The organism is Streptomyces sp. NPDC053426 (assembly GCF_055585405.1).
This window is the reverse complement of sequence record NZ_JBVJKE010000003.1, coordinates 170563-228233: the sequence shown is the minus strand read 5'-3', so window position 1 is coordinate 228233 and position 57671 is coordinate 170563. Positions and strand designations below refer to the sequence as shown.

The 57671-nt window shown below is 69.1% G+C and carries 49 protein-coding genes and 2 tRNA genes (1 of these 51 running past the window's edge); 23 read left to right on the top strand and 28 right to left on the bottom strand.

From position 1 onward, the window contains the following. Positions 1 to 335: 335 nt before the first annotated feature. Positions 336 to 1040 (top strand): DUF5324 family protein, encoded by a 705-nt coding sequence (locus ACZ62B_RS07970; protein WP_344563185.1) that lies wholly within the window; start codon positions 336 to 338, stop codon positions 1038 to 1040. Positions 1041 to 1337: 297 nt separating this feature from the next. Here the strand turns inward: ACZ62B_RS07970 and ACZ62B_RS07965 are convergent. Beyond that, a tRNA-Ala gene (locus ACZ62B_RS07965) sits at positions 1338 to 1410 on the bottom strand. Between the two features lie 182 nt (positions 1411 to 1592). Between ACZ62B_RS07965 and ACZ62B_RS07960 the strand changes: the two genes are divergently transcribed. Together ACZ62B_RS07960 and ACZ62B_RS07955 are read left to right on the top strand one after the other, a co-directional pair. Then, positions 1593 to 2141 (top strand): helix-turn-helix domain-containing protein, encoded by a 549-nt coding sequence (locus tag ACZ62B_RS07960; protein WP_073933312.1) that lies wholly within the window; start codon positions 1593 to 1595, stop codon positions 2139 to 2141. An 88-nt stretch (positions 2142 to 2229) separates the two neighbouring features. Then, the gene (locus tag ACZ62B_RS07955; RefSeq protein WP_469689427.1) at positions 2230 to 3852 is read left to right on the top strand and encodes a serine/threonine-protein kinase; all 1623 of its coding nucleotides are present in this window, start codon (positions 2230 to 2232) and stop codon (positions 3850 to 3852) included. Between the two features lie 26 nt (positions 3853 to 3878). On the opposite strand, the gene ACZ62B_RS07950 is transcribed toward ACZ62B_RS07955, so the two are convergent. Together ACZ62B_RS07950 and ACZ62B_RS07945 are read right to left on the bottom strand one after the other, a co-directional pair. After that, positions 3879 to 5153 (bottom strand): hypothetical protein, encoded by a 1275-nt coding sequence (locus ACZ62B_RS07950; RefSeq protein ID WP_469689613.1) that lies wholly within the window; start codon positions 5151 to 5153, stop codon positions 3879 to 3881. Positions 5154 to 5361: 208 nt separating this feature from the next. Next, positions 5362 to 5490 carry a DLW-39 family protein gene (locus tag ACZ62B_RS07945; RefSeq protein ID WP_003999697.1) on the bottom strand — a complete coding sequence of 43 codons (129 nt, stop codon included), beginning with the start codon at positions 5488 to 5490 and terminating at the stop codon, positions 5362 to 5364. Positions 5491 to 5829: 339 nt separating this feature from the next. On the opposite strand from ACZ62B_RS07945, the gene ACZ62B_RS07940 reads away from it, so the two are divergent. Further along, positions 5830 to 6198: a DUF6344 domain-containing protein gene (locus ACZ62B_RS07940; protein ID WP_344563192.1), complete on the top strand. Its 369-nt coding sequence runs from the start codon at positions 5830 to 5832 to the stop codon at positions 6196 to 6198. A 288-nt stretch (positions 6199 to 6486) separates the two neighbouring features. On the opposite strand, the gene ACZ62B_RS07935 is transcribed toward ACZ62B_RS07940, so the two are convergent. The 9 genes from ACZ62B_RS07935 to dnaA all read right to left on the bottom strand — a co-directional run bounded on the left by ACZ62B_RS07935 (position 6487) and on the right by dnaA (position 19504). After that, positions 6487 to 6563: transfer RNA gene (locus ACZ62B_RS07935), tRNA-Ile, on the bottom strand. Positions 6564 to 6684: 121 nt separating this feature from the next. Then, positions 6685 to 7428 (bottom strand): DUF3566 domain-containing protein, encoded by a 744-nt coding sequence (locus ACZ62B_RS07930; RefSeq protein WP_344563194.1) that lies wholly within the window; start codon positions 7426 to 7428, stop codon positions 6685 to 6687. A gap of 18 nt (positions 7429 to 7446) precedes the next feature. Next, complete coding sequence (gene gyrA / locus ACZ62B_RS07925; RefSeq protein WP_344563196.1) at positions 7447 to 10041, bottom strand: DNA gyrase subunit A; 2595 nt, start codon at positions 10039 to 10041, stop codon at positions 7447 to 7449. Positions 10042 to 10083: 42 nt separating this feature from the next. Beyond that, on the bottom strand, positions 10084 to 12144 hold the full coding sequence (gene gyrB / locus ACZ62B_RS07920; protein ID WP_344563198.1) for a DNA topoisomerase (ATP-hydrolyzing) subunit B: 2061 nt from the start codon (positions 12142 to 12144) through the stop codon (positions 10084 to 10086). 432 nt (positions 12145 to 12576) lie between these two features. Continuing rightward, positions 12577 to 13119 (bottom strand): DciA family protein, encoded by a 543-nt coding sequence (locus ACZ62B_RS07915; RefSeq protein WP_344563200.1) that lies wholly within the window; start codon positions 13117 to 13119, stop codon positions 12577 to 12579. Further along, positions 13116 to 14237, bottom strand: coding sequence for a DNA replication/repair protein RecF (gene recF / locus ACZ62B_RS07910; RefSeq protein WP_344563202.1), 1122 nt, complete (start codon positions 14235 to 14237; stop codon positions 13116 to 13118). Before recF ends, ACZ62B_RS07915 begins: the two co-directional genes overlap by 4 nt. Positions 14238 to 14325: 88 nt before the next feature. Next, entirely contained in the window at positions 14326 to 15201 is an 876-nt protein-coding gene (gene gnd / locus ACZ62B_RS07905; RefSeq protein WP_030857037.1) for a phosphogluconate dehydrogenase (NAD(+)-dependent, decarboxylating), read from the bottom strand. 225 nt (positions 15202 to 15426) lie between these two features. Further along, entirely contained in the window at positions 15427 to 16557 is a 1131-nt protein-coding gene (gene dnaN, locus ACZ62B_RS07900; RefSeq protein WP_344563205.1) for a DNA polymerase III subunit beta, read from the bottom strand. Between the two features lie 952 nt (positions 16558 to 17509). Then, positions 17510 to 19504 (bottom strand): chromosomal replication initiator protein DnaA, encoded by a 1995-nt coding sequence (dnaA, locus tag ACZ62B_RS07895; RefSeq protein WP_469689424.1) that lies wholly within the window; start codon positions 19502 to 19504, stop codon positions 17510 to 17512. Between the two features lie 392 nt (positions 19505 to 19896). Here dnaA and rpmH point away from each other — a divergent pair, with 392 nt between their 5' ends. The 9 genes from rpmH (at position 19897) to ACZ62B_RS07850 (ending at position 26832) form a co-directional block, all read left to right on the top strand. Then, entirely contained in the window at positions 19897 to 20034 is a 138-nt protein-coding gene (rpmH, locus tag ACZ62B_RS07890; protein WP_003956500.1) for a 50S ribosomal protein L34, read from the top strand. A 21-nt stretch (positions 20035 to 20055) separates the two neighbouring features. Next, positions 20056 to 20427, top strand: a complete 372-nt coding sequence (gene rnpA, locus ACZ62B_RS07885; protein ID WP_073933322.1) for a ribonuclease P protein component — start codon at positions 20056 to 20058, stop codon at positions 20425 to 20427. Next, positions 20424 to 20798 carry a membrane protein insertion efficiency factor YidD gene (gene yidD / locus ACZ62B_RS07880; RefSeq protein WP_073933323.1) on the top strand — a complete coding sequence of 125 codons (375 nt, stop codon included), beginning with the start codon at positions 20424 to 20426 and terminating at the stop codon, positions 20796 to 20798. Before rnpA ends, yidD begins: the two co-directional genes overlap by 4 nt. A gap of 3 nt (positions 20799 to 20801) precedes the next feature. Further along, positions 20802 to 22055 (top strand): membrane protein insertase YidC, encoded by a 1254-nt coding sequence (yidC, locus tag ACZ62B_RS07875; protein WP_344569753.1) that lies wholly within the window; start codon positions 20802 to 20804, stop codon positions 22053 to 22055. A 15-nt stretch (positions 22056 to 22070) separates the two neighbouring features. Continuing rightward, positions 22071 to 22583, top strand: a complete 513-nt coding sequence (locus ACZ62B_RS07870; RefSeq protein ID WP_085573232.1) for a Jag family protein — start codon at positions 22071 to 22073, stop codon at positions 22581 to 22583. A gap of 122 nt (positions 22584 to 22705) precedes the next feature. Further along, positions 22706 to 23422, top strand: coding sequence for a 16S rRNA (guanine(527)-N(7))-methyltransferase RsmG (gene rsmG / locus ACZ62B_RS07865; protein ID WP_344569756.1), 717 nt, complete (start codon positions 22706 to 22708; stop codon positions 23420 to 23422). A gap of 291 nt (positions 23423 to 23713) precedes the next feature. Continuing rightward, positions 23714 to 24790, top strand: a complete 1077-nt coding sequence (locus ACZ62B_RS07860; RefSeq protein ID WP_344569946.1) for a ParA family protein — start codon at positions 23714 to 23716, stop codon at positions 24788 to 24790. After that, positions 24787 to 25887 carry a ParB/RepB/Spo0J family partition protein gene (locus ACZ62B_RS07855; protein WP_468887422.1) on the top strand — a complete coding sequence of 367 codons (1101 nt, stop codon included), beginning with the start codon at positions 24787 to 24789 and terminating at the stop codon, positions 25885 to 25887. The genes ACZ62B_RS07860 and ACZ62B_RS07855 overlap by 4 nt, the downstream gene beginning before the upstream one ends. Before the next feature lie 327 nt (positions 25888 to 26214). Next, positions 26215 to 26832 carry a GNAT family N-acetyltransferase gene (locus ACZ62B_RS07850; RefSeq protein ID WP_344569760.1) on the top strand — a complete coding sequence of 206 codons (618 nt, stop codon included), beginning with the start codon at positions 26215 to 26217 and terminating at the stop codon, positions 26830 to 26832. 87 nt (positions 26833 to 26919) lie between these two features. Here the strand turns inward: ACZ62B_RS07850 and trxA are convergent, their stop codons facing one another. The 7 genes from trxA to ACZ62B_RS07815 form a co-directional block, all read right to left on the bottom strand. Then, entirely contained in the window at positions 26920 to 27258 is a 339-nt protein-coding gene (gene trxA / locus ACZ62B_RS07845) for a thioredoxin (protein WP_030857059.1), read from the bottom strand. Positions 27259 to 27299: 41 nt separating this feature from the next. Continuing rightward, complete coding sequence (trxB, locus tag ACZ62B_RS07840; protein ID WP_344569762.1) at positions 27300 to 28268, bottom strand: thioredoxin-disulfide reductase; 969 nt, start codon at positions 28266 to 28268, stop codon at positions 27300 to 27302. Between the two features lie 191 nt (positions 28269 to 28459). Beyond that, positions 28460 to 29365 carry an anti-sigma factor family protein gene (locus ACZ62B_RS07835; RefSeq protein WP_469689423.1) on the bottom strand — a complete coding sequence of 302 codons (906 nt, stop codon included), beginning with the start codon at positions 29363 to 29365 and terminating at the stop codon, positions 28460 to 28462. After that, positions 29362 to 30087 carry an RNA polymerase sigma factor SigM gene (gene sigM, locus ACZ62B_RS07830; RefSeq protein ID WP_344569766.1) on the bottom strand — a complete coding sequence of 242 codons (726 nt, stop codon included), beginning with the start codon at positions 30085 to 30087 and terminating at the stop codon, positions 29362 to 29364. Before sigM ends, ACZ62B_RS07835 begins: the two co-directional genes overlap by 4 nt. 33 nt (positions 30088 to 30120) lie before the next feature. Further along, positions 30121 to 31845 (bottom strand): protein kinase family protein, encoded by a 1725-nt coding sequence (locus ACZ62B_RS07825; RefSeq protein WP_469689422.1) that lies wholly within the window; start codon positions 31843 to 31845, stop codon positions 30121 to 30123. A gap of 141 nt (positions 31846 to 31986) precedes the next feature. Next, positions 31987 to 34323, bottom strand: coding sequence for a murein biosynthesis integral membrane protein MurJ (gene murJ, locus ACZ62B_RS07820; RefSeq protein WP_468887412.1), 2337 nt, complete (start codon positions 34321 to 34323; stop codon positions 31987 to 31989). 44 nt (positions 34324 to 34367) lie between these two features. Next, positions 34368 to 36734: a DUF6049 family protein gene (locus tag ACZ62B_RS07815; RefSeq protein WP_468887409.1), complete on the bottom strand. Its 2367-nt coding sequence runs from the start codon at positions 36732 to 36734 to the stop codon at positions 34368 to 34370. Between the two features lie 198 nt (positions 36735 to 36932). Here ACZ62B_RS07815 and ACZ62B_RS07810 point away from each other — a divergent pair, with 198 nt between their 5' ends. After that, the gene (locus tag ACZ62B_RS07810; protein ID WP_468721230.1) at positions 36933 to 38399 is read left to right on the top strand and encodes a CCA tRNA nucleotidyltransferase; all 1467 of its coding nucleotides are present in this window, start codon (positions 36933 to 36935) and stop codon (positions 38397 to 38399) included. A gap of 102 nt (positions 38400 to 38501) precedes the next feature. Here the strand turns inward: ACZ62B_RS07810 and ACZ62B_RS07805 are convergent, their stop codons facing one another. The 4 genes from ACZ62B_RS07805 to ACZ62B_RS07790 all read right to left on the bottom strand — a co-directional run bounded on the left by ACZ62B_RS07805 (position 38502) and on the right by ACZ62B_RS07790 (position 42249). After that, positions 38502 to 38975: an LppU/SCO3897 family protein gene (locus ACZ62B_RS07805; protein ID WP_469689421.1), complete on the bottom strand. Its 474-nt coding sequence runs from the start codon at positions 38973 to 38975 to the stop codon at positions 38502 to 38504. Between the two features lie 122 nt (positions 38976 to 39097). Further along, on the bottom strand, positions 39098 to 40360 hold the full coding sequence (locus ACZ62B_RS07800; protein WP_344569780.1) for an MFS transporter: 1263 nt from the start codon (positions 40358 to 40360) through the stop codon (positions 39098 to 39100). A gap of 78 nt (positions 40361 to 40438) precedes the next feature. Next, positions 40439 to 41521, bottom strand: a complete 1083-nt coding sequence (locus ACZ62B_RS07795; RefSeq protein ID WP_073933338.1) for an inositol-3-phosphate synthase — start codon at positions 41519 to 41521, stop codon at positions 40439 to 40441. Between the two features lie 44 nt (positions 41522 to 41565). Further along, positions 41566 to 42249, bottom strand: a complete 684-nt coding sequence (locus ACZ62B_RS07790) for a PadR family transcriptional regulator (protein ID WP_030857073.1) — start codon at positions 42247 to 42249, stop codon at positions 41566 to 41568. A gap of 396 nt (positions 42250 to 42645) precedes the next feature. On the opposite strand from ACZ62B_RS07790, the gene ACZ62B_RS07785 reads away from it, so the two are divergent. The 3 genes from ACZ62B_RS07785 (at position 42646) to ACZ62B_RS07775 (ending at position 47680) form a co-directional block, all read left to right on the top strand. Next, positions 42646 to 45285, top strand: coding sequence for a transglycosylase domain-containing protein (locus tag ACZ62B_RS07785; RefSeq protein ID WP_468883805.1), 2640 nt, complete (start codon positions 42646 to 42648; stop codon positions 45283 to 45285). Between the two features lie 275 nt (positions 45286 to 45560). Further along, entirely contained in the window at positions 45561 to 45989 is a 429-nt protein-coding gene (locus ACZ62B_RS07780) for a hypothetical protein (protein ID WP_344569786.1), read from the top strand. 182 nt (positions 45990 to 46171) lie between these two features. Continuing rightward, complete coding sequence (locus ACZ62B_RS07775) at positions 46172 to 47680, top strand: glycosyltransferase family 87 protein (RefSeq protein ID WP_468883808.1); 1509 nt, start codon at positions 46172 to 46174, stop codon at positions 47678 to 47680. A gap of 106 nt (positions 47681 to 47786) precedes the next feature. Here ACZ62B_RS07775 and ACZ62B_RS07770 read toward each other — a convergent pair whose 3' ends face one another. The 3 genes from ACZ62B_RS07770 to ACZ62B_RS07760 form a co-directional block, all read right to left on the bottom strand. Beyond that, positions 47787 to 48818, bottom strand: coding sequence for an alanine racemase (locus ACZ62B_RS07770; RefSeq protein ID WP_030857077.1), 1032 nt, complete (start codon positions 48816 to 48818; stop codon positions 47787 to 47789). Between the two features lie 83 nt (positions 48819 to 48901). Then, positions 48902 to 50023, bottom strand: a complete 1122-nt coding sequence (gene femX / locus ACZ62B_RS07765) for a peptidoglycan bridge formation glycyltransferase FemX (RefSeq protein WP_344569790.1) — start codon at positions 50021 to 50023, stop codon at positions 48902 to 48904. Positions 50024 to 50189: 166 nt separating this feature from the next. After that, entirely contained in the window at positions 50190 to 50504 is a 315-nt protein-coding gene (locus ACZ62B_RS07760; protein ID WP_469689420.1) for a hypothetical protein, read from the bottom strand. Between the two features lie 317 nt (positions 50505 to 50821). Here ACZ62B_RS07760 and rpsF point away from each other — a divergent pair, with 317 nt between their 5' ends. From rpsF to rplI, 4 genes are all read left to right on the top strand, one after another. Further along, complete coding sequence (gene rpsF / locus ACZ62B_RS07755) at positions 50822 to 51112, top strand: 30S ribosomal protein S6 (RefSeq protein WP_004929252.1); 291 nt, start codon at positions 50822 to 50824, stop codon at positions 51110 to 51112. Positions 51113 to 51188: 76 nt separating this feature from the next. After that, positions 51189 to 51776, top strand: coding sequence for a single-stranded DNA-binding protein (locus ACZ62B_RS07750; RefSeq protein WP_073933342.1), 588 nt, complete (start codon positions 51189 to 51191; stop codon positions 51774 to 51776). Positions 51777 to 51818: 42 nt separating this feature from the next. Beyond that, positions 51819 to 52055, top strand: a complete 237-nt coding sequence (gene rpsR / locus ACZ62B_RS07745; protein WP_003949403.1) for a 30S ribosomal protein S18 — start codon at positions 51819 to 51821, stop codon at positions 52053 to 52055. 18 nt (positions 52056 to 52073) lie between these two features. Beyond that, positions 52074 to 52520, top strand: a complete 447-nt coding sequence (rplI, locus tag ACZ62B_RS07740; RefSeq protein ID WP_030857086.1) for a 50S ribosomal protein L9 — start codon at positions 52074 to 52076, stop codon at positions 52518 to 52520. An 82-nt stretch (positions 52521 to 52602) separates the two neighbouring features. Here rplI and ACZ62B_RS07735 read toward each other — a convergent pair whose 3' ends face one another. Then, positions 52603 to 53940: an MATE family efflux transporter gene (locus tag ACZ62B_RS07735; RefSeq protein WP_468887404.1), complete on the bottom strand. Its 1338-nt coding sequence runs from the start codon at positions 53938 to 53940 to the stop codon at positions 52603 to 52605. Positions 53941 to 54400: 460 nt separating this feature from the next. On the opposite strand from ACZ62B_RS07735, the gene dnaB reads away from it, so the two are divergent. After that, entirely contained in the window at positions 54401 to 55879 is a 1479-nt protein-coding gene (gene dnaB / locus ACZ62B_RS07730; protein ID WP_030857090.1) for a replicative DNA helicase, read from the top strand. Between the two features lie 23 nt (positions 55880 to 55902). Next, positions 55903 to 57291, top strand: a complete 1389-nt coding sequence (locus ACZ62B_RS07725; RefSeq protein WP_468883816.1) for a serine hydrolase domain-containing protein — start codon at positions 55903 to 55905, stop codon at positions 57289 to 57291. Between the two features lie 57 nt (positions 57292 to 57348). On the opposite strand, the gene ACZ62B_RS07720 is transcribed toward ACZ62B_RS07725, so the two are convergent. Next, positions 57349 to 57671, bottom strand: the 3' portion of a protein-coding gene (locus ACZ62B_RS07720; RefSeq protein ID WP_344569802.1) for a GNAT family N-acetyltransferase. The gene runs 130 nt beyond the window's last position; only the last 323 of its 453 coding nucleotides appear in the window; its start codon lies off the right edge, out of view; the stop codon is at positions 57349 to 57351.

Below are 57671 nucleotides of genomic sequence, written 5' to 3'. Positions count from 1 at the left end.
GTGCCTTCCGTTGTCTTTCCGTGACTCCCTGATCCTCGCACGGACGGGGCACGCAGTCGCCCGACGCCCGTTCACCGGTGGGGGACCGGGCCGTTCCGCTTGCGCGGAACCGGGTGAGCGGTCCCGCGCCGGGGGCGCATGGCGGCGATCCGTGGCATTGTCGACGGCAAGCTCCCATTGCCCGGATTCATCCGCTATCACAGTCGACATCACCGTCGATCAAGTCCATCGGCACCCGGATGCCCGCCCGCGCATGCCGCGCGGTGACCCGGCAGGCATGATCCGTAAAAGGGTGGAAAGTCGAAATACCGTACGCCACCGAGGAGGAGGAACCCGTGACCCGCATCGACAGCGTGCGCGCCGCGACCGGTTCGGCGAAGGACAGCGTGCTGCACGCCGCGGAAGTGGTGGCGCCCTACGCCGACACGGCCAAGGTCAGGGCCGCGCACTACGCGCAGGAGGCCCGCGTACGGCTCGCGCCCATGGTGACGCAGGCCGCAGGCCAGGCCCGCGTCCAGTACGGCGCCCATGTGCAGCCGTATCTGGAGCAGGCCCGGACGCATGTGCCGCCGAAGGTCGACCTGGCCGCCCACCAGGCCGCCGACCGCACCCGCAAGGTCGCCCGGCAGGCGGCGGACTACTCCCGTCCGAGGATCGAGCAGGCGGTGGCCGCCGCCGGTCCCGTGACGGAAGAGGCCGCGGCCCGTGGCGCGGCCGCGCTGATCGCGCTGCGCGGCCAGGTTCCGGCGCGGCAGATCCAGAAGCTGGTCCGCAAGCAGCGGCGGCGGGCGAAGGCCGGCCGTGCCGCGAGGGTGGTCCTGATCCTGGGCGCCGTGGCGGGTGGTGCCTTCGCCGCCTGGAAGTGGTGGGACAAGCAGGCCAACCCGGACTGGCTGGTGGAGCCGCCGGCCGCGACGGATGTGTCGTCGGGGTCGGCCAAGCTGACATCGGTGGACGGCAGCAGCGGGGCCACGCTCGACCCGGAGGTCGAGGCCAAGGAGGCCGAGGAGGAGGCCGCCCGGCGCGACGACCAGACCTGACGCGCGGCGGCGTCAACGGCGCGGTGGGGCAGGAGACTTGGATGGCTCCTGCCCCACCCCCACCCTTTTCCCGGAACAAAGAGAACCCCCCCCCCGGCCTTTCTCATTGGGGGGGGGGTGGGGGTGAGGGGGGGGGGGGGGGGGGGTGCGGGGGGGGGGGGGGGGGGGGGGGGGGTGGGGGGGGGGGGGGGGGGGGGGGGGGGGGGGGGGGGGGGTTCCTCCCCCCCCACCGCGCCGTTTCACGTGAAACAAGGGACCCCTCCCACCGCGTTTCCGCAGGTGGGAGGGGTCCGAGTGTGGAGCCTAGGGGAGTCGAACCCCTGACATCTGCCATGCAAAGACAGCGCTCTACCAACTGAGCTAAGGCCCCGGAGGAAAGCGTCCACCTGCGAGAACCGCATCCCGGTGGGCGCCTGGCACCAGAGTACCGGGTCCCCCCGGGGATTCCGCAAAAAGATTGGGGGTCCCCGTGACCAACCACTCTCCGTAAGATGCTCGGACGTGGTTCGCTACAGCGAACCACGGTTCTTGGGGAAGCGATGGGGAGACGCAATGGACGCCGCACAGCAGGAAGCCACCGCAAGAGCGCGGGAACTGCAGCGGAACTGGTACGGGGAGCCGCTGGGGGCGCTCTTCCGTAGGCTCATAGACGACCTGGGCCTCAACCAGGCTCGTCTCGCGGGGGTTCTGGGACTGTCCGCACCGATGCTGTCGCAGCTGATGAGCGGCCAGCGGGCGAAGATCGGGAATCCCGCCGTGGTGCAGCGGGTGCAACTGCTGCAGGACCTGGCGGGGCAGGTCGCCGACGGCAGTGTGAGCGCGGCCGAGGCGACCGAGCGCATGGACGAGATCAAGAGGTCACAGGGGGGCTCGGTGCTCAGCAACACCACGCAGACGACCAGCAGTTCGGGGGCTCCCACGGTCAAGCGGGTGGTCCGTGAGATCCAGTCCCTGCTGCGTTCGGTGGCCGCCGCCGGCGACATCATCGAGGCCGCCGACACCCTCGCCCCCACGCACCCCGAGCTGGCAGAGTTCCTCCGGGTCTACGGCGCGGGCCGCACCTCCGACGCGGTCACGCACTACCAGTCCCACCAGAACTGACTCCCCGCCCGGCGGCCGAAGGGGGGGTCCGGCCGCCGGGGACGCGCGGAAGACGGGGGACACCGCAGGGGAAGGGCGACGCACAGCGATGGGTGAGGTCTTCGCCGGCCGGTACGAACTGGTCGATCCGATCGGGCGCGGGGGTGTCGGCGCCGTCTGGCGCGCCTGGGACCACCGCCGCCGCCGTTATGTGGCCGCCAAGGTCCTGCTGCAGAGCGACGCCCACTCCCTGCTCCGTTTCGTGCGCGAGCAGGCGCTGCGGATCGATCACCCCCATGTCCTGGCGCCCACGAGCTGGGCCGCCGACGACGACAAGGTCCTGTTCACCATGGACCTGGTCGCCGGCGGTTCGCTGGTCCACCTGGTCGGCGACTACGGTCCGCTGCCGCCGGCCTTCGTCTGCACCCTGCTCGACCAGTTACTGGCGGGGCTCGCCGCGGTGCACGCGGAGGACGTCGTGCACCGTGACATCAAGCCCGCCAACGTTCTCCTGGAGGCCACCGGCACGGGCAGGCCGCGGCTGCGGCTGTCGGACTTCGGCATCGCGATGCGGCTGGGCGAGCCCCGGCTGACCGAGACCAACCTGGTGGTGGGCACGCCGGGTTATCTCGCGCCGGAGCAGCTGATGGGCTCCGAGCCGGACTTCCCCGCCGACCTGTTCGCCGTGGGCCTGGTGGCGCTGTATCTGCTGGAGGGCGCCAAGCCGGACGCCAAGGCCCTCATCCAGTACTTCGCCGACCACGGCACGCCCGGCGCGCCCCAGGGCATCCCCGAGCCGCTGTGGCAGGTCGTGGCCTCACTGCTCCAGCCGGATCCGCAGGCGCGGTTCCGTACGGCCACGGGGGCGCGGAAGGCGCTCGCGGCCGCCGCGGAGCTCCTTCCGGAGCCCGGCCCCGACGACGAACTGATCGAGATCTTCGACCAACTGGGTCCCCTGCCCCCGGGGTTCACCGCGGGCGGTCCGCTGAAGCGGGCTTCGGGCGTGGTGCGTACGGCTCCGGAGGAGGAGGGGGACTCGTCGCCCGGCTCCGGATCCGGCCGGGACACGGAGGGTGCGGACGCCTCCGGCGGCACGGCCGGCCCCGGGTCCGTCCGGCCGGCCACGGCGGCGGATGCCGGCACAAACGTCGGAACCGGCTCAGGGGAGCTCAGGGCGGGCCCGGACGGATCAGGGATGCTCAGGGCGGGCCCGAACAGGTCAGGGATGCTCGGTGCGGGCCGGGATGGGACAGGGGCGCCCGGTGCGGGCCCGGGCGGGGGCGTCGTACCCGCCGATCCACGTCTGGGCGCCGCGTCCGGCGCCTTCCCGCAGCCGCACGGCATGTCGGACACCGGGAGCTTCCCCCTGCCACCGCCCCGGGCCACGGTCACCTCCTCCCCCGCGCCCGCTCCGCCGCCCCCCGAGCAGGCCCCCCGGTGGCCGGTACAGCACCGGTCGGCCGCCGTGTCCCCCCACGACCCCACCCATCAGCTCCGCTCCCCCCTGCCACGGCCGGCCGCGCGTCCCGACGCCTCCACCGCGGAGTACACCGCCCAGGCATCGCAGGCCCCGCCTGGGGGCGAGGCACCGTCACGGCGCGGGTCCACCGCTCCTCGGACCCACCGCCGGCGCAGCCGCCGCCCCGGCCCTCCGGCGCAGGTGGTCGTTCCCCTGCTGCTCCTGGCCCTGGCCTGCTACGCCGTGGGGTTCTGGGCCCTCACGCGCCTCTGACCGCCGCTGTCCGGGCCGTCCACGGCCTACGGCACGGCCCGCCGCCGGGCCGCCAGCGTCCACACACCGAGCCCCGCCAGCAGTGCGGTGCCCGTACCGATGCCGCCCACCGCGAGCGCCCGGAAGGCGGCGTCGTCGCCCGCGTCCTCGCCCTCGGCCGCTGCCTCCCGGTCCTCCCCCGTGACCGTGAAGACGTCCGGCGGCACGGACTCCCCCGCGTATCCGGGCCCGTCCTGTGCCGCACCGCTCAGCCGCACCCGCAGCGTCAGCGGGACGGGCCCGTCGCCGAAGTCGTCCGCCACCGCGGCCGAGAGGTGCGCGACGAGGTAGTAGGAGCCGGCGAACCGCATCGCCCCGGCCTGGCGGCCGGCGGCGTGCCGGTTGACGTACGCGACCGGCGGGAGGGGCGCGAGGCTCTCCGCCTTTCGGCCGCCGTCGTAGCCGACGCCCACGTCCACGACGTGACCGCGTACGGGGCTGTAGAGGTCCAGGTCCAGCGCGGCGGCGGTGTAGCCTCTGACGCCCTTGCTCGAACCGCCCAGTTCGGCGGTGGCGTGGAGCTGCTGGCCCCAGTCGACGGGGACCTTGTAGAAGAGTGTCTGGCCGGGGCGGATGTCGTCCCGCCAGACTCCCTGGCCGACGGGGGTGGCCCGGGAGAAGCCCGCGCCTCCGGAGCGCCGTTCGGGCTTCCCGGTGAGGGGCTGGGGCGGGGCGGAGTTCCATTCCTTCGGCGCGCTCGTCGCACCGGCCCGCTCCAGAGGGGGCTCCGCCACCGCGGTGAGCTCCATCTCCCAGGGGCCGGGGGAGGAGCCCTCCCCGTCCGGGTCGACGCGTTCGACGCTCAGGTAGTACGTACCGGCTTCCTGGCAGAGCGATCTCCTGGGGGAGATCTCCCGCATGGCCCACGCGGCGACCGGGTGCCGGCTGCCGGCGGTGCCGAAGCTCGCCGTGTCCACGTCGCAGGAGCGGCCCTCGCCGTCCTGCACGGACACCTTGACCCCGTCGATGACGGAGGCGGTGCGGCCGGCCGGGGGTGCGGCGGTGGCGGAGACGTAGGTGTTCGTGGTGGCGTCGAGTTCGAGACGGTAGTAGACAGGCCCGCTCGCCGGGAGGGTGCTCCGGTAGGTGCGGCCGGGCTCCAGTCGTTCCACGGCGTCCGCGGTGCTCACGGCGCCGTCGATCCTCCGCGCGTCCCCGGCGAAGGCGTAGGCCCCGACGTCTTCGGCGGCCTCGTCCGCGACGGCCACCCGCCCCGGCAGCACACCGGCCAGCCCCAGCACCGTCACGGACACGAGCGTCACCACGCCCGCACGTCCGCCGGCCGGAGGCCCGCCGTGCCCGGCCCGGGCCCTACCCCGCCGTCCCCTCACGCGCCACCCCTCGTCGTCGCCCGGACGTCGCACCGCGCCCATCCTGCCCCGCGGACGAGGCCCTCCGACAAGTCCCCGGTACACACGAAACCCCGACCGCGTGGGCGGCCGGGGTCTGTTCAGCGTCGGATATCGGTACTCACGAACCCGTGGGCACGGAGTCAGTCGCCTCCGTCCACAGATCCTGCTCGGCGCGATCCGCCTGGATCTGGCGGTACACGAGGAGCCCGCCGATGGCGGCCAGTGCGACCAGGAGAAGCTTCTTCACCGCGCGACCTCGTCTTTCCTTGACGTAGGGGACCTCTGGCGCCCGACTATACACACCGGTCGATACCGATCGGTGACCTGCGTCGACCCCGCCAACTGCCCTCCGGCACGGCGCAGTAGAAGCGGAGTACGGCGATCCGGCCGGAGGATGACCACATCCGCACGGACGGTCACTTTGGCGGCTTCTACGCCGGTTCTGCATCTTTTCTCCGCTTATGCACCCATCCGTGTGGTGTTCATCTGAACATCCACGCGCCACGGGCGTCGGTCCACCACTTCGCGGGCCCCATACACATCATGAGGAAAGTACGCAAATCGCCCAACCCGAAAGTGAGGGGCCATGGCCCGGAACAAGGTCATGAAGCTGTGGAACGCCATCGTCACCGCCTTCCTCGCGCTGTGCACGGCGCTCGGACTCATCACCACGACCGCTTCCGCGGCCGTACCGCAGACCGACAAGACGCGCAACAGCGGCAGCACCCCGAACGTGTCGGCGCCGACGACGACCCCGCGGTCCTGGCCACTGTCCAGGGCCCTGCCCCCCACGATGAAACAGCGCATCCACGCCGAGGCCCACGGCAAGTCTCCCAGTTGCCGGCACCGTCCGTCCTCGGACACGACGGCGGAGTCCGGCTCCGCGGACTGCTCCGACGACACGGCGTCCACCCGCACGGAACCCGTCACCGGCCGCATCCCCCTCCAGCGCTGATCACAGGGCCTCCACCGCCCCCTCCTCGCGCCGTCGCCGCTTCCCGGAGTCCTGGCGAACTCGCGTACAGCACCACGGCCCGAGCCGACACCAGAAGACCCCGGTCGACATCCGACCGGGGTCTTCTTCGCTGTCCACGGCAGGGGACGGATATCAGCCACTGCGATCGCTTCGAGGGCGCCACCCGGGGCACACCCCTCCGGCCCGGGCCCCTGGGCACCGCCCACCGGCTGATGCGCCCCGTGAACGAGAAGACCCCCAACCGTGATCGGTTGGGGGTCTTCTCGATGGTGGGGCTAACAGGATTTGAACCTGTGGCCTCATCCTTATCAGGGATGCGCTCTAACCAACTGAGCTATAGCCCCGCCGCGCTCTGCGGTGTGTGTCCCGCGCGCTGACTCCTGAAGATTAGCGCACGACCGGGGCAGTCCCAAAATCGGTTGTCGCGCGGCCCTCAAAACGGGCGGGGAGACCGCTGTGAGCAGCTCACTCGTCCTCGGCCAGCGTCAGCTCGACACCGCCCACGAAACCCGCGGATAGGTTGTAGATGAACGCGCCGAGCGTCGCCAGCGCCGTCGCCAGGACGACGTCGATGACCGCGATGACCGTCGTGAACATCAGGACGTTGGGCAGCGACAGGAACGACTGGAGGTCGAAACCGTTCGACTCGTTGGAGCCGGTCGCCTCGGAGATCGTGCTGCCGACCGTCGAGAACACGCCCATGGCGTCCATGACCATCCACAGCACCGCGGACGCGACGATCGTGCAGATGCCGAGCGCGATGGAGAGCAGGAAGCTGACCTTCATCACCGACCACGGGTCGGCCTTCGACACCCGCAGACGTGCCTTGCGCACGCGCGGGGTGGTGCGCGCCCCCGTGCGGGGACGTCGTACCGCGCCGGTCTGGCCGGCCGCCGTACCGGCCTGCGCCGGGTAGGCCTGCGGCGGGTGGTACGGGCCCGCCTGCTGCTGCGACTGCCGTTCCCCCGGCAGTGGTGAGGCCGTCTGAGCGGCGCCCTGGCCGGGCGCGGCCTGCTGCGGGCCTCGGGTGTCCGTCACGGTTCCCCCCTGGGATCCCTGCCTGTCGGACGAGGAGGCGTCCTTGGCGTGCGGCTTGATCGCTTTGAGATTGGTCGTGTGCGGATCCGCCGCCCGCGCGGCGGAGCCACGGCCGCCGCCGTCCGTTCCCCTGCTGGTACCGGCCGGTCCGGCGCCCGTGGCTCCACTCACGCTGACTCACTCCTCGTGCTACTCGGCCGAGGGCGCCTCACCCTCGTCCGTCCTGGTGGTCGCGTCCCCGTCGGTGGTCTCGTCCACGGCCACGTCGCCGTCGACTTCCTCCGCCTCGCGTCCGGCCTCGGCGTTACGGGCGATGCCGACCACGGCATCGCGCTTGCCCAGATTGATCAGTTGGACGCCCATGGTGTCACGGCCGGTTTCCCTGATCTCGTTGACTCGCGTACGAATCACACCACCCGACAGCGTGATGGCGAGGATCTCGTCGGTCTCCTCGACCACCAGCGCGCCGACGAGGGTGCCGCGGTCCTCGACGATCTTGGCGGCCTTGATGCCGAGGCCGCCGCGACCCTGGACGCGGTACTCGTCGACGGCGGTCCGCTTCGCGTACCCGCCGTCCGTGGCAGTGAACACGAACGTACCGGGTCGAACAACATTCATCGAGAGCAGCTCGTCCCCCTCGCGGAAACTCATGCCCTTGACGCCCGAGGTCGCGCGGCCCATGGGACGGAGCGTGTCGTCCGTCGCCGTGAACCTGATCGACTGCGCCTTCTTGCTGATCAGCAGCAGATCGTCGTCGGCCGAGACGAGTTCGGCACCGATCAGTTCGTCGTCGGAACCGTCCTCCTGCTCCCGCAGGTTGATCGCGATCACACCGCCCGAACGCGGGGAGTCGTAGTCCTTCAGCGGTGTCTTCTTCACCAGGCCCGCCTTGGTGGCCAGGACCAGGTAGGGCACCGCCTCGTAGTCGCGGATCGCGCGGATCTGGGCGATCGTCTCGTCCGGCTGGAAGGCCAGCAGGTTCGCCACGTGCTGCCCGCGCGCGTCCCGGCCGGCGTCGGGCAGCTCGTAGGCCTTCACCCGGTAGACCCGGCCCTTGTTGGTGAAGAACAGCAGCCAGTGGTGGGTGGTGGACACGAAGAAGTGGTTGACGATGTCGTCTTCCTTGAGCTTCGTGCCGCGTACGCCCTTGCCGCCGCGCTTCTGGGCCCGGTAGTCGTCGGTCTTGGTGCGCTTGATGTAGCCGCCGCGCGTGACCGTGACGACGATGTCCTCCTCGGCGATCAGGTCCTCGATGGACATGTCGCCCTCGTAGGGGATCAGCTTCGTCTTGCGGTCGTCGCCGTACTTCTCGACGAGCGCGGCCAGCTCCTGGCTGACGATGCCGCGCTGGCGGACCGGGGAGGCGAGGATCTCGTTGTACTCGTTGATCTTCGCCTGGAGTTCGTCGTGCTCCTGGACGATCTTCTGGCGCTCCAGGGCGGCCAGCCGGCGCAGCTGCATCTCCAGGATGGCGTTGGCCTGGATGTCGTCGATCTCCAGGAGGTCCATCAGACCCCCGCGAGCGATCTCCACGGTGTCACTGCGCCGGATCAGCGCGATGACCTCGTCGATGGCGTCCAGGGCCTTCAGCAGGCCGCGCAGGATGTGCGCCCGCTCCTCGGCCTTGCGCAGCCGGAAGCGCGTACGGCGGACGATGACCTCGATCTGGTGGTTCACCCAGTGCCGGATGAACGCGTCCAGGGAGAGCGTGCGCGGCACGCCGTCGACCAGGGCCAGCATGTTGGCGCCGAAGTTGGTCTGCAGGTCGGTGTGCTTGTAGAGGTTGTTCAGGACGACCTTGGCGACCGCGTCCCGCTTCAGCACGATGACCAGGCGCTGGCCGGTCCGGGACGACGTCTCGTCGCGGACGTCCGCGATGCCGCCGATCTTGCCGTCCTTCACCAGGTCGGCGATCTTCTGCGCGAGGTTGTCGGGGTTGGTCTGGTAGGGCAGCTCCGTGACCACCAGGCACTGGCGGTTCTGGATCTCCTCGACCTCGACCACCGCGCGCATGGTGATCGAACCGCGGCCCGTGCGGTACGCCTCCTCGATGCCCTTGCGGCCGACCACGAGGGCGCCGGTCGGGAAGTCGGGGCCCTTGATGCGCTCGATGAGCGCGTCCAGCAGCTCCTCGTGCGAGGACTCGAAGTTCTCCAGGTACCACTGGGCGCCGGCCGCGACCTCGCGCAGGTTGTGCGGCGGGATGTTGGTCGCCATGCCGACCGCGATACCGGCCGAGCCGTTGATCAGCAGGTTCGGGAAGCGGGCCGGCAGGACGGTCGGCTCCTGGGAGCGGCCGTCGTAGTTGTCCGTGAAGTCGACGGTCTCCTCGTCGATGTCGCGGACCATCTCCATCGCCAGCGGCGCCATCTTCGACTCGGTGTACCGCATGGCCGCCGCCGGGTCGTTGCCCGGAGAGCCGAAGTTGCCGTTGGAGTCGACGAGCGGCATCCGCATCGACCAGGGCTGGGCGAGGCGCACCAGGGCGTCGTAGATGGAGGTGTCGCCGTGCGGGTGGTAGTTGCCCATGACGTCGCCGACGACGCGGGCGCACTTGTAGAAGCCGCGCTCGGGGCGGTAGCCGCCGTCGTACATGGCGTACAGCACGCGGCGGTGCACGGGCTTGAGGCCGTCACGGACGTCCGGCAGCGCACGCGAGACGATGACGGACATCGCGTAGTCGAGGTAGGAGCGCTGCATCTCCGTCTCGAGCCCGACGGGCTCGACCCGCATGGCCAGGGCGTCACCCTCGGGCGTCGTCACAGGAGTGTTCTCGTCGGTCATTGCTGGTGAAGGTCCTTCCTGGTGCGGTCAGCTGAGACCGACTCAGATGTCGAGGAAGCGGACGTCCTTGGCGTTGCGCTGGATGAACGCGCGGCGGGCTTCGACGTCCTCGCCCATGAGGACCGAGAACAGGTCGTCGGCCTGGGCGGCGTCGTCCAGGGTGACCTGGCCGAGGACCCGGTGCTCCTGGTCCATCGTGGTGACGCGCAGCTCCTCGGCGTTCATCTCGCCGAGACCCTTGAAGCGCTGGACGGAGTCCTCGCGGATGCGCTTGCCGGCGTTGCGGCCCATCTCGATCAGCGCGTCGCGCTCGCGGTCGGAGTACGCGTACTCGAAGTCGTCCCGGCCCCACTTGATCTTGTAGAGCGGCGGACGGGACAGGTACACGTGTCCGGCCTCGACCAGCGGCCGCATGAAGCGGAACAGGAAGGTCAGCAGCAGGGTGTTGATGTGCTGGCCGTCGACGTCGGCGTCCGCCATCAGAATGATCTTGTGATAGCGGAGCTTCTCGATGTCGAAGTCCTCGTGCACACCCGTGCCGAACGCGGAGATCATCGCCTGGATCTCCTGGTTCTGCAGGATCCGGTCGATGCGCGCCTTCTCGACGTTGAGGATCTTGCCGCGGATCGGGAGGATCGCCTGGTACTGCGGATTGCGGCCGGACTTGGCCGAACCGCCGGCGGAGTCACCCTCGACGATGAAGATCTCGCACTTGGTGGGGTCGTTCGACTGGCAGTCGGACAGCTTGCCCGGCAGCGACGCCGACTCCAGCAGACCCTTGCGGCGGGTCAGGTCACGCGCCTTGCGGGCCGCCACGCGCGCGGTGGCCGCCGCGATGCCCTTGCGGATGATGTCCGCGGCCTCGTTGGGGTTGCGGTCCAGCCAGTCGTTGAGGTGCTCGTAGACGACCTTCTGGACGAAGGTCTTCACCTCGGTGTTGCCCAGCTTGGTCTTGGTCTGGCCCTCGAACTGCGGCTCGCTCAGCTTGACCGAGATGATCGCGGTCAGACCCTCGCGGATGTCGTCACCCGTGAGGTTGTCGTCCTTCTCGCGCAGCAGCTTCTTGTCCCGCGCGTACTTGTTGATGAGCGAGGTGAGCGCCGCGCGGAAGCCCTCCTCGTGCGTACCGCCCTCATGGGTGTGGATGATGTTGGCGAAGGAGTACACGCCCTCCGTGTAGCCGCCGTTCCACTGCATGGCGACCTCGAGGGACAGGTTCCTGTCCTTGTCCTCGGCCTCCAGGTCGATCACGGTGGGGTGCACCACTTCCCCCTTGCGGGAGTTGAGGTACTTCACGAAGTCGAGGATGCCGCCCTCGTAGTGGTACGAGACGGACTTGACCTCGTACTTCTCGTCCTCGCCCGCCTCGTCCGCACCGGCGGTGGCCTTCGCCGACTCACGCTCGTCGGTGAGGTTGATCCGCAGGCCCTTGTTGAGGAACGCCATCTCCTGGAAGCGCCGGGAGAGCGTCTCGAAGGAGTAGTCGGTGGTCTCGAAGATGTCGCCGTCGGCCCAGAAGGTGACCGAGGTCCCGGTCTCCTCGGTGGCCTCGTGCTGGGCGAGGGGCGCGGTGGGCACACCCAGCTTGTAGTCCTGCGTCCAACGGTGGCCGTCGGTCTTGATCTCGACGGCCACCCGCGTCGACAGCGCGTTGACCACGGAGACGCCCACACCGTGCAGACCGCCGGAGACCGCGTAGCCGCCGCCGCCGAACTTGCCGCCCGCGTGCAGCACGGTCAGGACGACCTCGACGGCGGGCTTGCCCTCGGAGGGGACGATGCCCACCGGGATACCGCGGCCGTTGTCGACGACGCGGACGCCGCCGTCCGCCAGGATCGTGACGTCGATGGTGTCCGCGTGTCCGGCCAGCGCCTCGTCGACCGAGTTGTCGACGACCTCCTGCACCAAGTGGTGCAGTCCCCGCTCGCCGGTCGACCCGATGTACATACCGGGTCGCTTACGGACCGCGTCCAGGCCTTCGAGGACGGTGATGGCGCTCGCGTCGTACGACGCGGCGGCCTCGTCGGCCGAGGTGCTCGCCGCGTCACTGACGCCGGTGTCGGTGGACGGGATGTTCTCGTTGGGGTTGCCGGAATCGGCCACGAAGCGCCCTTTCTGGCACAGCACGAGCCGGGCTCGTCGGCAGGTTGCCGGAGCGGCTGCGGCATGTTGCGTTGGTAAGCCTTGATCAGCGTTGCTCAGCTTTTCCCGGGCGGTCCCCACGTTCGGGGCGGGATTGTCTTCCATTCTACCGGTAGCACTGACATCGATGGGGGTTTGCCGGTACCTGAGTCCGCATGTGCCGCCCTCAACCGGTCTCGTCCGACTCCCGATATGCGGATGGGGGCTCCAAGAGCCCCACGAGGGCACTCAGCGCTTCGGGCCGTCAACCCTTGGCTACTTAGGAGTCAGGTGGCGATTCGCAACCGTGTGCGGTGCCACGACGAAACGGGCACCGACGGCGGAACAGCACTGCCGAGACCCACGTTGTGATGTCCATCACGTGGGGCTGAAGGGGCCGGAACGGGCGCCCGGTCACCCGTACGTGTCCCCGGGACCCCTGCTCCCGGGAGCACGCAGGGGCCCGAAACGACGAGCGGGACCACCGGGACCGACAACCTTGATCAGCCGCACGGTGCCATGCCCGAGGTCCTCGTTCAGACGCGCGACCAGAGTCGGCGCGAGCAGCCGCAGATTCGTCGCCCACGCCGTGGAGTCGCAGCGCACGACCAGCACCCGCTCGTCCTCGTCGTACCGCTCCGGCTCACAGTGCTTGGCCACGTCCTCGCCGACGATCTCGGGCCAGCGCCCCATCACCCCGCCCACCGCGGCCGGGGCCTCCCAGCCCCGCTCGCTGAGCAGCCGGTTGATCGCCGGGCCGAGCGCCATCGGGTCGCGCCGGTCGGCACGCGCACCGGAGCGCAGGCCGCCGCGCCGCGCCTGCTTCTTCTGCTGCGCCGCGTCCCCACGCGCGCGTGCCGCCTCCCTGGCCGCGCGCAACGCCACACGCGCGAGGTCGACACCGGACGGCTCAGGGGCCCTCCCGGCACCGCTTTCGGACGTGCCCCGGTCGCTCATACGCGCTCCACCGTCCCCTCGGCCACGGCGAACCGCGCACCCGCCAGCACATGGGGCACGTCGTCGTCGACCGCCGCGGTCACCAGGACCTGCTCGCCGGGCGCCACCAGCTCGGCCAGCCGCTCGCGCCGCCGCGCGTCCAGCTCGGCGAAGACGTCGTCGAGCACCAGCACCGGCTCGTTGCCCTCCGCGCGCAGCAGGTCGTAGGAGGCCAGACGGAGCGCCAACGCGTACGACCAGGACTCACCGTGGGAGGCGTAGCCCTTGGCGGGCAGCTGGCCCAGCTTGAGCAGCAGATCGTCGCGGTGCGGACCGACCAGGGTGACACCCCGCTCGATCTCCTGCTTGCGAGCCTCGGCGAGCGCGGCCGTCAGCTGCTCGAAAAGGTCCTCGCGCGTATGGGCCTCGCCGGGCGCGGACGGCTTGTACTCCAGGGCGACCGGTCCGCCACCGGGCGCGAGCTGCTCGTACGCCTTGTCGGCCAGCGGCTGGAGCGTGGCGATCAGGTCCAGCCGCTGCGCCAGGAGCTCGGCGCCCGCACGCGCGAGGTGCTGGTCCCAGACGTCGAGCGTGGACAGGTCCAGGGTGCGGCCGCCGTGCCGGCGCGCCAGCGCGGCCGACTTCAGCAGGGTGTTGCGCTGCTTGAGCACCCGGTCGTAGTCGGAGCGCACACCCGCCATGCGCGGGGAACGCGCGGTGATCAGCTCGTCCAGGAAACGGCGCCGCTCACCGGGGTCGCCCTTGATCAGGGCGAGGTCCTCGGGCGCGAACAGCACGGTCCGTACGATCCCCAGCACGTCCCGGGGCCTGACCTGCGAGGACCTGTTGATGCGGGCACGGTTGGCGCGGCCCGGGTTCAGCTCCAGCTCGACGAGCTGCTGCCGATCACCCTGCCGGACCTGGGCCCGGACGATCGCGCGGTCGGCGCCCATGCGGACCAGCGGTGCGTCGGAGGAGACCCGGTGGCTGCCGAGGGTGGCGAGGTAGCCGACCGCCTCGACCAGGTTCGTCTTGCCCTGCCCGTTGGGCCCGACGAAGGCCGTCACCCCCGGGTCGAGCGGGACCTCGACCCGGGGATAGGACCGGAAGTCGGCCAGCGACAGATGCGTGACGTGCATGGTCGTTCCGCCGACCTCCCTCGGCGTTGCGGACCGCGGGAACGGTCCTGTGGATACGGTCCTGTGGGCACGGGACGTGCCCTGCGGACTACTTCTTCTCGACCGCGTGGCCGCCGAACTGGTTCCGCAGCGCCGCGATCATCTTCATCTGCGGCGAGTCCTCCTGACGGGAGGCGAACCGCGCGAACAGCGAGGCGGTGATCGCCGGCAGCGGGACCGCGTTGTCGATGGCGGCCTCCACGGTCCAGCGTCCCTCACCGGAGTCCTGTGCAAAACCCCGGAGCCCGTCCAGGTGCTCGTCCTCGTCCAGCGCGTTCACCGCGAGGTCGAGCAGCCAGGAACGGATGACGGTGCCCTCCTGCCAGGAACGGAACACCTCCCGGACGTCGGTCACCGAGTCGACCTTCTCCAGGAGCTCCCAGCCCTCGGCGTAGGCCTGCATCATGGCGTACTCGATGCCGTTGTGGACCATCTTCGCGAAGTGGCCCGCACCGACCTTGCCCGCGTGCACCGAGCCGAAGTCGCCCTCCGGCTTGAGGGCGTCGAACACCGGCTGCACCTTGGCGACGTTCTCCTTGTCGCCGCCGTACATCAGCGCGTAGCCGTTCTCCAGGCCCCAGACGCCGCCCGAGACACCGCAGTCGACGAAGCCGATGCCCTTGGCCGCCAGTTCCTCGGCGTGCTTCTCGTCGTCCGTCCAGCGGGAGTTGCCGCCGTCCACGACGACGTCACCCGGCTCGAGCAGCTCGGCGAGCTCGTCGATCGTGGACTGGGTCGGCCCGCCCGCCGGAACCATCACCCACACCACACGGGGGCCGCTGAGCTTGTCCACAAGCTCCCGCAGGCTGTGGACGTCGGCGAGGTCCGGGTTGCGGTCGTATCCGAGGACGGTGTGACCCGCGCGGCGAATCCGCTCGCGCATGTTGCCGCCCATCTTGCCGAGGCCGACGAGACCGAGCTCCATCAGTTGTGATCCTTAGGTATGCGACGTGGCGTGACGGCACGTACGTGCCGGCGTCCGAGCCTAAACCCGGACGCCCGCGCACATCTGTGGGCATACGCGCTCATACGCAGCCCTCACCTGCGGCTTTGCTCGGAACGACGGTCAGCCGCTGAGCCGCACCGGCATACCGCGGTCTTGTGGGGGGGCGACCCCCACACCCCCGGCAGTCGCTGCGGCGGGCGCACCTCAGCCGCTGAGCCGCACCGGCATGATCAGGTACTTGTAGGCGTCGTCCGCCTCCGCGTCCACCGCCGGACGGCCGCTGAGCAGCGCCGGCTTGGTGGACGTGGTGAAGGACAGCTGGGCCACCGGGGAGTCGATGGCGCTCAGGCCGTCCAGCAGGAACGTCGGGTTGAAGGCGATCGAGATGTCGTCGCCCTCCAGCTGGGCGTCGACCCTTTCCACAGCCTGTGCGTCGTCGCTGGAACCGGCCTCCAGGATGAGCACGCCCTGCTCGAAGCTCAGCCGCACCGGGGTGTTGCGCTCGGCGACCAGGGCCACGCGCTTGACGGCCTCCACGAAGGGGGCGGTCTCGATCACGGCGACGCTGTTGAACTCGGTCGGGAACAGCGTGCGGTACTTCGGGAGGTCGCCCTCCAGCAGACGCGTGGTGGTACGGCGGCCGGCGCCCTCGAAGCCGATCAGGCCCTCACCCGCGCCCGAGCCGGACAGCGCCAGGATCACCTGGTCACCGCTGGTCAGCGCCTTGGCGGTGTCCTGGAGCGTCTTGGCGGGCACCAGGGCGACCGCGGAGACCTCCGGGTTCTCCGGCTTCCACAGGAACTCGCGGACCGCGAAGCGGTAACGGTCGGTGGAGGCCAGCGTGACGGTGTCGCCCTCGATCTCGATGCGCACACCGGTGAGGACGGGCAGCGTGTCGTCACGGCCGGCCGCGATGGCGACCTGCTGCACCGCGGAGGCGAAGACCTCGCCGGGGACCGTGCCCGTCGCGTTCGGCATCTGCGGCAGGGCCGGGTATTCCTCCACAGGCAGTGTGTGGAGTGTGAACCGCGAGGAGCCGCAGACCACCGTCGCCCGTACACCGTCTGTGGAAATCTCCACCGGCCGGTTGGGGAGGGCGCGGCAGATGTCGGCCAGCAGCCGGCCCGAGACGAGGACCGTGCCCTCCTCCTCGACCTCCGCCTCCACCGACACCCGCGCGGAGACCTCGTAGTCGAAGCTGGACAGGCTCAGCTGGCCGTCCTCGGCCTTCAGGAGCAGGCCGGCGAGGACAGGGGCCGGCGGACGGGCCGGGAGGCTGCGCGCCGCCCAGGCCACTGCCTCCGCGAGTACGTCGCGTTCCACCCGGATCTTCACTGTTGCCGCCTCCTGCTGTTGCCGGCGCTTCTCGCCCTGCCTGGCTTTCGTCGTCTGACTCGGTGTCGTCGGCCCCGGTGAGGGGAAGGACACCGGGAACAGTCTGACGCACCGCACTGACAGTAGGTGCCCCTCGGGGTCAAGTCGTGACGAGTGGCAGTCGGGGCCGAGACACCGAGTTGTGCACAGGGCCCCCTTCGAAACGAATTCCTCGCTCTCTCTAGTTGGGAGTAGTAGTAGGGCCTGTGGATACCGTGGATAACCTCGTTTCCGCAGGTCAGGTTGGGGATTTTGTCCACGGGGCCTGTGGGTGGAGGCCGTGGACAACTGGGCCTCTCTGTGGAGAACAGAAAGTTCTGCACATCCCGTCCCCAGGGAGGGGCGAGTTCTCCCCAGCTCCGTCCCCAGGTTTGGGGCTCTTTCCCACAGGCCCCTTCGGCAGCTCGGTGTGACGCCTTTCACTCGCCACGGTGAGAGAGTGCGTCGTGTTGCCGAACAGTGGACAGCCATGTGGAGAACCGGGCGATCACTGGGGACAACCGCCTTCACCCTGTGGGTTGTCCGTGGACAACTCGGTGCACAGGTTGTCGGCCTCCACTTTGTCCACAGCCTGTGGAGATCGTTTTTCCACGTATCCACAGCCCTCTGAACTGGCCTGATGGCCCCTCGACAGGCTGCCCTGTGGACAAGATCGGGACAACTTCCCGGTCCCCAGGATGTGGACGGGAAAAAGTCACCGAATCTGTGGAGGAAGGCCGTAACCCGGCTTCGGAATCGAACAGCGCCGAGGGCTTCACGAGGAGGCGAGGCGCCCCGGGACACGTCGAGGGCGCCCTCGGACCGCTCCAGGACTCTGTCGAGGGCGGCCTCGGACCGCCCGCGCGACACGAAAAGGCGCCCCCGGATCGCTCCAGGGGCGCCCTCGACGGAGTCCGTCCGGCCTGTGGGCCGCTCAGCCGGCCTTGATGCGGTTGGTGAGTTCGGTGACCTGGTTGTAGATGGAGCGCCGCTCGGCCATCAGATTGCGGATCTTCCGGTCGGCGTGCATCACCGTGGTGTGGTCACGGCCGCCGAACAGCGCGCCGATCTTCGGCAGCGACAGGTCCGTCAGCTCACGGCACAGGTACATGGCGATCTGGCGTGCCGTCACCAGCTGCCGGCCCCGGGAGCTGCCGCACAGGTCCTCGACCGTGAGGCCGAAGTAGTCGGCCGTGGCGCCCATGATGGCCGTCGAGGTGATCTCCGGCGTCGAGTCGTCGCCGCCGGGCATCAGGTCCTTGAGGACGATCTCCGTCAGGCCCAGGTCCACCGGCTGCCGGTTGAGCGAGGCGAACGCCGTCACCCGGATCAGCGCGCCCTCCAGCTCACGGATGTTCCGCGAGATCCGGGAGGCGATGAACTCCAGCACCTCCGGCGGGGCGTTGAGCTGTTCCTGCACGGCCTTCTTGCGCAGGATCGCGATGCGCGTCTCCAGCTCCGGCGGCTGGACGTCGGTGATCAGACCCCACTCGAAACGGTTCCGCAGCCGGTCCTCCAGCGTGACCAGCTGCTTGGGCGGCCGGTCGCTGGAGAGCACGATCTGCTTGTTGGCGTTGTGGAGCGTGTTGAAGGTGTGGAAGAACTCCTCCTGCGTCGACTCCTTGTCCGCCAGGAACTGGATGTCGTCGACGAGCAGGATGTCCATCTCGCGGTACCGCTTGCGGAAGCTGTCGCCCTTGCCGTCGCGGATGGAGTTGATGAACTCGTTGGTGAACTCCTCCGAGCTCACGTACCGCACGCGCGTGCCGGGGTACAGGCTCCGCGCGTAGTGCCCGATCGCGTGCAGCAGATGGGTCTTGCCGAGCCCGGACTCCCCGTAGATGAACAGCGGGTTGTAGGCCTTCGCGGGTGCCTCGGCGACGGCGACCGCGGCCGCGTGCGCGAAGCGGTTGGACGCGCCGATGACGAACGTGTCGAAGAGGTACTTCGGGTTCAGCCGCGCGGTCGGCTCACCGGGGCCGGCCGCCGGTGCCGGCTGCGCCGCCAGCGGGCTGGGCGCGCCGGTGGTGGGCAGGTTCGGACCCACCGGGCCGCCGCGGTGGACGTGCCCGGAGCCTGAGGGCGGGTCGGGCAGCTCGCGGCGCCTGGCGTCGCGCTGGTCGTAGTCGCCGCGTGATGTGTCGTAGTCGGAGCGCTGCTGGTCGTAGGACGGCCGGTCCATGGGCTGCGGACGGTAGTCCTGTGCGGGCGGGCCGCCGCCGTAACCGTCCTGCGAGCCGTACGAGTCCTGGGATCCGTAGGTGTCCTGCGAGCCGTAGGTGTCCTGCGGGGGTGTGGCGTACGGGTCCCGTTCCGGGAAGCCGAGGCGCTGCTGCTGCCAGCCGTACTCCTCCTGAGCCGGCCGCGGCCAGGCGCCGGGCTCCGGACGCTGGTACTCCGACGGGTAGGCGGGGCGGGCGGTGGGCAGCTGGTCACCGGAGGGGCCCTGCTGCTGGTCGGTACGGCGGCGGCCGTAGCTCTCGTATCCCTCGTAGCCGTCGTACGGCTCGCGCTCCTGCCGGTCGGACCGCTCCGGGTGATCGGGGCGCTCGGAGCGCTCGGAGCGCTCGGGGCGTTCCTGGCGGACGGCCGGAAGCTCGGGCTCCTCGTAGCGTGGCTGGGGGCGGGGCGCCGGTGGGGGCGAGGGTTCGCCGACGGTGTCGTCGACGGTGATCGCGATGCGGATCGGGCGTCCGCACTCGCGGCTCAGGCTCTCGCTGACGACGGGGGCGAGGCGGCCCTCGAGCACACCCTTCGCGAACTCGTTGGGTACGGCGAGCAGCGCGGTGTCGGCGACGAGTGCCAGTGGCTGGCAGCGCCGGATCCAGTGCTCGTCCTTGCCCTCGACCCCCTGTCCGCGGCCCTCCCCGAGGAGCTGCTCCAGTACGCGTGGCCACACTGCGGCAAGATCGGCAGGTACGTCAGCCACAGGGCACGCTCTCTCACAGGTCCTTCGATCGTGTGATGCGGAGGACGGGTCGGGATGTGAATCGGGTGGTGGGGGGATTAAGGAAACGACTCGTCAAGGGAACGAACCGGAGTCAAGCCACGGTAGTCAGCGCGGCCGGTACGGTTCAAGTTGTTGTCCCCAGGCTGTGGACAAGTGTCCCCCAGTCGTCGCCGGTTTGACCGAATGGCGCAGTCGCGCGTACCGTGACCAGGTCGAGTTGTCGATGGCTGCTGCCGCCTGCCTCCGATGGGCACAGATCACGCAAGGTGATCGGTCAGCGGTGCACTCGGGCGTAACGCGAGCTACTCGTGGGCGCACGGTGACAGCCAGGACGGCACCCCGCAAACACCGAGTCTTTCTGGAGCCCCCGAGTGAGCAAGCGCACCTTCCAGCCGAACAACCGTCGTCGCGCCAAGACCCACGGCTTCCGGCTGCGTATGCGCACCCGTGCCGGCCGCGCGATTCTCGCGTCCCGCCGCAGCAAGGGTCGCGCCCGTCTGTCCGCCTGATCCCGGTCAGGTCATGACGTCGTGCTGCCCACCGAGAACCGGCTGAGGCGGCGCGAGGACTTCGCGACCGCGGTACGACGGGGGCGCCGGGCAGGAAGCCGGCATCTCGTCGTCCATCTTCGTAGCGGTGCCACGGACCCGCATGCGCCTGGGGAGAGCGCTCCCCCGTCGTGTGCGGGTTTCGTCGTGAGCAAGGCCGTGGGCGGTGCGGTGGTGCGCAACAAGGTGAAGCGCAGGCTTCGCCATCTGATGCGCGAGCGAGTCGACCAGTTGCCCCCCGGTAGCCTGGTAGTCGTACGAGCGCTGCCCGGTGCGGGTGACGCCGACCATGCACAACTGGCCCGAGACCTGGATGCCGCCCTGCGGCGGCTGCTGGGAGGGGGCGCGCGATGAAGTACCCGCTGCTGGTTCTGATCAAGATCTACCAGTGGACGATCAGTCCGCTGCTGGGGCCGGTGTGCAGGTACTACCCGTCGTGTTCCCACTACGGCTACACGGCCATCGACCGGCACGGTGCCATCAAGGGCACAGCGCTCACGGCCTGGCGCATCCTCCGGTGCAATCCATGGTCGCCGGGTGGTGTGGACCATGTTCCGCCGCGCAAGCGTCCGCGGTGGCACGAAATGCTGCGTGACGCCTGGCGTGCACGCAGGGGCGGGACCTCCGCCGCCGAACCGGCCACCGAGGGGCGGACCTCTCCCACAGGTCCGACGAGCCCTTCGAGCCCGGCCGCAGAGACCCCGTCCCATGCCCAAGGAGCATGATCAGTGGACACGATTGCCAGCCTCTTCAGCTTCATCACGACACCTGTCTCCTGGGTCATCGTCCAGTTCCACAAGGTGTACGGCGCCATTTTCGGCCCTGACACCGGGTGGGCCTGGGGCCTGTCCATCGTGTCCCTGGTGATTCTGATCCGTATCTGCCTGATCCCGCTCTTCGTGAAGCAGATCAAGGCGACGCGCGCGATGCAGACGCTCCAGCCGGAGATGAAGAAGATCCAGGAGCGCTACAAGAACGACCGGCAGCGCCAGTCCGAAGAGATGATGAAGCTGTACAAGGAGACGGGCACCAACCCGCTCTCCTCGTGCCTTCCCATCCTGGCGCAGTCACCGTTCTTCTTCGCCCTCTACCACGTGCTCAACAGCATCGCGTCGAACGACACCATCGGCGTGATCAACGAGCGCCTGCTGGAGAGCGCGCAGAAGGCCCACATCTTCGGTGCCCCGCTCGCGGCGAAGTTCACGGACAGCGCGGACAAGGTCGAGGCGCTCAACTCCTCGCTGACCGATGTCCGTGTCGTCACGGCCATCATGATCGTCCTGATGTCGCTGTCGCAGTTCTACACGCAGCGCCAGCTGATGACGAAGAACGTCGACACCACGGTGAAGACGCCGTTCATGCAGCAGCAGAAGATGCTGATGTACGTCTTCCCCATCATCTTCGCCGTCTTCGGCATCAACTTCCCGGTCGGTGTCCTCGTCTACTGGCTGACCACCAACGTGTGGACCATGGGCCAGCAGATGTACGTCATCCACAACAACCCCACGCCGGGTTCCAAGGCTCAGGCCGCGTACCTGGAGCGCCTCTCCAAGAGCGTCTCCAAGCACGGCAGGACCCGCGGCCGCGGTGAGCGCGCCATCGTCAAGGCCATCGTCGCCAAGGGCCGGGACCGTAACGAGTACGAGCGCAAGTTCGTCAACGGTCTGAACAAGGAGGGCCTCGCGGCCCAGGCCGACGGCACGGTGATCAAGAGCGAGAGCACGGCCGCCGCCCAGGCCGAGGACGCGGCCGCAGCCAAGCGGCAGCAGCCCAAGCGGCAGACCAAGTCCCAGCGCCAGTCCGGCACGGCCAAGGCGGCCGGTGAGCCCACCTCGCTGACCAAGTCCGGCGAGCCCGAGGACGCCAAGCCCGCCGGCCCCGCCAAGAAGGACGGCGCCAAGCCCGCCGGCAGTACCCGCAGCAGGGCCCAGTCCGGGCAGCGCAAGGGTCCGCAGCGGCCCAAGTCCCCGTCCAAGAAGTAAGAAGGAGTCCATCCCGTGACGGAAGGCACCACCTCCGCCGCTGCCGAGGGCGCAGACACCCTGACCCGCCTGGAGCAGGAGGGCGAGATCGCGGCGGACTATCTGGAGGGTCTGCTCGACATCGCCGATCTCGACGGCGACATCGACATGGACGTCGAGGCCGACCGCGCCTCCGTCTCGATCATCAGCGACACGGGCAGCCGTGACCTGCAGAAGCTGGTGGGTCGTGACGGTGAGGTGCTGGAGGCGCTCCAGGAACTCACGCGTCTGGCCGTGCACCGGGAGACCGGGGACCGCAGCCGTCTCATGCTCGACATCGCCGGCTATCGGGCCAAGAAGCGGACCGAGCTGTCCGAGCTGGGTGCCAAGGCCGCGGCCGAGGCCAAGAGCAGCGGCAAGGCCGTGAGGCTGGACCCGATGACGCCGTTCGAGCGCAAGGTCGTGCACGACGCGGTCAAGACGGCCGGCCTGCGCAGTGAGTCCGAGGGCGAGGAGCCGCAGCGCTTCGTCGTCGTGCTTCCCGCCTGATCGGCTCTACGTTCCACCGGCCCCGTCTGTTGCGCAGACGGGGCCGAACTTTGTCAGCCTGATAGTTCTGTGGTTCTGGTGTCGGCGCCCGGTGTCGGCATGGTACGGAAGGACGGTCCCCCGTGACGGAGGCAGCGGAGCTTCCCCCCGCGCCCGAGCAGGCACGCGAGGTGTTCGGAGATCGCTTCGAGGACGCGGTCCGGTACGCGGAGCTGCTCGCGGAGGCGGGTGTGCAGCGCGGCTTGATCGGGCCGCGTGAGGTGCCCCGCCTGTGGGAGCGGCATCTGCTGAACTGCGCGGTGCTCTCGGAGGTCGTGCCCGAGGGGGTGACGGTGTGCGATGTGGGCTCGGGTGCCGGCCTGCCGGGCATCCCCCTGGCGCTGGTCCGGGAGGACATCAAGATCACTCTGCTGGAGCCGCTGCTCCGGCGTACCAACTTTCTGACCGAGGTCGTCGAGCTGCTCGGACTGGACCACGTGACGGTCGTGCGTGGCCGGGCCGAGGAGGTCATGGGGAAGCTTCCTCCGGTGCACGTGGTGACCGCTCGTGCCGTGGCTCCGCTCGACCGCCTCGCCACATGGGGCATCCCTCTGCTGCGGCCCTACGGCGAGATGCTGGCGCTCAAGGGCGACACCGCCGAGGAGGAGCTGAAGAGCGCGGCGACGGCGCTGAGCAAGCTCGGTGCCGTGGAGACATCCATCGTGCATGTGGGCGAGGGTGTCGTGGATCCGATGTCCACGGTGGTGCGGGTCGAGGTCGGCGAGAGTCCGGGTGGTGTGCGGTTCGCGGCGAAGCGCGCGAAGGCCGCCCGTACGGGACGGGCCCGGCGCCGGCGCTGAGGGCCGGACGTACTCCACACAAGCTGCCGAACCCATGCATGCCGGAGTGTCGCGGCAGTGCCGCCCCGGCCGCTGTGCATCGTGTTTCACGTGAAACGTCGCTCACTGCTGCACGGCATCATCAGTCGGGGCCGCGCCGCGGCCGATCCCCGTGACCGGAAGCCTCTCGGTTCGCTCGGAGAGACTCCTGTTCCCGACGAGACACCGGCCTCCTCAAGAGGTATGGAGTTGTCCACAGAGGTGGATTTCTCCACAGAACGTCAGGGCTCACTGGTTCACGACCCCGAAGGCATGGGAGGCTCTGTTCATAGCGAGCCTGAAGTCGAGGAGAGTGAATCCTTGCGGTCCGACGCCAACATCGCGGGACCGATGACCGATCCGGTCCCCGGTCCCCGTACCGAGTCGACGGGAGCGGATGTTTCACGTGAAACACCGCCTCCGATGGACGACACTCCCATCGGTCGTGCCGCCCAGTTGGCGGTGGAGGCTCTGGGGCGAGCCGGTGAGGGCCTGCCACGGCCCGAGCAGACCCGCGTCATCGTGGTCGCCAACCAGAAGGGCGGTGTCGGCAAGACGACGACCACCGTCAACCTTGCCGCGTCGCTCGCTCTGCACGGCAGCCGTGTCCTGGTGATCGACCTCGACCCCCAGGGCAATGCCTCCACGGCCCTGGGCATCGACCACCATGCCGAGGTCCCCTCCATCTATGACGTCCTGGTGGAGAGCAAGCCGCTCGCGGAGGTCGTCCAGCCGGTCCCCGATGTCGAGGGGCTCTTCTGCGCACCCGCCACGATCGATCTCGCCGGTGCGGAGATCGAGCTGGTGTCGCTGGTGGCGCGAGAGAGCCGGCTGCAGCGGGCGATCCAGGCGTACGAGCAGCCGCTGGACTACATCCTCATCGACTGCCCGCCCTCGCTCGGCCTGCTGACGGTCAACGCGATGGTGGCCGGCCAGGAGGTCCTGATCCCGATCCAGTGCGAGTACTACGCGCTGGAAGGGCTGGGGCAGTTGCTGCGCAACGTCGACCTGGTGCGGGGGCACCTCAACCCCGCCCTGCACGTATCGACGATCCTGCTCACCATGTACGACGGCCGGACGCGCCTCGCGTCACAGGTCGCGGACGAGGTGCGCACCCACTTCGGCGACGAGGTACTGCGGACGAGCATTCCCCGCTCCGTCCGTATCTCGGAGGCGCCGAGCTATGGGCAGACGGTGCTGACTTACGATCCTGGATCAAGCGGTGCCCTCTCCTACTTCGAGGCGGCACGAGAGATTGCGCTGAGGGGTGTCGGCGTCAGCTATGACGCATCGCAGGCTCACCTCGGCGTACGGCAGAACGATCCGAGCATGGTGGAGGGCGTCCAGTGAGCGAGCGACGGAGGGGGCTGGGTCGTGGTCTCGGCGCACTGATCCCCGCTGCCCCGACAGAGAAGACGGTGACGCCGTCCGTGGTGGGCGGCAGCGTCTCCCCGTCTTCTGCGACGGTGCCGATACTGCCCACCGAGCGAGGGGTGGCCGCCGCGAAGGTGGCCACGCTGTCGGATGTTTCACGTGAAACGGGTGAGGCCTCGGCTCATGGAGCTGATGCCGCACCCACGGCGCCCATGGGTGCGCACTTCGCCGAGATCCCCCTCGACGCCATCACACCGAACCCCCGGCAGCCGCGTGAGGTCTTCGACGAGGACGCGCTGTCCGAGCTCATCACCTCCATCAAGGAGGTCGGTCTCCTCCAGCCGGTCGTCGTACGGCAGGTGGGGCCCGCGCGCTATGAACTCATCATGGGTGAGCGCCGGTGGCGTGCCTGCCGTGAGGCGGGGCTCGATGCGATTCCGGCGGTCGTGCGGGCCACGGAGAACGAGAAGCTCCTCCTGGACGCGCTGCTGGAGAACCTGCACCGTGCCCAGCTGAATCCGCTGGAAGAGGCCGCCGCCTACGACCAGTTGCTGAAGGACTTCAACTGCACGCAGGACCAGCTGGCGGACCGCATCGGCCGCTCCCGGCCGCAGGTGTCCAACACGCTGCGCTTGCTGAAGCTGCCGCCGACCGTTCAGCGCCGGCTGGCCGCCGGTGTGCTGTCCGCCGGGCACGCACGCGCGCTGCTGTCCGTCGAGGACGCGGAGGAGCAGGACCGGCTGGCCCACCGGATCGTGGCCGAGGGGCTGTCGGTGCGGGCGGTCGAGGAGATCGTGACCCTGATGGGCTCACATCCCCAGAAGGATCGACGGTCCAAGGGTCCGCGCGCCGGAGCTCTTGTCTCGCCGGCGCTGACGGATCTGGCGACGCGTCTCTCGGATCGCTTCGAGACGCGGGTGAAGGTCGACCTGGGGCAGAAGAAGGGCAAGATCACCGTCGAGTTCGCCTCGATGGAGGACCTCGAACGCATCCTCGGCACCCTCGCTCCGGGCGAGGGGCCCGTTCTGCAGAAGAGTCTGGTGGACGACGACTCCGTGGAGACCGAGTCCTGACCCATCGACGGGTTCGGCCCAGCAGCCGACCGGGTGACCAGGGGCGGACCGTGTCCGGTGTGTACCGGAACACGGTCCGCCCTTTGCTTTTTGGCGGTGTCGATGGAATCGCTTCATGGATACGATGCGTTCGGACAGGGCGCATCCACCCGGCAGTACCTCTGAGAGCAAGGCAGGGGCCATGCGAATGACGAGCCGCACCGGACTGGTGAGCGCGGGGCTGGGGGTGGGCGCCGTCAGCGGCTTCATCGGCAGCCTGCTCAGGGAACGGAGCGCTCTGACAGCCGCCCGCGAGGCAGCGGGCGAAGGAAGCGAGGAACAGCCTTCATGGGCCGTCGGCTCGTACCGCTCACGCTGGACAACCTTCCGGACCTCCCCCGGCGCTGCCGCTCGTGCGTCTTCTGGGAACTCGACCCCGTCAGCGGCGAGGCAGCGGTAAAGGCGGGAACCTCCGCGGTCGAGAAGGAGTCGTGGATCTCGGCCGTCCTCCTGGACTGGGGGTCCTGTGGAAGGGTCGTCTACGTCGATGACGTCCCCGTGGGCTTCGTCCTCTACGCTCCCCCCGCCTATGTGCCACGCTCCATGGCGTTTCCCACCAGCCCCGTGTCGCCCGACGCGGTGCAGCTGATGACCGCGTTCATCATGCCGGAGTACCAGGGGCAAGGGCTGGGCCGGGTCATGGTGCAGACGGTGGCCAAGGACCTGCTGCGCCGGGGCTTCAAGGCGATCGAGTCGTTCGGCGACGCACGCTGGAAGGAGCCGGCCTGTGTACTGCCCGCCGACCATCTGCTGGCCGTGGGCTTCAAGACGGTCCGGCAGCACCCCACCCACCCCCGGCTGAGGCTGGAGCTGAGGACGACGCTCTCCTGGAAGGAAGACGTCGAGATGGCGTTGGACCGGCTGCTCGGGGCCGTGCAGAAGGAGCCGGCGCTGCGTCCCCTCTGACGCTCCTCATACGAATGGGCCGGCCCGGATGGGTCGGCCCATTCGTGTTTCACGTGAAACACGTGCCGCCGGTGAGGCGGTCGGTCATCACTTGGCGGCGGTGATGAACTCCTCGAGGTCGCGGACGATCGCGGCCTTCGGCTTGGCTCCGACGATGGTCTTGGCGACCTCGCCACCCTGGTAGACGTTCAGGGTCGGGATGGACATGACGCCGTACTTGGCGGCCGTGGCCGGGTTCTCGTCGATGTTCAGCTTGACGATCTCGATCTTGTCTCCGTGCTCAGCGGCGATCGCTTCGAGGGACGGAGCGATCTGACGGCACGGACCGCACCAGGCGGCCCAGAAGTCCACCAGGACGGGCTTGTCGTTCTTGAGGACGTCCTGCTCGAAGGAGTCGTCGGTCACATGCTTCAGGGTGCCGGCCACAGCGGGCTCCTTAACTGGTTGATGCGTGAGGAGGGTGGGGGTCAGACAGCGGTCTTCTCGGGCTCGGCCTTCTCCTCGTCCGCGAGAGCGGCGAGGAAGCGCTCGGCGTCGAGGGCGGCGGCACAGCCCGTACCGGCCGCGGTGATCGCCTGGCGGTAGGTGTGGTCGACCACGTCGCCGGCGCCGAAGACACCGGTGAGGTTCGTACGCGTCGAGGGCGCCTCGACCTTCAGGTAGCCCTCCTCGTCCAGCTCCAGCTGGCCCTTGAAGAGCTCGGTGCGCGGGTCGTGGCCGATCGCGATGAACAGGCCGGTCACCGCCAGGTCCGAGAGCTCGCCGGTCTTGACGTTGCGCAGCTTCAGGCCCGAGAGTTTCTGGTCGCCCTGGACCTCGGCGACCTCGCTGTCCCAGACGAACGAGATCTTCGGGTCGGCGAAGGCACGCTCCTGCATCGCCTTGGAGGCGCGCAGGGTGTCACGGCGGTGGACGATCGTCACGGACTTGGCGAAGCGGGAGAGGAAGGTGGCCTCCTCCATCGCGGTGTCGCCACCGCCGATCACGGCGATGTCGTGGTCCTTGAAGAAGAACCCGTCACAGGTGGCGCACCACGAGACGCCGCGGCCGGAGAGGGCGTCCTCGTTCGGCAGGCCGAGCTTGCGGTGCTGCGAGCCGGTGGTGACGATGACGGCCTTCGCCTTGTGGACCGTACCGGCGGTGTCCGTGACGGTCTTGATCTCACCGGTCAGGTCGACGGCGACCACGTCGTCCGGGACGAGCTCGGCACCGAAGCGCTCCGCTTGGGCGCGCATGTTGTCCATGAGCTCGGGGCCCATGATGCCGTCCTGGAAGCCGGGGAAGTTCTCGACCTCGGTGGTGTTCATCAGCGCGCCGCCGGCGGTGACGGCGCCCTCGAACACCAGGGGCTTCAGCGACGCACGGGCGGTGTAGAGCGCCGCCGTGTAGCCGGCGGGCCCCGAGCCGATGATGATCACGTTACGGACGTCGCTCACGGCTTGTTTCCTCGTCTCTGGTCTGCGTCGGTCGACCGGGGGAGCTTCTTTCGGAACTCTCACCCCGTCCAACGGATCCTAAGGGGCGCGCATTCCCGCCGTGTCCGGGCACACGGCACGGCCCGTTGCCGACAAGGGAGAAGCGCCCACCGTACGGGACACCGCGCAGGAGGGAGACGAAGCGTCGGTCGTCAGGAGCGCGTGTAGGAGTGCTTCAGCAGAACCTTCGCCGTGCCGGCCGCGGACGGGTTGTCCACACAGGCCGCCTCGACGATGTACGCGGTCACACGGGTGTCGTCCGAGACGTCGGGAAGCACGACGAGCAGAGCGTCCTTCCCTTTGTAGACGCCCTTCTCGGTGGCGAGCGCGGCGTCGTTGCGGCCGATGCCGTCGCTGACGCACTTCGGTACCGCGGGTTCCTTGAGGACCCTGGGATTGGCGGCGTCGGACTCCGGCTGCGATCCGAGTGTGTGGACGGTGCCGGGGCCCTTCACCTTCCCCTGGCTCTGTGCGAGGAGATCGGTGACCTGCTTCTCCAGTTTCCCTTCGGAGAAGGTGTCCGAGGCGGTCGTTCGGGATCCCTCGTCCTGGCCGGTGCCGTCGTTCATGGAGGACAGCACCACCGACCCGAGCCCCAGAGCGGCGACCGTGAACACGGTCCCCAGGACGGCGACCCGGCGGCGTCCACCGCGCAGACGGCCCTTGCGTCCCGGTCCGGTCGTGGTGGAGCGGGGGCGTCCGGCCGGCCGGTCCTGGGACGCCGATGTTTCACGTGAAACATGCGCAGGATCGTCGCCGGAGGACGCGGGAGAAGCACCGGCGGGCTCCGGCTCCGGCGCCGTGGCGTGCAGCAGGGCCTCCGCGGCCAATGCGGCGTCGATGCGGCCCGCCACCTCGGCGGGCATGCGGGGCGGGCCCGGCGCCGTGCCGAGCAGGTCCCGGATCTCCTCGAGCGAGGCATGGACGTCCGCGCAGAGCGCGCACTCGTCCAGATGCCGGCGCACGTCGGCGCTCCGGGCGGACGGGAGGAGCCCTTCGGTCAGGTCGGAGATCTCCGCGACGTCCGGGTGCTCCGCCCTGTCTGTCGTCGACGTCACGCTCGCCCACCTCCGCCCTTCACCGCAGCCGGGTCGTTCGATCCTGGGTCCGGCGGATCCGCTTGTCGCGGACCCGCTGCGGGTGGGACGGACGTCCCCTGCGTCCGGTTCCGTCCCTCACCCTGTCTCCTGCTCTCACCGGGTCCGTCCGGCCGTAGATGAGTGAGCAGGGGCAGGAGTCTGGCTCTGCCCCGCGCGCAGCGGCTCTTCACCGTGCCGGTGGGCACATCGAGGATGCGGGCGGCTTCGGCGACCGGATAGCCCTGCATGTCCACGAGGACGAGCGCGGCCCGCTGATCGGGCGGGAGGGTGCCCATGGCTTCGATGAGCTGGCGATGCAGATCGTTGCGCTCCGCGGGCGCGGAGGCGGACTCATGCGGTTCGAGCAACTGCTCGAGGCGCTCCGTGTCGTCGACCGGAGCGGTCTTGCGGGAGGCCGCCTTGCGGGCGCGGTCCAGACAGGCGTTCACCGTGATCCGGTGCAGCCATGTCGTGACGGCCGACTGGCCGCGGAAGGTGTGGGCGGCCCGGTAGGCGGAGACGAGGGCGTCCTGGACGGCGTCAGCGGCTTCCTCACGGTCGCCGAGCGTCCGCAGCGCCACGGCCCAGAGCCGGTCACGGTGACGCCGCACGAGTTCACCGAAGGCCTCGGGGTCGCCCTTCACATGGCGGGCGAGGAGGTCCTGATCACTGACGTCGCCGTAGGTGCCGCCGTCTGCCATCGGGACCCCCTCCCTCTTCGGCTCCGTGGACTCTCAGCCCTTGAACGTCACTTCGGTGATGGCCTGCTTGTAGCCTGCTCCGCTGTAACCGTCGGAGGGAGCGTGCGGCGCAGCGGTGATCCACACCAGGACGTACCGGGTCTTGAGCGGCTTGGCTGCCTCGACCGTGAGTGACGTACCGCTGGTGGTCGCGGTTCCGATCTCCTTCATTCCCTCGATCCCCGTCGAGGGCGACAGGGAGTCGGTGGCATAGAGGTGCACGGTCGTGTGATCACCGGCATACCGGAGGCCCAGCGACGCGGTCGACAGTTCCTGAGACGAACCGAGGTCGTAGACGATGCCGACGCCGGGCTTGTACGGCGCGAGTGTCGGGCCGTCGTTGTACTTCTTCGTGCGCCAGTAGGTGGAGTTGTCGCCGTCGTGGGTCTTGGCCACATCCTCCGGTGCCTGTGCTTCCCCCGTGACGACGTACTCCTGGGAGCCCTGGACGCCGATGGGTTTGGCCGGCTTGGGCTTGTCGTTGTTCTTGCCGTTGTCGCCGCCGTCCGTCGTCTGGGTCTGGTTGGTGTCGTCGGACTGTTTGTCCTGCTCCAGGAGCGCGTCCGCGAGCTGCCAGCTGCCCAAGCCCAGCGCGGCGATCAGCAGGGCCGAGACGGCCCACTTCAGCGCCTTGCCCGTGCGGCTCTGCAGCGGAGGAGGCGGAGTCGGCACCGGCTGGGTGACGCCGGGGTGCGGCGCGGGGCGGCCGTAGGTGCCCTGCTGGTACGTCGTGCGTTGGTACTCCGGAGGAGTGGTGAACGCGGGCTCCGGCGGGCGGATGCGGGGCATCTCGCCGATCGCCTTCACCAGTTCCTCGGGCGTGGTGCACGCCGACTCGTGGCGCGAGGCCGTGGCGCCGTCGTTGGCGAGCGCCCGCATGGCCAGCTCGGACAGCCCGCGGTGGACACCGGCGCGCACCTGGTCGGGCGGGATCAGCCCGATGTCCTTCGGCAGCCCGGACATGCCGTAGGCGTCGCTCTCGTACGGCCAGCGCTGGGTGAGCGCCGCGTAGAGCAGGGCGCCGATGGACTCGGTGTCGGTGCGCTGCGGGGTGTCGGAGCTGATGCCGCGCAGCGCGGCGTTGACCGCGAGGCCGCGGATGCGCCACTGGCCGGTCGAGGTGCGCAGGACGGCGTTGGGGTTCAGCCGCAGATGGGCGAGGCCCTCGCGGTGGGCGGCGGCCATGGCGGCGGCGATCTGACTGACCATCTGGTAGGCGTCGTACACCTCCAGCGGGCCGGCCGCCAGGAGCGTCGTCAGTTCCGTGGCGTCGGGGAGCCATTCGTGGACGACGTAGACGACGTCGTTCTCCTCGACGGCGTCCAGGACCTGGACGAAGCGCGGGTCGCCCAGCAGGGCGGCGGAACGGGCCGCGGCCAGGACCGACCGGGCGCGCGAGTGATCCGCGGGCAGGATGTGCACGCCGACGGCGCGGCGGAGCTTCTCGTCCACGGCACGCCAACTGCTGAACCCGTCCAGACGGGTGACGCACTCCTCGAGGCGGTAGCGCCTGGCGAGCTTGTGACCGCTGTGCAGTTCGGGTGGCGAGGTCATCGCGGAACCGTCGCTCCCGGTGCCCTCCTGTGCCTCGTCGTTGTCCGTGTCCCGCTCCCGGTTCTGGGCCACCCCGTCGGCCGTGGACTGGTCCGCCTGTGCGGTCAGCGGCTGCTCGCCGCTGTTGTCTGCCACGTCGACGGCAGCTGTGCTCCGTTCGGCCACCGTCGTTCCCTGCCTCCCCATCCCATGCGCGTCGGCCGGCGTCCGTCGCGCGCCGTTCGACGCCGAGACCAATTGTGCCCACAGTCCGCCGCTATGCACGACACACAGTGGCCGACGATGGTTGTGCGCCTACCCCCTGGCTCAGCGTCCAAGGCGTCCGCGCACCATACCGACCAACGAGTTGACTTCCTCGATCCGCATCCGGCGGGCGGCCACGAAGAAGACTCCGAACAGTACGGCCCCACCGGCCAGCAGCGCGGCGAACGAGCCCAGGACGCCCTGGCCGAGCGTCTGCACGACCCCGTAGCAGGCCGCGCCGCTGAGCAGCGCGGCGGGAACGGAGGCGATGCACAGCCGGGCGTAGGTCCGCAGCACCCGGGCGCCGTCCAGGTCCCCGCCCAGCCGCTTGCGCAGCCGGCGCCAGGCGACGCCGACACCGATCACGTAGGCCAGGCCGTAGGAGGCGGCCATGCCGACCACGGCCCAGCGGGCCGGGAGCACGACGTAGCAGATGCCCGAGGCGATCGCGTTGCCCGCGGCCACGATGACCGTGTTGTAGAAGGGGGTTCGGGTGTCCTCGTACGCGTAGAAGGCCCGCAGGACGACGTACTGCACCGAATAGGGGATCAGGCCGAGACCGAAGGCCATCAGCATGTAGCCCATGTTGGTGGCCGCTTCGGTGCCGGAGGAGCCGAACATCAGCGTGCACATCGGGATGCCGAGCGAGACGAAGCCGAAGGCGATCGGCACGATCGCGACGGCCGTGGTGCGCAGGCCCTGGGAGATGTCGTCCCGGATGGCCCCGCTGTCGTCCTCGGCCGCCGAGCGCGAGATACGGGGCAGCAGGGCGGCCATCAGGGAGACGGTGATGATGGCCTGGGGCAGGCCCCAGATCAGCTGGGCGTTGGAGTAGGCACTGAAGCCTGTTCCCGCGATGTCCGTGTCCTTCACCGACGCGGTCGCCAGCTGGGTGACGACCAGCGCGCCCGCCTGGTTGGCGAGGACGAACAGGATGGTCCACTTGGCGAGCATCGCCGCCTTGCCGAGCCCGTGGCCCTTCCAGTCGAAGCGCAGGCGGATGCGGAACCCGGTCTCGCGCAGGTACGGGATCATCGCCAGGGCCTGGACGACGAGGCCGAGGAGAACGCCGACACCCAGGAGCCGCAGGCCCTCCGGCGGGATGTTCGTGACCTCCATCTTCGAGTCCGCGGCGGTGCCGTAGACCCAGATGAAGGTGCCGAGGGTGACGATGATGACGATGTTGTTCAGGACCGGGGTCCACATCATCGCGCCGAACCGGCCGCGCACGTTGAGGATCTGACCCATCACCACGTGAACGCCCATGAAGAAGATCGAGGGCAGGAAGTAGCGGGTGAAGGTGACGGCGACGTCGTTGGCCGCGGGGTCGGTGGCGACCGGGACCGACAGCGCGCGCACCAGGAGCGGGGCGGCCAGCCACGCGAGGGCGGTGAGCGCGGCCAGGGCCACCATCACCAGTGTCAGCAGACGGTTGGCGTAGGCCTCGCCGCCGTCCTCGTCTTCTTTCATCGCTCGCACGAGTTGCGGCACGAAGACGGAGTTGAGGCCGCCGCCGACGGTCAGGATGTAGATCATCGTCGGCAGCTGGTAGGCGATCTGGAACGACTCGCCCAGCAGGGCGAGGCCGAGCGCCGAGACGATCATCGCGGACCGGATGAACCCCGTGAGACGGGACACCATCGTGCCCGCCGCCATCACGGCGCTCGACTTCAGCAGTCCCCCGGCCCGGCCGCCCTTCTTCGGGGCGGGAGCCGGTTCGGGTGCGGGAGGCTCGGCGACGGGAGGCGGCGTGGCGCCCGCGTAGTGGCCGGGCGTCGAGGAGGCCGGTCCCGGCACCGGGGCGTAGGGCTGCCCGCCGCTCACCGGCTGGTGGGCCGGGTGTCCACCGCCGTGCTGCTGGGGGTACCCGCCACCCTGCTGCTGGGGGTAGACGCCGCCTTGCTGCTGGTCGGGGAAGGCGCCGCTCTGCTGCTGGTCGCGGAACAGATGGGCGAAGGCGTCCGGCTCGTGGCGCTGGTCGCCGGCCTGGCCGACCAGGTCGTCCACGCCCACGAACTGCGTGGTGCGCGGGTCGTCGCCGTACGGCAGGTACTGCGTCGGTCCGTCCGGTTCCGGCGCGGGGGTCTGGGCCCACACCCGCGGGTCGGGAGCGTACGGAGACTGGGGCGGCTGCCCGTACAGCGGCTGTTGTGGAGGGTAGGCGCCGGGAGGGGGCGGCGGGTGCGCGGCGCGGTCGTAGAGCGCCTCGGCGACCGGGTCCTGGGCGGCGAGGTCCTGTGCCCGGTAGGGATCCTGGTCGTAGGCGTCCTGGAGGTACGGGTCGGCGGGCGGCTGCGGCACCTGGTCGTGCCCGGGCGGCGGACCCTGCGGGGGGTCCGACTCGGGATGGCCCGAGTTGCCCGCGGCATGGCCGCGGTCACCGTCGTACGGCGCGTTCATGGTTACCCCACCTCATCGTCCCGGGCCCACCGGCCACGACATCCTCAACGGTCCACTCTCTCACCCGTGCCGGACGGGTCGGCGTTCTCCGGTGCGGTGTCCGGTGCCGGGTCACTCGGCTGCTCCGGGTCGCCCGCCCCGGACTGCTGAGTGGGACGCTCTCCGGCGGTTTCCGGGTTCTGGGGGTCGTCGGCGTCCTCGTCCGCCTCGTGGTCCCGCTCCTGGGCCTCGCGGGCCGCGGCCCGCTTGCGCTGGGTGTACATCCGGAAGCCGGCGAGGACGAGCAGCAGCACGCCACCGCCGATGACCAGCATCACTGTGGCGGTGATCTCGGTGACCTTCACGTCGAACGTGACGGGCTGGCCGTACTTCTGGCCGTCCTGCGTGTACAGCTGGGCGACCACCGTCGCCCGTCCGTTGGCGTTGGCGGACGTGGTGAACTTCACCGACTGGCTGTGACCGCCGGAGACAGCGACGGGCTGCTCCTCGTAGGCGTCCCCGCCGATCTCGAGACGGGTCGGGTTGGTCGAGGTGAGGCGCAGCACCAGGTGCTCGACGCCCTGCACCAGGTTGTTCTGCACCGTCACGGGGATGGTGGCACTGCGGCCGGAGAGTTTCGTCTCCGACTTGTCGATCAGTCTGACCTGGCTGATGAGCGTGTCGAGATAGGCCTCGACGCCGCTCCGGTAGATCGCGGCCTCCGACTGCCTGCCCCGCCAGGACACGGACATCTCCCGGTTCAGGGCGCGCCCGAACGGGGTCACCACCCGGGACTGGTTGGAGAGGACCACCTTGAACTTGTCGAGCTTGGCCTGTGTCCTGGCGATCTGCTCGAACGTCGTCCGCGGCAGCTCGTGCTTGCGCAAGGAGGAGGGGTACGCGGAGGCCGGGGGGACCTTGGTGGTGGCGGCGGGGTCCGGCTGGGCCTTGACGGCGGCCACGAGGCCCTGGGGCTCGGACCAGGTGCCGTCCTGGAGGATCGTGAGCGCCTCGGCCATCGTCTGGGCCTGGCTCGCGGACGGCGTGCGCTGCGGCGCGACGACGACGCTGCGCTGCTTCCCCGTCTGCAGACCGAGGGTCAGGCTCTGGGCCAGGAACCGCTGCACCGCGAGCGTGGAGGTGGAGGCCTTGGTCATGTCGCCCTGGAACGCCGTGGACAGCCGCGAGTCCGCGACGACGGCCGTGGTGCCGCCGCCGATGGGCCGGGGCGCGGAGGGCGTGTACGACAGGCCGCCGGTCTCCTTGAAGGTGTCGCTGCGGGCGATCACCTTGTCGGCTCCGGCGGATGTGGCGACCTTGACGATGGAGGGGTCGACGGCGCCGTCGACGGGCCAGGCGAAGTCCGTGCTGGGCTTGACGTGGAGGATCGCGTCAACGGTGCTGGAGGCGACGTCGGTGGCTTCCTTGAGGTGGCTCAGCGATCCGCTGACGGAGGTGCCGTTGTGGGCGAGGGAGGCCAGGTCGGGGTCGCCGAACGGCAGTGCGACGACCTCCTTGTCCGCCACGGCCTCCTGCACCTCGGTGAGCCAGCGCTTGGCGACCGCCTGCTGGCTGCCGACGACGGTGTCGTCACCCTCGCCGGGGACCTCGTAACGCTTGGTCATCGCCTCGACGGACGCCAGCAGGTCCGGGTCGATCACCCAGGTGACGTCGAGGTCCTTGCCCAGCGCCACCATCCGGTCCAGCCGGCCGCCCGGGGAGATCTCCTTGGCGAGGTCGTCGTCGTGGAAGACCGGCGTCTGCTGCTCGTCCGAACCCGTTTCCGCCGTCATGTGGACGGTGGAGATCAGTGGCCACATGAACGTCGTCTTCGTCTTCGTGCCGGCCTCGTCGGGCTGCCACGGCAGGAACGTCCGCTGGACGCCGAGGGTCTGCGGCCACGGCTGGGCGGAGGTCTCCCCGGAGAGCGCCACGGCCAGCTGGTAGACGCCGTCCTGCCCGAGGTCCAGCTTGTCCACCGGCACCGAGATGGTGAAGGGCTGCGAGACACCCGGAGTGAGCTTGGCGAACTCCTCGGAGTACTTGTCGCCGATCTCCAGACCGAGGGTGCTCTGCACGTCGGTGCTGTTCCTGGCGACGCCGTCGATGCCCGAGCGGGTGTTCAGCAGCGGTCCCACGCGCAGTCCCACGTGGGCGTCGGTGATGGTCTGCTTGCCCTTGTTGGTCACCGTTCCGGACACGGTGACGGTGTCGTCCTCGGTGGGGGCGGCGGGGGTGAGGGTGTCGACCGAGACGGAGACCGAGCCCGCGCCGGAGGCGGCCTCCGCCGCGTCCGCCTCCGCGGGGGGCGCGGCGGGCAGCTGGGCGAGCCCCGTCAGCAGGGGCACTCCGGCGAGCAGGGCTCCGGTGCGCCGCAGCCAGCGGCGGGCAGGTGAGGGACTCGTCCCCTGGAAGTCTGCCGCCTCGGCCACGCGCTCGCCCGTCCCTCGTCTTCGTCAGTGTTCGTCGGAATGTGCGTCCACGCATGGTAACGATGTGCGCTGGGAGGAAGTGCCGCGGACCGGTCCACAAGATCGGGGACGTGGGCTTGTCCGTGTATCGGCCGGGGTGTCCGCGCGTGCGTTATTGGGGGAGCCCTCGGTGGTTCGGGCCACGTACCCTCTTCTGTTGTGCCGAACGCCAACGAAGAGACCAGTGCCCTGAGCCAGGCGCAGGACCGCGCCGTGAGTGAACTGCTGCGGGTCGCCCCTGTCGCCGACGACCTCGCCCGCCGCTTCCAGGAGGCCGGGTTCTCACTCGCCCTGGTGGGCGGCTCGGTGCGGGACGCGCTGCTCGGCCGCCTCGGCAACGATCTCGACTTCACGACCGACGCCCGCCCGCAGGACGTACTGAAGATCATGCGTCCCTGGGCGGACGCCGTCTGGGACGTCGGGATCGCCTTCGGCACGGTCGGCGCGCAGAAGGAGGCCCGCGTCGGGGACGCCGAGCGGAGCTTCCAGATCGAGGTGACCACCTATCGCTCGGAAGCGTACGACCGCACCTCGCGCAAGCCGGAGGTGTCGTACGGCGACTCCATCGAGGAGGATCTGGTCCGGCGTGACTTCACGGTGAACGCGATGGCCGTCGCGCTGCCGGAGAAGCGGTTCATCGATCCGCACGGCGGTCGCGCCGATCTGGCCGCGCGGGTGCTGCGCACCCCGGGCACGCCCGAGGATTCCTTCTCGGACGATCCGCTGCGGATGATGCGGGCCGCCCGTTTCGCCGCCCAGCTCGACTTCGAGGTGGCACCCGAGGTCGTCACGGCGATGAAGGAGATGGCCGGACGCATCGAGATCGTCTCCGCCGAGCGCGTACGGGACGAACTGAACAAGCTGATCCTCTCCACGCACCCGCGCAAGGGCCTGTCCCTGCTCGTGGACACCGGGATCGCCGCATACGTGCTGCCCGAGCTGCCGGCCCTGCACCTGGAACGGGATGAGCACCACCGGCACAAGGACGTCTACGACCACACGCTGATCGTCCTGGAGCAGGCGATGGCCCTGGAGGAGGACGGCCCCGACCTGACCCTTCGCCTGGCGGCCCTGCTGCACGACATCGGCAAGCCGCGCACGCGCCGCTTCGAGAAGGACGGCCGCGTCTCGTTCCACCACCACGAGGTGGTCGGGGCGAAGATGACCAAGAAACGCATGACGGCGCTCAAGTACTCCAACGAGCTGGTGAAGGACGTCTCACGTCTCGTCGAGCTCCATCTGCGCTTCCACGGCTACGGCACGGGAGAGTGGACGGACTCCGCAGTGCGTCGCTATGTCCGTGACGCCGGGCCGCTCCTCGACCGGCTCCACAAGCTGACCCGCTCGGACTGCACGACCCGCAACAAGCGCAAGGCCTCGGCCCTCTCGCGTGCGTACGACGGTCTGGAGGAGCGGATCGCCCAGCTCCAGGAGCAGGAGGAGCTGGACGCCATCCGTCCGGACCTCGACGGCAACCAGATCATGGAGATCCTGGGCGTCAAGCCGGGCCCGGCCGTCGGTCAGGCGTACAAGCACCTGCTGGAGCTCCGACTGGAGAACGGACCGATGGGGTACGACGCGGCGGTGGCGGCACTCAAGGAGTGGTGGGCCGGGCAGCAGGGCTGAGAGCGTGGGGCGGGGCCATGTTTCACGTGAAACATGGCCCCGCTGACATGACGAGGGCGGTGTTTCACGTGAAACACCGCCCTTCGAGTCCGCGTGGAAGTGTTACTTCACTTCCTTGAGGCAGAGGACCACGTTGTGGCTGCTGTCGCCCGTCTGGTAGTAGGAGATCGTCGCCTCCTTGACGGCCTCGCACTTCGAGTCGTCGCTGGTGTTGTCGAACTTCTCGACGACCTTGTACTGGGCGTCGCTCGAAGAGCAGTCCACCGTCTTGAGGTCCGGGCTGATCTGCGTGCCCTCGTTGTGCATGCAACTGCCCACGGACGTGGTCTCGGCGTCACTCTGGCCGAAGAACCACTTGCCCACGCCGATGAGTACCGCGATGACGATGAAGCCGACGATGCGCAGCACCTTCTTGCTGAAGCGCCCGGAGGGAGCGGGCGGCGGGACCGGAGCGCCCGGCGGGGGGAATCCGGGCTGGCCCGCCTGCTGCGGGAAGGGAGCCTGGCCCTGAGGCTGGCCGTAGGGCTGCTGCTGGCCCTGCGCGAACGGATTGCCCTGAGGCGGCGGAGTAGTCACTTGGGGTCCCCCTGGAACATGGGTGCGTGGCGCGAAAGACGCGTTGATAAGACGCACGTAAGCTACCGGCCCGCACTGACAACTCCGTAGCCCGATAAAGCTCTGTGGCGTTGATGTGACACTTACTGACGTTCAAAACGGGCCATAGCCACAGCTACTGCTCCGTAGATAACGGCGATCGTTACCACCAGCGGGACCGATCGGCCGTCCGGCGGGAGCATCAGGGCGGCCACTCCCGCGGCGCCGACGAAGGCCACGTTGAACAGGACGTCGTACACGGAGAAGATCCGGCCGCGGAAGTCGTCGTCGACACAGGCCTGGACGACGGTGTCCGTGGCGATCTTCGCACCCTGGGTGGTCAGGCCCAGGACGAACGCCCCGGCCAGCAAGGGACCGGAGGCGAAGGGCAGGCCGAGCGCCGGCTCCAGCACGGCCGCCGCTGCGGCGCAGACCACGATCCAGCGGCCGGGGCCGAGCCGCCCCGCGGCCCAGGGCGTGAGGACGGCCGCGGCGAAGAAGCCGGCGCCGGACACCCCCAATGCCAGTCCCAGCAGGGCGAGTCCCTCGTCGGTGGTCGACGTCAGGGCGTACCGGCAGAGCATCAGCAGCATGACGAGCATCGCGCCGTAGCAGAACCGCATGAGCGACATCGCCGTGAGCGCCCAGGCGGCCTCCCTGCGCCGGGGCGCGGCGAGGTGCCGTACGCCCGCCATCAGGTCACGAGCGGTTCCGGTGAGTGCCGTGGCCAGCCGGGGACGTACCAGGGCCCGGTCGGGGCCGAGCAGTTCCTTCGCCATGCGCAGCGATGCCACGGCCGCGCACAGGTACAGCGCGGCTCCCACGAGCACCACGGCCGCGTCGGAGTCGGCGACGACCAGACGGACGACGAAGGCGAGCCCGCCGCCCGCGGTCGCGGCGAGCGTTCCGGCGGTCGGGGACAGGGAGTTGGCGACGACCAGCCGCTCGCTGTCCACCACGCGCGGCAGCGCGGCGGACAGCCCGGCGAGGACGAAGCGGTTGACGCCGGTGACGCACAGGGCGGCGACGAAGAGGAGCCAGTCGGGCACCCGGACGAGGATCAGGAGGGCGGTCACCGAGGCCATCAGGGCGCGCAGCAGGTTGCCGTAGAGGAAGACCTGGCGGCGGCGCCAGCGGTCCAGGAGGACTCCCGCGAAGGGGCCGACCACGGAGTACGGGAGGAGCAGGACCGCCATCGCGGAGGCGATCGCCGTGGCCGACGTCTGTTTCTCGGGGGAGAAGACCACGTAGGCGGCGAGCGCGACCTGGAAGACCCCGTCGGCGCCCTGGGAGAGCAGCCGGACGGCGAGCAGGCGCCTGAAGCCCTGGAGGCGCAGCAGGACGCGCAGGTCACGGACGACGGCCATGGGGCACAGCCTCACATACGGAGAGGGTCTCCGGGCCATGCGACCCGGAGACCCTCAACTGCCCACAGTGGGGAGGTCTTAGCGCTCGACCTCGCCCTGGATGAACTTCTCGACGTTCGCGCGGGCCTCGTCGTCGAAGTACTGCACCGGCGGGGACTTCATGAAGTACGAGGACGCCGAGAGGATCGGGCCGCCGATGCCCCGGTCCTTGGCGATCTTCGCGGCGCGCAGGGCGTCGATGATGACACCGGCGGAGTTCGGGGAGTCCCAGACCTCGAGCTTGTACTCCAGGTTCAGCGGGACGTCACCGAACGCGCGGCCCTCCAGGCGGACGTAGGCCCACTTGCGGTCGTCCAGCCAGGCCACGTAGTCGGACGGGCCGATGTGGACGTTCTTCTCGCCGAGGTCCCGGTCGGGGATCTGCGAGGTGACGGCCTGCGTCTTGGAGATCTTCTTGGACTCGAGGCGGTCGCGCTCGAGCATGTTCTTGAAGTCCATGTTGCCGCCGACGTTCAGCTGCATCGTGCGGTCCAGGACGACACCGCGGTCCTCGAACAGCTTCGCCATGACGCGGTGCGTGATGGTGGCGCCGACCTGGGACTTGATGTCGTCACCGACGATCGGGACGCCCGCCTCGGTGAACTTGTCCGCCCACTCCTTGGTGCCGGCGATGAAGACCGGGAGGGCGTTGACGAAGGCGACCTTGGCGTCGATGGCGCACTGGGCGTAGAACTTCGCCGCGTCCTCGGAGCCGACGGGCAGGTAACAGACGAGGACGTCGACCTGCTTGTCCTTGAGCACCTGGACGACGTCGACCGGGGCCTCGGCGGACTCCTCGATGGTCTCCCGGTAGTACTTACCGAGACCGTCGAGGGTGTGGCCGCGCTGGACCTGGACGCCGCTGTTCGGCACGTCGCAGATCTTGATGGTGTTGTTCTCGGAGGCGCCGATGGCGTCCGCGAGGTCCAGGCCGACCTTCTTGGCGTCCACGTCGAAGGCGGCGACGAACTCGATGTCACGGACGTGGTAGTCGCCGAACTGGACGTGCATCAGGCCCGGGACCTTGGACGCCGGGTCGGCGTCCTTGTAGTACTCGACGCCCTGCACCAGCGATGCGGCGCAGTTGCCCACGCCGACGATGGCTACGCGAACCGAACCCATTCCGGTTGCTCCCTGTGTGTACGAGTGAGGCCCTTCAGGGGGTCTCACGTGGCGGTGTCGTCGGGCGTATCCGGCCGGGGGTCGTCCCCGGTCCGGGGCAGGCCGCCCGTCGCTCCAGATGTGGTGTCCTGCTGAGCGGGCCCCCCGGTGGCGGATCCCTTCAGGTCCCGCCCTGCCCGCTCGCTCTCGATGAGCTCGTTCAGCCAGCGCACTTCGCGCTCCACGGACTCCATCCCGTGGCGCTGGAGCTCGAGCGTGTAGTCGTCGAGGCGCTCCCGGGTCCGGGCCAGGGAGGCGCGCATCTTCTCGAGGCGCTCCTCCAGCCGGCTGCGGCGGCCCTCGAGCACGCGCATGCGTACGTCGCGCGACGTCTGCCCGAAGAAGGCGAACCGCGCGGCGAAGGTCTCGTCCTCGTACGCGTCCGGCCCCGTCTGGGAGAGCAGTTGCTCGAAGTGCTCCTTGCCCTCCGCCGTCAACCGGTAGACGATCTTGGCGCGGCGCCCCGCGAGCGGAGCGGCGAGGGCGTCCTCGGTGGTGTTCCCCGGCTCCTCGATCAACCAGCCGTTGGCGAGCAGCGTCTTGAGGCAGGGGTAGAGCGTCCCGTAGCTGAACGCACGGAACACACCCAGTGACGTATTGAGTCGTTTGCGCAGCTCATAGCCGTGCATCGGAGATTCGCGGAGCAGGCCGAGTACGGCGAACTCGAGGATCCCGGAACGCCGGCTCATCGTCGCCTCCTCTCTGCCGCGGTCGTGCCGTGACGGTCTCGTGTGCGGCTCGTCGCCGCCTTTATGCCGAGCTGATGTATCGACTCGATACATCACGACGATAGAACGGCCTTCCGGATGCGACAAGGGGCAGAAAGGTGAACGGGATCACATCACCGATTGATAGGGAGCAAGTTGCCTGATTTGAGGTGAACTTCTGTGCTCGGCGGGTTTTGACGGTGCGTAGTCTGTGCGCCATGCACACCACCGGGAACCGAGTGACGCCTGGGGACGTCTTGCTCCCCGGTGCAGTACGGGTGAATGCGGGAAGCGCCGCATCCGTACTTCGGGGGGACCGGAAACCAGCCGCCGTTTCCAGGCGCGCAAGGGTGCGCCTGCCCGAGGAGTAGTCGTTCGATGAGCGAGCACCGTCGCAAACCGCCGCAGCCGCAGGGAGGCGGACGTGCCGCGGCCCGACGCGGCCAGTCCGGCTCGTCCTCCGGCCGCCGCGCGGCACCGCGAGGCGCCACCGGGTCTCCGTCCGATTCCTATGGGTCGGGCTCTCATGGCTCGGGGGGTGAGGAGCATACGTACGGCAGCCGCGCCGAGGCGCGACGCGCGGCACAGAGAGGCGGTGGCCGCCGCGCCGGTGCCGCCGGCCCCGGCCGGGGCGGGGGGCGCTCGGCCCCTTCCGGAAAGAAGCGGATCATCGACTATCCGCGCCACGACAAGGACGGCTGGCGCCGCTGGACGCCGTCCTGGAAGCTCGTGTCCGGCCTGTGCATCGCGTTCTTCGGAAGCCTGGTCGCCGTGGCGGGGATCGGGTACGCGATGGTGAGCGTGCCCAGCGAGGAGAACGCCATGGCGTTGTCCGAGAACAACGTCTACTACTGGGCCGACGGTAGCCAGATGGTCGCCACCGGCAGCGGGCAGAACCGGCAGAACGTCACGATCGACCGCATCCCCGAGGCCATGCAGTGGGCGGTGATCTCGGCCGAGAACAAGAGCTTCTACGAGGACTCGGGCATCGACCCCATGGGTATCGCCCGGGCGCTCGGCAACATGGCCACGGGTGGTGACACCCAGGGCGGCTCGACGATCACCCAGCAGTTCGTGAAGAACACCTACCTGAGCCAGGACCAGACGATCTCCCGGAAGTTCAAGGAGATGTTCATCTCGATCAAGGTGGGCACGAAGCTCTCCAAGGCCGAGATCCTCCAGGGCTACCTGAACACCTCGTACTACGGCCGTGGCGCCTACGGCATCCAGGCCGCCGCCCAGACCTACTACGGCAAGGACGCGGTCGATCTCACGCCCAGTGAGTGCGCCTTCCTCGCCGCGCTGCTCAAGGGCCCGACGTACTTCGATCCCGCGGGCAACACGAACCTCGACTCCTCCGCCACCGCCGAGAAGAACCGCGAGCGTTCCGAGGAACGCTGGAGCTGGATCCTCGAGCAGATGCACGCGGACGAGCACCTCTCGGACGCCAAGTACCAGGAGGCGGTCAAGAAGTACCCCATGCCCCAGGGCCGCAAGGCGATCAAGGGCATGACCGGCCAGGTCAGCTATCTCGTCGACACGGCGAAGCGCTACGTCCTGAAGAACTCCGACATCACGGAGGCGCAGTTCGACCAGGGCGGCTACCAGATCTACACGACCTTCGAGAAGGACAAGGTCGAGGCACTGGCCAAGGCCGTGAAGAAGGTCGAGAAGGAGAAGCTCGACCCGAAGAAGCGTGAGGAGGACCAGCACGTCCAGTTCGGCGCGGCGTCGGTGAAGCCCAATGACGGCGCGATCGTCGCTCTCTACGGCGGTGCCGGCTTCGAGAACGGTCACTTCAACAACAACGCGGACACCTCGGGTATCCCCGTCGGTTCGACGTGGAAGCCGTTCGTGATGGCCGCCGCGATGCAGTACGGCACTTACAAGACGGACGGCGTAGGCGTCTCGCCGCTCAGCAAGTACAACGGCGACGACCACCTGCAGATCAAGTACAACGACGGTTCCCTCGTCCTCAAGAAGGACAACACGCCCTTCTACCAGGAGAACGAGAGCGACTACCCGTGGGGTTACATCACCCTGCGCAAGGCGATGGAGCAGTCCGTCAACACCCCCTTCGTGCAGCTCGGCATGGACGTGGGGATGAAGAAGGTGGCGGACGTCGCCGAGAAGTCCGGCATTCTGAAGGAAAGCTTCTCCGGGCAGCTGAACGCGTCGTTCGCCCTCGGTACATCGACCCCCAGCGCGATCCGCATGGCCGACGCCTATGCGACCTTCGCGGCATCCGGCAAGCAGGCCGACCCGTACTCGGTGACCGCCGTCAAGCACAAGGGATCGGAACTGCCCGGCTTCGAGAAGCCGCGTGTCACGCGGGCGATGCCGGAGAACGTGGCGAACAACATCACCGACATCCTCGAGAACGTGATCGAGAACGGTACCGGTTACAAGGCGCAGGAGCTGGGGCGGAGAGCAGCCGGCAAGACGGGTACGACCGACGAGAACAAGTCCGCGTGGTGGGTCGGCTACACCCAGCAGCTCGCGACCTCGGTCGGGATGTTCCGCGAGGACCCCAAGGACCACAAGCTGCTCTCCATGAACGGCACGGCGGGGGATGACTCCATCCACGGTGGTGACGTCCCCACGCAGATCTGGACCGAGTACATGAAGGCCGCGCTGAAGGGCGAGGACGACCCCGGCTTCCCCAAGGCCGAGGAGATCGGTGAGATCGCGGACGGGATCGGAGCGCCGTCCCCCAGTCCGAGCGTCACGGAGACCGAGGAAGAAGAGGAGAAGGAGACGCCGTCGGCGCCTCCGTCGCCCTCGCAGACCGAGACCACGCCGCCGCCACCGGCCAACACCGCCACGTGCAGGCCGTTCGACTTCAACTGCGAAGACGACGGCGAGGAGGAAACGGGCGGCACGGACAACGGTGGTACGGACAACGGCGGCACGGACGGAGGGGCGACCAGCTCGCCGGATCCCACGTCCAGTAGCGACACCGGAAACAACAACGGCAACGGCAACGGGGGCGGTCTCTTCGGAGGGCCGGCCGGTTAGCCGACCTGTCGCCCGGCTTGGGCGTTTCACGTGAAACATGGGCCGCCGCACCCCAGGGTGCGGCGGCCCTCGGTGTTTTCTCATTCGGTGATTCGGCAACTGAAAGCGTGCCAAATCGGATTCATTATGTTTCGAGTGGGGCGTGATGACGGCTCGGTGTCCAGGGAATCACGGCATGCCGTTGTCGTGGGGTTTGTGATCTTGTCGTGGAGAGTTCACCGAGATAATCTCTCGCTGAAAAAATAAGGCAGCTGCCGGATGAATCGGAGAGAGTGTTGAAGAAGAGGACGAAGTTCAGTCTGGTTCCACTCGGTGCCGCGCTGGTCGTCGCCATCACGGCAAGCCCCTCCCAGGCCGCCGTTCAGCACTACGCTTCCTGCTACACCACGGGATCCAGCGGCTCGGCCGCCACGACCGGCTGGGATTACACCGACGCGGGCATTCCCAAGGTCGTCCTCAAGGTGTACGACGAGGCGGCCGACGGGCACCATGTTCGTGTTCGACTCGTGGCGTCCTACGCGGATTCAAAGCAGTACTTCCAGTGGCGGGCCAATTACGACGGCTACGGCACGTACAAGAGCTGGGAAACCTACGTCTCTGGATCCGGCAACATTTTTGACGTCGCGGTCCAGGTCGCCACTTACGAGGGAAACGAGCAGCTCAGCAGCTGCACGAAGTGGGTGTCCGGAGGAACGCAGGGCTGAAACGGACAGGCAGGCGTTCGCCGGTCCGGCCCGTCCTTCATCACCTGAGGGCTCCAGTCACGCGTCCATGAGGCCGTGCATCCGTCGGCGTAGGTGGTTCCGCTGGTCGAACCGATCGGCGTGCCTCCTGCGCCGGCGCCGGATGTACGGTCTTCGGCACTCTCCCAGCCACGTACGGCAGGATGTGCGGCATGCCCAGTGGAGAATCGACGCAAGCGAGCGTCCACGAGCCGGAGCCGGTGCGGCCGACCGGGGAGGACCGGGTCGCCGCGGCCGGCAGCGAGCTGATCGGCGGTCCGCTCGGACGGCGTGCTCTGACCGGGACCTCCTGGTGGACCCCGGTGCGAGTGATCGCGCTCGTGGCGATCGGCATGTTCGCCCTCGGCCTGGTGCAGAAGGCACCCTGCTACAACGGCGCCTGGTTCTTCGGCGCCAGCTCCCAGTACACGCACGCGTGCTACTCGGACATCCCGCACCTCTACCAGGGACGCGGCTTCGCCGACGGGCTGGTGCCGTACTTCGACAGGCTCCCCGGGGACATGGAGTACCTCGAGTACCCGGTGCTGACCGGCCTGTTCATGGAGGTCGCCGCCTGGCTCACCCCCGGCAGCGGCAGCATCCAGGACCAGGAACAGTGGTACTGGATGGTCAACGCCGGAATGCTCATGGCGTGCGCGGCCGTCATCGTCGTCTGCGTGACCCGTACGCACGCGCGGCGGCCCTGGGACGGCCTGCTGGTCGCCCTGGCGCCGGCCTTCGCGCTGACCGCGACCATCAACTGGGACCTGCTGGCGATCGCTCTGACGGCCGCCGCGATGCTGATGTGGTCGCGGGGGCGCTCCCTCGCCTTCGGCGTCCTCCTCGGGCTCGCCACGGCCGCCAAGCTCTACCCCGTACTGCTGCTCGGGCCGCTGCTGGTGCTGTGCTGGCGCGCGGGACGATGGCGTGAGTACGGCACGGCCCTCGGCGGCGCGGCCGTCGCCTGGCTCGTCGTCAACGGGCCCGTGATGCTCTTCGCGTTCGACGGCTGGTCGAAGTTCTACACGTTCAGTCAGGAGCGGGGCGTCGACTTCGGTTCCTTCTGGCTGATCCTGGCGCAGAACTCGGACGACCCGCTGAGCACCGACACGGTCAACACGCTCGCCACGGCGCTGATGCTGCTGTGCTGCGTGGGCGTCGCGGCCCTCACGCTCACGGCCCCCCGCCGACCGCGCTTCGCCCAGCTCGCCTTCCTGATCGTCGCGGCGTTCATCCTCACCAACAAGGTCTACTCGCCGCAGTACGTCCTGTGGCTGGTGCCGCTGGCGGCCCTCGCCCGGCCGAAGTGGCGGGACTTCCTCGTCTGGCAGGCCTGTGAGGTGGCGTACTTCCTGGGCATCTGGATGTACCTCGCCTACACGACCAGCGGGGACGCCCATAAGGGACTGCCCACCGACGGCTACCACTGGGCGATCGGCGTGCATCTGCTGGGGACGCTCTACCTGTGTGTCATGGTCCTGCGCGACATCCTGATGCCGGAGCGGGACCCGGTGCGCCGGTCCGGTGACGACGACCCCTCGGGCGGGGTGCTGGACGGGGCCGAGGACGTGTTCGTGCTCGGGCCGGCGGCTCGCCCCGCTCGTCACGCGGCCCACTTCGAGGGGCCTCCGGTCGAATGGGGCAGGACGGAAACCACCGACGGTTCGCTCTGAGCGAACAAGCCGGAGGGTGACGCTCCCTCAGGGAGCGGGAGAGGCCGTACACGGCGAACCGTGTACGGCCTCTCCCGCTGTCAGCGCGTGTACGGCCCTCCCGCCGTCAGCGGTCGACGAGCCGGTCGAACTGCGTGGTGGTGTGCCGGAGATGGGCCACCAGCTCCTCGCCCACCGTCGGTTCCGGCGCGTCCGCGGGCACGAACAGGATCGACACCTGCATGTGCGGCGGCTCGGCGAACCAGCGCTGCTTGCCGCCCCAGACGAACGGCGAGAGGTTGCGGTTGACCGTGGCGAGGCCGGCGCGGGCGACGCCCTTGGCCCGCGGCATGACCCCGTGCAGGGCCTTGGGAGCCTCCAGGCCCACCCCGTGCGACGTACCGCCCGCCACGACCACCAGATAGCCGTCGGAGGCGGCCTTCTGCTGGCGGTAACCGAACCGGTCCCCCTTGGCGACGCGCGTGACGTCCAGGACGGCGCCCCGGTACTCGGTGGCCTCGTGGTCCCCCAGCCAGAGCCGGGTGCCGATCCGGGCGCGGAAGCGGGTCTGCGGGAACTGCTGCTGCAGCCGGGCGAGGTCGTCGGCCTTGAGATGGCTCACGAACATGGTGTGCAGCGGCAGACGGGCCGCCCGCAGGCGGTCCATCCAGCCGATGACCTCCTCGACGGCGTCCGAGCCGTCGGTGCGGTCCAGCGGCAGATGGATGGCGAAGCCCTCCAGCCGGACGTTCTCTATCGCGGAGTGCAGCTGGGGCAGGTCCTGCTCGCTGATGCCGTGCCGCTTCATCGAGGACATCACCTCGATGACCACCCGGGCGCCGACCAGGCCGTACACGCCGTCGACGGACGACACCGAGCGGATGACCCGGTCGGGCAGCGGCACCGGCTCCTCGCCGCGCCGGTACGGCGTCAGCACCAGCAGGTCACCGCCGAACCAGTCCTTGATCCGGGCGGCCTCGTACGTCGTGCCGACGGCGAGGACGTCCGAGCCCAGCCGGGTGGCCTCCTCGGCCAGCCGCTCGTGGCCGAAGCCGTAGCCGTTGCCCTTGCAGACCGGGACCAGCCCCGGGAACTGCTCCTGCACGTGCTTGTGATGCGCCCGCCAGCGCGCGGTGTCGACGTAGAGCGTGAGCGCCATGGCCGGACCTGGAACCTTTCTCGTGGCTGCGGTGTATCAGAGGTATGGGAGCGAATGGAGCCGCCGGAGCGGTGGAACAGAGGTCAGCGGCGCGACATGTAGATGTCGAGCGCCTTGTGGAGCAGCTTGTTCAGCGGGAAGTCCCACTCGCCGAGGTACTCGGCGGCCTGGCCGCCGGTGCCCACCTTGAACTGGATCAGACCGAAGAGGTGGTCGGTCTCGTCCAGCGAGTCGGAGATGCCGCGCAGGTCGTAGACGGTCGCGCCGAGCGCGTAGGCGTCGCGCAGCATCCGCCACTGCATCGCGTTCGAGGGCCGGACTTCGCGGCCGATGTTGTCGGAGGCTCCGTAGGAGTACCACACGTGCCCGCCGACGATCAGCATCGTCGCCGCGGACAGGTTCACGCCGTTGTGCCGGGCGAAGTACAGCCGCATGCGGTTGGGGTCCTCGGTGTTGAGGGCCGACCACATGCGCTGGAAGTACGACAGCGGGCGGGGCCGGAAGTGGTCGCGCACAGCCGTGATCTCGTACAGCCGCTGCCACTCGGGCAGATCGTTGTAGCCGCCTTGGACGACCTCGACGCCGGCCTTCTCCGCCTTCTTGATGTTGCGGCGCCACAGCTGGTTGAAGTTCTTGTGGACATCTTCCAGGGCGCGGTTGGCCAGCGGCACCTGGTAGACGTAGCGGGGCTGGACGTCCCCGAAGCCGGCGCCGCCGTCCTCGCCCTGCTGCCAGCCCATGCGGCGCAGCTTGTCGGCGACCTCGAAGGCGCGGGGCTCGATGAAGTCGGCCTCCAGGTCGCGCAGACGCTTCACGTCCTGGTCCTGGATGCCCTTCTTGATGGTCGAGGCCTCCCAGCGCCGGATGATCACCGGCGGACCCATCTTCACCGAGAACGCGCCCTGCTGCTTCAGGTGGGCGAGCATCGGCTCGATCCACTCCTGGAGATTCGGCGCGAACCAGTTGATGACCGGGCCCTCGGGCAGATAGGCGAGGTAGCGCTTGATCTTGGGCAGCTGCCGGTAGAGGACGAGACCGGCACCGACCAGCTCACCGGTCCGGTCGTCGAACCAGCCGAGGTTCTCCGAGCGCCATTCCGCCTTGACATCAGCCCAGGCCGGGACCTGCATGTGACTCGCCGACGGCAGGCTCTGGATGTAGGCCAGATGCTGCTCTCGGCTGATGGTCCTCAGGGTCAGGCTCATTCGGGGCGCTCCTCGGGCTGGTGTGTCCCCATGGGTTCAGGGGCTCCGGCTCTCGCGCGAAGCCTACTGCGCCTCGGGGGCGCCCCGGTTGGGCGCACGGGACCTTCGTCCCGGCCCGTCGCCGGCCGGGACGTTCGACGATGTTCGAAAGAGGGGGTGCCCGACGTCAGTCGAAGAGACCGCCGAAGAGGCCCCCGTGCGCCATGCCCAGGAAGAACCCGACCGCCGCGGCACCCAGGCCCAGGACGAGACCGAACCGCTCGCGGGTCGTCACCGAGATCCACTGGCCGTACGCGCCGGTGAGGATCCCCACCAGGCCGGTCCAGGAGGTGAGCAGGTGCAGGTGGTGGAACATCGCCGTGATGAAGGACGTGATGCCCAGCACCAGGGTCACCGCCATGAGGGTGTCCTGGAGCGGGTGGGGTTTGCCGTCCGTGGCGAAAAGGCCTCCGGCGGTGTTGGGTCGCAATGCCTGTGTCATGGGGCACCTCCTGCGAAAGGCGGCGGATCGTAGCGCCGTACACACCCGATGTGTACAGATTGACTGTCCCCACGGCCGGATTTCAACCGGAAGCCGCTGTGCGGGTACTCTGTACCGTCCGCACCGGTCTCTGTCCGGACAGAGCCAGGCAAGCCGAGGAAGGGCCACGGTCCGCCCCGGCCGGCCTGGGAGATCGCCGCCCGGCCTCGATTGTCAGTGGCGGCTGTTTTACTGACAGGCATCGTTGCGGCAACGCATCACGACCCTCCTGCCACGGAACGACCGTGGCCGCTGAGTCCAAAGGAGGTGGGTTCCACATGCGTCACTACGAGGTGATGGTCATCCTCGACCCCGACACCGAGGAGCGCGCTGTCTCCCCGCTGATCGAGAACTTCCTCTCTGTCGTCCGTGACGGCGGCGGAAAGGTCGAGAAGGTCGACACCTGGGGCCGTCGTCGTCTCTCGTACGAGATCAAGAAGAAGCCCGAGGGCATCTACTCGGTCATCGACCTGCAGGCCGAGCCTGCGGTCGTCAAGGAGCTCGACCGCCAGATGAACCTGAACGAGTCGGTCCTCCGGACCAAGGTCCTCCGCCCCGAGACCCACTGAGCTCTCCCGCTCAGCTGATCCCGGGACTCGAGTAGCAGCACAAGCAGCCAGCAGCAAACCCGCCGAGAGGTTCCCCATGGCAGGCGAGACCGTCATCACGGTCGTCGGCAATCTTGTCGACGACCCCGAGCTGCGCTTCACCCCGTCCGGTGCGGCCGTCGCGAAGTTCCGTGTCGCGTCGACCCCCCGCACCTTCGACCGCCAGACGAACGAGTGGAAGGACGGCGAGAGCCTGTTCCTGACCTGCTCGGTCTGGCGTCAGGCGGCGGAGAACGTCGCCGAGTCGCTCCAGCGAGGCATGCGCGTGATTGTGCAGGGCCGGCTGAAGCAGCGGTCCTACGAGGACCGTGAGGGCGTCAAGCGCACGGTCTACGAGCTGGACGTCGAGGAAGTCGGCGCCAGCCTGCGCAACGCCACGGCCAAGGTCACCAAGACCACCGGCCGCGGTGGTCAGCAGGGTGGTGGCGGCTACGGCGGCGGTGGCGGCCAGGGTGGCGGCGGCTGGGGCGGCGGCCCCGGCGGTGGCCAGCAGGGCGGCGGCGCTCCCGCCGACGACCCGTGGGCGACCGGCGCTCCCGCCGGTGGCCAGCAGGGCGGTGGCGGCGGCTGGGGCGGTGGCTCCGGCGGCAGCGGCGGCGGCTACTCGGACGAGCCCCCCTTCTAGGCGGGCCGTACCCACACTTCTTGATCACACAGGAGAAACATCATGGCGAAGCCGCCTGTGCGCAAGCCTAAGAAGAAGGTCTGCGCATTCTGCAAGGACAAGGTCACGTACGTGGACTACAAGGACACGAACATGCTGCGGAAGTTCATTTCCGACCGCGGCAAGATCCGTGCCCGCCGCGTGACCGGCAACTGCACGCAGCACCAGCGTGACGTCGCCACGGCCGTCAAGAACAGCCGTGAGATGGCGCTGCTGCCCTACACCTCCACCGCGCGATAAGGGAAGGGTGACCGACTCATGAAGATCATCCTCACCCACGAGGTCTCCGGCCTCGGTGCCGCGGGCGACGTCGTCGACGTCAAGGACGGTTACGCTCGCAACTACCTGGTTCCGCGGAAGCTCGCGATCCGCTGGACCAAGGGCGGCGAGAAGGACGTCGAGCAGATCCGTCGTGCTCGCAAGATCCACGAGATCCAGACCATCGAGCAGGCCAACCAGGTGAAGGCCCAGCTCGAGGGCGTCAAGGTCCGCCTGGCCGTCCGCTCCGGCGACGCCGGTCGTCTCTTCGGTTCCGTCACCCCGGCCGACATCGCTTCGGCGATCAAGGCCGCCGGTGGTCCCGAGGTCGACAAGCGCCGCATCGAGCTGGGCTCGCCGATCAAGACGCTGGGCGCCCACGAGACGTCCGTGCGTCTGCACCCCGAGGTGGCCGCCAAGGTCGCCATCGAGGTCGTCGCCGGCTGAGTGCCGCGCTCGCTGAAGCAGTGAGCATGGGGGCCGCACCCTTCGGGGTGCGGCCCCCATCGCCGTGTTCCACGTGAAACGGTCAGCGTGCGGCGCCCGTGACGATCCAGCGGCCGGAGCGGGTGCGGAACCACAGGGTCAGCATCCGCACGGTCATCATGAGCGTCATCGTGGCCCACAGTGCGGTGAGTCCGCCCCCGAGTGAGGGAACCAGCAGGGCGGCGGGAGTGAACACCGCGAGGGTGAGCAGCATCGCCCAGGCCAGGTACGGTCCGTCGCCCGCGCCCATCAGGACCCCGTCCAGGACGAAGACGACGCCGCAGATCGGCTGGGACAGCGCCACCAGCACCAGGGCGGGCAGTGCCGCGTCCGTGACCGTGGCGTCACTGGTGAACAGGGGAAGGAACACCGGCCGGGCGAGCACCACCAGGACGCCGAGGACGACACCGACCGCGATACCCCACTCGACCATGCGGCGGCATGCCTCACGGGCACCCCGGTCGTCGCCGGCACCCAGATAACGCCCGATGATGGCCTGCCCGGCGATGGCGATGGCGTCCAGCGCGAAGGCGAGCAGGCTCCACAGGGAGAGGATGATCTGGTGGGCCGCGATCTCGGAGTCGCCGAGACGGGCGGCGACGGCTGTCGCGATCATCAGGATCGCCCGGAGCGAGAGGGTCCGGACCAGTAGGGGAACGCCCGCCCGGGCGGACGCCCTGATCCCGGCGGAGTCCGGGCGCAGCGACGCTCCGTGCCTGCGCGCTCCGCGCAGCACCACGGCCAGGTAGACCGCGGCCATGCCGCACTGCGCGATGACGGTGCCCCAGGCGGAGCCCGCGATGCCCAGGCCGGCGCCGTAGACCAGCGCGACATTGAGCACACCGTTGGCGGCGAAGCCGGCGATGGCGACGTAGAGCGGTGTCCTGGTGTTCTGCAGCCCGCGCAGGACACCGGTCGCGGCGAGCACGACCAGCATGGCCGGTATGCCGAGTGTGGAGATCCGCAGATAGGTGGTCGCGTAGGGGGCCGCCGTGTCGGAGGCGCCGAAGAGGTCCACGAGGGCGGGTGCCGTGGGCAGGACGACGGCCATGACGGTGACGCCGAGGAGCAGGGCCAGCCAGATTCCGTCCATGCCCTGGCGGATGGCCGAGGGGAGGTCGCCGGCTCCGACGCGCCGGGCGACGGCGGCCGTGGTGGCGTAGGCCAGGAAGACGAAGACGCTCACGGCGGTCATCAGGAGGGCCGAGGCGACGCCGAGACCGGCGAGCTGTGCCGTGCCCAGATGGCCGACGACGGCGCTGTCCGCCATGACGAAGAGCGGCTCGGCGACGAGGGCGCCGAAGGCGGGGACTGCCAGCATGACGATTTCGCGGTCATGCCGCCGTCGAGCGGCTCCGGGCCGCGCGGGGGCCTGTGTCATGTGCACCAATCTAATCGTCCACAGGTAAGAGATGCAAAGCTCTATCGACCCTTACTTTGTGGCTTTGGGTGTGGGCTTGGGTACATCGCAAGAAGCGATCTTGAGCCGACTGGGCAACTTTTTCTTCTGCACAGCCGGTGGATGATGAAAGCGCAGGTCACAGCCTTGTGGACGTCAAGGGTTTGGTCTTGTTCACAGGGCTGTCCACCGGCTCGTGCACAGGTTTCGCGGAGTTCTCCACAGCATTGGGCCGGTCGTCCACAGGGCCTGTGGATAACCAGATTGGCTGACGGTGCCGACGGGCCTACGGTGGTCCGGCGCTCGCTCCGTCCACCGGTTTCACAAACGCCACAAATCCGGCGCGCGACAACTGGAGTTGGGCCTCTTATTTGTCAGTGCCGTGCCGTAGAACAGAGAGGCACGGCGAGGTCCGTTCCGGCGGACGGGAGGAGGTGGCTCGGTGAGCATTTCCGAGCCCTTGGACGACCCGTGGGCCGAGAGCGGACCCAGCGATCGTCTGCCCGCCTCCCGTCGCCGCGAGGACCGGGGCAGGGGCCGCGACGAGCAGCACGACCGCGGCCGGGACAACGGCGCGTGGGACGGCGGAGGCTCCGCGTTCGAAAGGGTGCCGCCACAGGACCTCGAGGCCGAGCAGTCCGTGCTGGGCGGCATGCTGCTGTCCAAGGACGCCATCGCCGACGTCGTCGAGATCCTCAAGGGCCACGACTTCTACAAGCCGGCGCACGAGACCATCTACACGGCCATCCTCGACGTCTACGCCAAGGGCGAGCCGGCCGACCCCATCACCATCGCCGCGGAGCTGACCAAGCGCGGTGAGATCAACAAGGTCGGCGGGGCCTCGTATCTGCACAACCTCGTCCAGACGGTCCCCACGGCGGCCAACGCGGCCTACTACGCGGAGATCGTGCACGAGCGCGCCGTGCTGCGCCGCCTGGTCGAGGCGGGCACGCGCATCACGCAGATGGGATACGCGGCCGACGACGACGTCGACGAGATCGTCAACCGCGCGCAGGCGGAGATCTACGCGGTCACCGAGCAGCGCACCAGCGAGGACTACCTGCCGCTCGGCGACATCATGGAGGGCGCGCTCGACGAGATCGAGGCGATCGGATCGCGCAGCGGTGAGATGACCGGGGTGCCCACCGGGTTCACCGACTTCGACTCGCTCACCAACGGCCTGCACCCGGGACAGATGATCGTCATCGCCGCGCGTCCCGCGATGGGCAAGTCGACGCTCGCCCTGGACTTCGCACGGGCCGCCTCCATCAAGAACAACCTGCCGAGCGTCATCTTCTCGCTCGAGATGGGGCGCAACGAGATCGCGATGCGCCTGCTGTCCGCCGAGGCCCGGGTCGCCCTGCACCACATGCGCTCCGGCACGATGACCGACGAGGACTGGACCCGCCTGGCACGCCGGATGCCGGACGTCTCGGCGGCGCCGCTCTACATCGACGACTCCCCGAACCTGTCGATGATGGAGATCCGCGCCAAGTGCCGTCGCCTGAAGCAGCGCAACGATCTGAAGCTGGTCGTCATCGACTACCTCCAGCTGATGCAGTCCGGCGGATCCAAGCGGGCCGAGAGCCGCCAGCAGGAGGTCTCGGACATGTCCCGTAACCTCAAGCTGCTCGCCAAGGAGCTGGAGATCCCGGTCATCGCGCTCTCCCAGCTCAACCGTGGCCCCGAGCAGCGCACGGACAAGAAGCCGATGGTCTCCGACCTGCGTGAGTCCGGCTCCATCGAGCAGGACGCCGACATGGTCATCCTGCTGCACCGCGAGGACGCCTACGAGAAGGAGTCCCCGCGTGCGGGCGAGGCCGACCTGATCGTGGCGAAGCACCGAAACGGTCCGACGGCCACGATCACGGTCGCCTTCCAGGGCCACTACTCGCGCTTCGTGGACATGGCGCAGACCTGACCTTCTCCTGCTGAACTGAGGGCATGACGACACCTCATCAGGAAGAACTGCTGCCCGGTACGCATCGGGCGCTGCTGCACAGGATCGCCGTCGCCCAGAGCGAAGGACGCGCGCCGTCGCTCGTCGCGGCCGTGGTGCGGGGCGGGAAGACCGTGTGGACGGGGGCGCGGACATCGGTGGACGGGCACGCTCCGGACGAGCACGTGCAGTACCGGATCGGTTCGATCACCAAGACCTTCACGGCCGTTCTGGTGCTCCGGCTGCGCGACGAGGGAGCGCTCGATCTCGCCGACCCGCTGGAGAAGCACCTTCCGGGTACGGGCGTGGGCGACGCGACCGTCGCCGAACTGCTCTCCCACAGCGGCGGGTTGGCCGCGGAGACGCCCGGTCCCTGGTGGGAGCGTACCCCCGGTTCCCTGCGCCCCGGCCTCGCCGACGTGCTGGGCGAGCGGCCCCTGGTGCACCCTGCCGGCCGGCGGTTCCACTACTCGAACCCCGGATACGCGTTGCTCGGCGCCCTGGTCGAGAAGCTGCGCGGTGCCCCGTGGGAGGAGGTGCTCCGGCGTGAAGTGCTCGTACCTCTGGGCCTGCGTCGCACGACCGTGCGCGCGGAAGCGCCGCACGCGGGTGGCTGGGCGGTGCATCCGTGGGCCGACGTGATGCTGCCCGAGCCCCTGGAGGACCTCGGGGTGATGGCGCCCGCCGGGCAGTTGTGGTCCACCGCGGCCGATCTGGCGCGCTTCGCCGCCTTCCTGGTCGAGGGCGACGAACGGGTGCTGAGCGCCGAGTCGTTGCGGGAGATGAGGACGCCGGCCGCGCCGGTCGAGGCGGCGGACGTGGCGAGCGGCTACGCGTACTGCCTGGGCATGGAGATCCGTCACCAGCACGGGCGTTCCCTCGTCGGGCACACGGGTTCGCTGCCGGGCTTCCTCGCCTGCCTCACGATCGGCGTGGCGGACGACGTGAGCGCGGTGGTCCTGGTCAACTGCACGTCCGGGCCGGCGCCGTTCACGGTCGCCGCCGACCTCGTCCGGATCGTCGCCGAGGCGGAACCGCGTATCCCGGCTCCCTGGCGGCCGCTGCGGGAGGCGGATCCGGCGACCCTGGAGCTGGTGGGGCAGTGGTACTGGGGGACGTCCGCGTTCGCGCTCCGGCTCCCGGCCGACGGTCTCGTCTCGCTGGAGCCGCTGTCCGGCAACGGCCGGCGCTCGCGTTTCCGTCCGGGGGCGGACGGTACCTGGGTGGGCCTGGAGGGCTACTACGCCGGGGAACTCCTCAAGCCCGTACGGCGATCGGACGGATCGCTGAGCCATCTCGACCTGGGCTCGTTCGTGTTCACGCGCCGGCCGTACGACGAGACGGCTCCTGTGCCGGGCGGAGTGGACCCGGCGGGATGGCGGGGTATCGGTTAGCGTCCAGGAGTGCGTGCGGGGCCCTGTTCCACGTGAAACAGGGCCCCGGGCCTTTGGTCACAGCGGCAGTTTGAAGCCCACGTGGGAGGCCGTGAAGCCGAGTCGCTCGTAGAAGCGGTGGGCATCGGTCCGGGTGTTGTCGGAGGTCAGCTGGACCAGCTGGCAGCCCTCACGGCGGGAGGCGTCGATCGCCCACTCGACGAGCCGGCTTCCCAGGCCGCTGCCGCGCTCGTCCGCGTGGACGCGGACCGCTTCGATGATCGACCGGGTGGCGCCGCGGCGGGAGAGTCCGGGAACGACCGTGAGCTGAAGCGTGCCGACGACGCGGCCTTCGCGGACCGCGACGACCAGGTGCTGGTTCGGGTCGGCGTCGAGCCGCT

Bases quoted from the DNA above. Each gene is read 5' to 3' on its own strand.
- ACZ62B_RS07960 (WP_073933312.1), top strand. From the start codon at position 1,593: ATGGACGCCGCACAGCAGGAAGCCACCGCAAGAGCGCGGGAACTGCAG.
- ACZ62B_RS07955 (WP_469689427.1), top strand. From the start codon at position 2,230: ATGGGTGAGGTCTTCGCCGGCCGGTACGAACTGGTCGATCCGATCGGG.
- ACZ62B_RS07940 (WP_344563192.1), top strand. From the start codon at position 5,830: ATGGCCCGGAACAAGGTCATGAAGCTGTGGAACGCCATCGTCACCGCC.
- gyrA (WP_344563196.1), bottom strand. From the start codon at position 10,041: ATGACCGACGAGAACACTCCTGTGACGACGCCCGAGGGTGACGCCCTG.
- ACZ62B_RS07915 (WP_344563200.1), bottom strand. From the start codon at position 13,119: ATGAGCGACCGGGGCACGTCCGAAAGCGGTGCCGGGAGGGCCCCTGAG.
- recF (WP_344563202.1), bottom strand. From the start codon at position 14,237: ATGCACGTCACGCATCTGTCGCTGGCCGACTTCCGGTCCTATCCCCGG.
- gnd (WP_030857037.1), bottom strand. From the start codon at position 15,201: ATGGAGCTCGGTCTCGTCGGCCTCGGCAAGATGGGCGGCAACATGCGC.
- yidD (WP_073933323.1), top strand. From the start codon at position 20,424: ATGAAGTACCCGCTGCTGGTTCTGATCAAGATCTACCAGTGGACGATC.
- ACZ62B_RS07860 (WP_344569946.1), top strand. From the start codon at position 23,714: ATGGGAGGCTCTGTTCATAGCGAGCCTGAAGTCGAGGAGAGTGAATCC.
- ACZ62B_RS07850 (WP_344569760.1), top strand. From the start codon at position 26,215: ATGGGCCGTCGGCTCGTACCGCTCACGCTGGACAACCTTCCGGACCTC.
- sigM (WP_344569766.1), bottom strand. From the start codon at position 30,087: ATGGCAGACGGCGGCACCTACGGCGACGTCAGTGATCAGGACCTCCTC.
- murJ (WP_468887412.1), bottom strand. From the start codon at position 34,323: ATGAACGCGCCGTACGACGGTGACCGCGGCCATGCCGCGGGCAACTCG.
- ACZ62B_RS07800 (WP_344569780.1), bottom strand. From the start codon at position 40,360: ATGGCCGTCGTCCGTGACCTGCGCGTCCTGCTGCGCCTCCAGGGCTTC.
- ACZ62B_RS07795 (WP_073933338.1), bottom strand. From the start codon at position 41,521: ATGGGTTCGGTTCGCGTAGCCATCGTCGGCGTGGGCAACTGCGCCGCA.
- ACZ62B_RS07790 (WP_030857073.1), bottom strand. From the start codon at position 42,249: ATGAGCCGGCGTTCCGGGATCCTCGAGTTCGCCGTACTCGGCCTGCTC.
- ACZ62B_RS07785 (WP_468883805.1), top strand. From the start codon at position 42,646: ATGAGCGAGCACCGTCGCAAACCGCCGCAGCCGCAGGGAGGCGGACGT.
- ACZ62B_RS07775 (WP_468883808.1), top strand. From the start codon at position 46,172: ATGTGCGGCATGCCCAGTGGAGAATCGACGCAAGCGAGCGTCCACGAG.
- ACZ62B_RS07770 (WP_030857077.1), bottom strand. From the start codon at position 48,818: ATGGCGCTCACGCTCTACGTCGACACCGCGCGCTGGCGGGCGCATCAC.
- femX (WP_344569790.1), bottom strand. From the start codon at position 50,023: ATGAGCCTGACCCTGAGGACCATCAGCCGAGAGCAGCATCTGGCCTAC.
- ACZ62B_RS07760 (WP_469689420.1), bottom strand. From the start codon at position 50,504: ATGACACAGGCATTGCGACCCAACACCGCCGGAGGCCTTTTCGCCACG.
- rpsF (WP_004929252.1), top strand. From the start codon at position 50,822: ATGCGTCACTACGAGGTGATGGTCATCCTCGACCCCGACACCGAGGAG.
- ACZ62B_RS07750 (WP_073933342.1), top strand. From the start codon at position 51,189: ATGGCAGGCGAGACCGTCATCACGGTCGTCGGCAATCTTGTCGACGAC.
- rpsR (WP_003949403.1), top strand. From the start codon at position 51,819: ATGGCGAAGCCGCCTGTGCGCAAGCCTAAGAAGAAGGTCTGCGCATTC.
- rplI (WP_030857086.1), top strand. From the start codon at position 52,074: ATGAAGATCATCCTCACCCACGAGGTCTCCGGCCTCGGTGCCGCGGGC.
- ACZ62B_RS07735 (WP_468887404.1), bottom strand. From the start codon at position 53,940: ATGACACAGGCCCCCGCGCGGCCCGGAGCCGCTCGACGGCGGCATGAC.
- ACZ62B_RS07725 (WP_468883816.1), top strand. From the start codon at position 55,903: ATGACGACACCTCATCAGGAAGAACTGCTGCCCGGTACGCATCGGGCG.